Annotated in this window: 63 protein-coding genes (1 of these 63 only partly in view); 23 read left to right on the forward strand and 40 right to left on the reverse strand. The window is 51.1% G+C overall.

The window, feature by feature from the left end:
• Positions 1–94: 94 nt before the first annotated feature.
• From On2M_RS17210 to On2M_RS17265, 12 genes are all read right to left on the reverse strand, one after another.
• Positions 95–586 (reverse strand): DUF2514 domain-containing protein, encoded by a 492-nt coding sequence (locus On2M_RS17210; RefSeq protein WP_210905261.1) that lies wholly within the window; start codon positions 584–586, stop codon positions 95–97.
• A 153-nt stretch (positions 587–739) separates the two neighbouring features.
• On the reverse strand, positions 740–976 hold the full coding sequence (locus On2M_RS17215; RefSeq protein WP_210905197.1) for a DinI-like family protein: 237 nt from the start codon (positions 974–976) through the stop codon (positions 740–742).
• 141 nt (positions 977–1,117) lie between these two features.
• Positions 1,118–2,197 (reverse strand): BsuBI/PstI family type II restriction endonuclease, encoded by a 1,080-nt coding sequence (locus On2M_RS17220; protein ID WP_210905198.1) that lies wholly within the window; start codon positions 2,195–2,197, stop codon positions 1,118–1,120.
• Complete coding sequence (locus On2M_RS17225) at positions 2,194–3,990, reverse strand: N-6 DNA methylase (RefSeq protein ID WP_210905199.1); 1,797 nt, start codon at positions 3,988–3,990, stop codon at positions 2,194–2,196. Before On2M_RS17225 ends, On2M_RS17220 begins: the two co-directional genes overlap by 4 nt.
• A gap of 135 nt (positions 3,991–4,125) precedes the next feature.
• Positions 4,126–4,347 carry a hypothetical protein gene (locus On2M_RS17230; RefSeq protein WP_210905265.1) on the reverse strand — a complete coding sequence of 74 codons (222 nt, stop codon included), beginning with the start codon at positions 4,345–4,347 and terminating at the stop codon, positions 4,126–4,128.
• A complete protein-coding gene (locus On2M_RS17235) occupies positions 4,344–4,565 on the reverse strand; it encodes a hypothetical protein (protein WP_210905200.1) in 222 nt (73 codons plus the stop codon). Before On2M_RS17235 ends, On2M_RS17230 begins: the two co-directional genes overlap by 4 nt.
• Positions 4,562–5,224, reverse strand: a complete 663-nt coding sequence (locus tag On2M_RS17240; protein ID WP_210905201.1) for a DUF1627 domain-containing protein — start codon at positions 5,222–5,224, stop codon at positions 4,562–4,564. Before On2M_RS17240 ends, On2M_RS17235 begins: the two co-directional genes overlap by 4 nt.
• A gap of 13 nt (positions 5,225–5,237) precedes the next feature.
• Positions 5,238–5,693: a replication protein P gene (locus On2M_RS17245; RefSeq protein WP_080756048.1), complete on the reverse strand. Its 456-nt coding sequence runs from the start codon at positions 5,691–5,693 to the stop codon at positions 5,238–5,240.
• The gene (locus On2M_RS17250; RefSeq protein WP_210905202.1) at positions 5,677–6,702 is read right to left on the reverse strand and encodes a DnaT-like ssDNA-binding domain-containing protein; all 1,026 of its coding nucleotides are present in this window, start codon (positions 6,700–6,702) and stop codon (positions 5,677–5,679) included. The genes On2M_RS17245 and On2M_RS17250 overlap by 17 nt, the downstream gene beginning before the upstream one ends.
• Positions 6,699–6,941 (reverse strand): DUF4222 domain-containing protein, encoded by a 243-nt coding sequence (locus tag On2M_RS17255; RefSeq protein WP_210905203.1) that lies wholly within the window; start codon positions 6,939–6,941, stop codon positions 6,699–6,701. Before On2M_RS17255 ends, On2M_RS17250 begins: the two co-directional genes overlap by 4 nt.
• A 12-nt stretch (positions 6,942–6,953) precedes the next feature.
• Entirely contained in the window at positions 6,954–7,433 is a 480-nt protein-coding gene (locus On2M_RS17260; RefSeq protein WP_247605004.1) for a toxin YdaT family protein, read from the reverse strand.
• A complete protein-coding gene (locus On2M_RS17265; protein WP_181634590.1) occupies positions 7,417–7,641 on the reverse strand; it encodes a Cro/CI family transcriptional regulator in 225 nt (74 codons plus the stop codon). The genes On2M_RS17260 and On2M_RS17265 overlap by 17 nt, the downstream gene beginning before the upstream one ends.
• Before the next feature lie 78 nt (positions 7,642–7,719).
• On the opposite strand from On2M_RS17265, the gene On2M_RS17270 reads away from it, so the two are divergent.
• Positions 7,720–8,136 carry a helix-turn-helix domain-containing protein gene (locus On2M_RS17270; RefSeq protein ID WP_210905204.1) on the forward strand — a complete coding sequence of 139 codons (417 nt, stop codon included), beginning with the start codon at positions 7,720–7,722 and terminating at the stop codon, positions 8,134–8,136.
• Positions 8,137–8,379: 243 nt separating this feature from the next.
• Here the strand turns inward: On2M_RS17270 and On2M_RS17275 are convergent, their stop codons facing one another.
• On the reverse strand, positions 8,380–8,847 hold the full coding sequence (locus On2M_RS17275; protein WP_255588646.1) for a hypothetical protein: 468 nt from the start codon (positions 8,845–8,847) through the stop codon (positions 8,380–8,382).
• 332 nt (positions 8,848–9,179) lie between these two features.
• On the opposite strand from On2M_RS17275, the gene On2M_RS17280 reads away from it, so the two are divergent.
• From On2M_RS17280 to On2M_RS17310, 7 genes are all read left to right on the forward strand, one after another.
• A complete protein-coding gene (locus On2M_RS17280; protein ID WP_210905205.1) occupies positions 9,180–9,374 on the forward strand; it encodes a hypothetical protein in 195 nt (64 codons plus the stop codon).
• Positions 9,367–9,552: a hypothetical protein gene (locus tag On2M_RS17285; protein ID WP_210905206.1), complete on the forward strand. Its 186-nt coding sequence runs from the start codon at positions 9,367–9,369 to the stop codon at positions 9,550–9,552. Before On2M_RS17280 ends, On2M_RS17285 begins: the two co-directional genes overlap by 8 nt.
• A 297-nt stretch (positions 9,553–9,849) precedes the next feature.
• The gene (locus On2M_RS17290; RefSeq protein WP_210905207.1) at positions 9,850–11,718 is read left to right on the forward strand and encodes a hypothetical protein; all 1,869 of its coding nucleotides are present in this window, start codon (positions 9,850–9,852) and stop codon (positions 11,716–11,718) included.
• The gene (locus On2M_RS17295; protein ID WP_210905208.1) at positions 11,715–12,017 is read left to right on the forward strand and encodes a hypothetical protein; all 303 of its coding nucleotides are present in this window, start codon (positions 11,715–11,717) and stop codon (positions 12,015–12,017) included. Before On2M_RS17290 ends, On2M_RS17295 begins: the two co-directional genes overlap by 4 nt.
• On the forward strand, positions 11,995–12,237 hold the full coding sequence (locus On2M_RS17300) for a DUF4060 family protein (RefSeq protein WP_210905209.1): 243 nt from the start codon (positions 11,995–11,997) through the stop codon (positions 12,235–12,237). The genes On2M_RS17295 and On2M_RS17300 overlap by 23 nt, the downstream gene beginning before the upstream one ends.
• A 56-nt stretch (positions 12,238–12,293) precedes the next feature.
• Positions 12,294–12,554 (forward strand): excisionase, encoded by a 261-nt coding sequence (locus On2M_RS17305; protein WP_072211989.1) that lies wholly within the window; start codon positions 12,294–12,296, stop codon positions 12,552–12,554.
• Positions 12,532–13,611: a tyrosine-type recombinase/integrase gene (locus tag On2M_RS17310; RefSeq protein WP_148373922.1), complete on the forward strand. Its 1,080-nt coding sequence runs from the start codon at positions 12,532–12,534 to the stop codon at positions 13,609–13,611. Before On2M_RS17305 ends, On2M_RS17310 begins: the two co-directional genes overlap by 23 nt.
• Positions 13,612–14,002: 391 nt before the next feature.
• Here the strand turns inward: On2M_RS17310 and On2M_RS17315 are convergent, their stop codons facing one another.
• Genes On2M_RS17315 through yobA form a run of 3 tightly spaced genes read right to left on the reverse strand, consistent with a single transcriptional unit; the run spans position 14,003 to position 15,612 of the window.
• A complete protein-coding gene (locus tag On2M_RS17315; protein ID WP_200012723.1) occupies positions 14,003–14,341 on the reverse strand; it encodes a YebY family protein in 339 nt (112 codons plus the stop codon).
• Between the two features lie 20 nt (positions 14,342–14,361).
• Positions 14,362–15,234 carry a copper homeostasis membrane protein CopD gene (copD, locus tag On2M_RS17320; protein ID WP_210905210.1) on the reverse strand — a complete coding sequence of 291 codons (873 nt, stop codon included), beginning with the start codon at positions 15,232–15,234 and terminating at the stop codon, positions 14,362–14,364.
• A 3-nt stretch (positions 15,235–15,237) separates the two neighbouring features.
• Positions 15,238–15,612, reverse strand: a complete 375-nt coding sequence (gene yobA / locus On2M_RS17325) for a CopC domain-containing protein YobA (RefSeq protein WP_151219475.1) — start codon at positions 15,610–15,612, stop codon at positions 15,238–15,240.
• 143 nt (positions 15,613–15,755) lie between these two features.
• Here yobA and On2M_RS17330 point away from each other — a divergent pair, with 143 nt between their 5' ends.
• The 3 genes from On2M_RS17330 (at position 15,756) to exoX (ending at position 17,435) form a co-directional block, all read left to right on the forward strand.
• Complete coding sequence (locus tag On2M_RS17330) at positions 15,756–15,986, forward strand: DNA polymerase III subunit theta (protein ID WP_003034925.1); 231 nt, start codon at positions 15,756–15,758, stop codon at positions 15,984–15,986.
• A 106-nt stretch (positions 15,987–16,092) separates the two neighbouring features.
• Positions 16,093–16,749 carry a carbon-nitrogen hydrolase family protein gene (locus tag On2M_RS17335; protein ID WP_151225606.1) on the forward strand — a complete coding sequence of 219 codons (657 nt, stop codon included), beginning with the start codon at positions 16,093–16,095 and terminating at the stop codon, positions 16,747–16,749.
• A 23-nt stretch (positions 16,750–16,772) separates the two neighbouring features.
• Entirely contained in the window at positions 16,773–17,435 is a 663-nt protein-coding gene (exoX, locus tag On2M_RS17340; protein WP_151225607.1) for an exodeoxyribonuclease X, read from the forward strand.
• An 8-nt stretch (positions 17,436–17,443) separates the two neighbouring features.
• On the opposite strand, the gene ptrB is transcribed toward exoX, so the two are convergent.
• From ptrB to yebG, 4 genes are all read right to left on the reverse strand, one after another.
• A complete protein-coding gene (gene ptrB / locus On2M_RS17345) occupies positions 17,444–19,492 on the reverse strand; it encodes an oligopeptidase B (protein ID WP_210905211.1) in 2,049 nt (682 codons plus the stop codon).
• Positions 19,493–19,578: 86 nt separating this feature from the next.
• The gene (locus On2M_RS17350; RefSeq protein ID WP_061068073.1) at positions 19,579–20,238 is read right to left on the reverse strand and encodes a tellurite resistance TerB family protein; all 660 of its coding nucleotides are present in this window, start codon (positions 20,236–20,238) and stop codon (positions 19,579–19,581) included.
• Between the two features lie 94 nt (positions 20,239–20,332).
• Complete coding sequence (yebF, locus tag On2M_RS17355; protein WP_151219480.1) at positions 20,333–20,686, reverse strand: protein YebF; 354 nt, start codon at positions 20,684–20,686, stop codon at positions 20,333–20,335.
• A gap of 121 nt (positions 20,687–20,807) precedes the next feature.
• Positions 20,808–21,098 carry a DNA damage-inducible protein YebG gene (gene yebG / locus On2M_RS17360; RefSeq protein ID WP_151219481.1) on the reverse strand — a complete coding sequence of 97 codons (291 nt, stop codon included), beginning with the start codon at positions 21,096–21,098 and terminating at the stop codon, positions 20,808–20,810.
• 132 nt (positions 21,099–21,230) lie between these two features.
• Between yebG and purT the strand changes: the two genes are divergently transcribed.
• On the forward strand, positions 21,231–22,409 hold the full coding sequence (gene purT / locus On2M_RS17365; RefSeq protein ID WP_151219482.1) for a formate-dependent phosphoribosylglycinamide formyltransferase: 1,179 nt from the start codon (positions 21,231–21,233) through the stop codon (positions 22,407–22,409).
• A 67-nt stretch (positions 22,410–22,476) separates the two neighbouring features.
• Here purT and kdgA read toward each other — a convergent pair whose 3' ends face one another.
• From kdgA to zwf, 3 genes are all read right to left on the reverse strand, one after another.
• Positions 22,477–23,118, reverse strand: a complete 642-nt coding sequence (gene kdgA, locus On2M_RS17370) for a bifunctional 4-hydroxy-2-oxoglutarate aldolase/2-dehydro-3-deoxy-phosphogluconate aldolase (RefSeq protein WP_003034901.1) — start codon at positions 23,116–23,118, stop codon at positions 22,477–22,479.
• 34 nt (positions 23,119–23,152) lie between these two features.
• Complete coding sequence (gene edd / locus On2M_RS17375) at positions 23,153–24,964, reverse strand: phosphogluconate dehydratase (protein WP_151219483.1); 1,812 nt, start codon at positions 24,962–24,964, stop codon at positions 23,153–23,155.
• A 233-nt stretch (positions 24,965–25,197) separates the two neighbouring features.
• Positions 25,198–26,673, reverse strand: coding sequence for a glucose-6-phosphate dehydrogenase (gene zwf / locus On2M_RS17380; protein ID WP_187252270.1), 1,476 nt, complete (start codon positions 26,671–26,673; stop codon positions 25,198–25,200).
• 367 nt (positions 26,674–27,040) lie between these two features.
• Between zwf and On2M_RS17385 the strand changes: the two genes are divergently transcribed.
• Together On2M_RS17385 and pyk are read left to right on the forward strand one after the other, a co-directional pair.
• Positions 27,041–27,910, forward strand: a complete 870-nt coding sequence (locus On2M_RS17385) for a MurR/RpiR family transcriptional regulator (RefSeq protein WP_151219514.1) — start codon at positions 27,041–27,043, stop codon at positions 27,908–27,910.
• 119 nt (positions 27,911–28,029) lie between these two features.
• Positions 28,030–29,472 carry a pyruvate kinase gene (gene pyk, locus On2M_RS17390; RefSeq protein WP_003034890.1) on the forward strand — a complete coding sequence of 481 codons (1,443 nt, stop codon included), beginning with the start codon at positions 28,030–28,032 and terminating at the stop codon, positions 29,470–29,472.
• A gap of 43 nt (positions 29,473–29,515) precedes the next feature.
• On the opposite strand, the gene lpxM is transcribed toward pyk, so the two are convergent.
• The 3 genes from lpxM to znuA form a co-directional block, all read right to left on the reverse strand.
• Positions 29,516–30,487 carry a lauroyl-Kdo(2)-lipid IV(A) myristoyltransferase gene (gene lpxM, locus On2M_RS17395; RefSeq protein WP_187252269.1) on the reverse strand — a complete coding sequence of 324 codons (972 nt, stop codon included), beginning with the start codon at positions 30,485–30,487 and terminating at the stop codon, positions 29,516–29,518.
• Between the two features lie 119 nt (positions 30,488–30,606).
• A complete protein-coding gene (mepM, locus tag On2M_RS17400; protein WP_151219485.1) occupies positions 30,607–31,926 on the reverse strand; it encodes a murein DD-endopeptidase MepM in 1,320 nt (439 codons plus the stop codon).
• Between the two features lie 15 nt (positions 31,927–31,941).
• Positions 31,942–32,886: a zinc ABC transporter substrate-binding protein ZnuA gene (gene znuA / locus On2M_RS17405; protein WP_151219486.1), complete on the reverse strand. Its 945-nt coding sequence runs from the start codon at positions 32,884–32,886 to the stop codon at positions 31,942–31,944.
• Positions 32,887–32,964: 78 nt separating this feature from the next.
• Between znuA and znuC the strand changes: the two genes are divergently transcribed.
• A complete protein-coding gene (gene znuC, locus On2M_RS17410) occupies positions 32,965–33,720 on the forward strand; it encodes a zinc ABC transporter ATP-binding protein ZnuC (protein ID WP_210905212.1) in 756 nt (251 codons plus the stop codon).
• Positions 33,717–34,502, forward strand: a complete 786-nt coding sequence (gene znuB / locus On2M_RS17415; protein ID WP_003034874.1) for a zinc ABC transporter permease subunit ZnuB — start codon at positions 33,717–33,719, stop codon at positions 34,500–34,502. The genes znuC and znuB overlap by 4 nt, the downstream gene beginning before the upstream one ends.
• A 44-nt stretch (positions 34,503–34,546) precedes the next feature.
• Here the strand turns inward: znuB and ruvB are convergent, their stop codons facing one another.
• The 6 genes from ruvB to aspS form a co-directional block, all read right to left on the reverse strand.
• On the reverse strand, positions 34,547–35,557 hold the full coding sequence (ruvB, locus tag On2M_RS17420) for a Holliday junction branch migration DNA helicase RuvB (protein ID WP_151219487.1): 1,011 nt from the start codon (positions 35,555–35,557) through the stop codon (positions 34,547–34,549).
• Positions 35,558–35,565: 8 nt separating this feature from the next.
• Entirely contained in the window at positions 35,566–36,177 is a 612-nt protein-coding gene (gene ruvA / locus On2M_RS17425) for a Holliday junction branch migration protein RuvA (protein WP_005120694.1), read from the reverse strand.
• 80 nt (positions 36,178–36,257) lie between these two features.
• Positions 36,258–36,779 (reverse strand): crossover junction endodeoxyribonuclease RuvC, encoded by a 522-nt coding sequence (ruvC, locus tag On2M_RS17430; RefSeq protein WP_006176048.1) that lies wholly within the window; start codon positions 36,777–36,779, stop codon positions 36,258–36,260.
• Positions 36,780–36,813: 34 nt separating this feature from the next.
• Positions 36,814–37,557 (reverse strand): YebC/PmpR family DNA-binding transcriptional regulator, encoded by a 744-nt coding sequence (locus tag On2M_RS17435; protein ID WP_151219515.1) that lies wholly within the window; start codon positions 37,555–37,557, stop codon positions 36,814–36,816.
• A 28-nt stretch (positions 37,558–37,585) separates the two neighbouring features.
• Positions 37,586–38,029, reverse strand: a complete 444-nt coding sequence (nudB, locus tag On2M_RS17440) for a dihydroneopterin triphosphate diphosphatase (protein ID WP_151219488.1) — start codon at positions 38,027–38,029, stop codon at positions 37,586–37,588.
• A gap of 1 nt (position 38,030) precedes the next feature.
• Entirely contained in the window at positions 38,031–39,803 is a 1,773-nt protein-coding gene (aspS, locus tag On2M_RS17445) for an aspartate--tRNA ligase (RefSeq protein WP_151219489.1), read from the reverse strand.
• Between the two features lie 263 nt (positions 39,804–40,066).
• Here aspS and On2M_RS17450 point away from each other — a divergent pair, with 263 nt between their 5' ends.
• From On2M_RS17450 to cmoB, 5 genes are read left to right on the forward strand one after another with little or no spacing between them, the layout of a single operon-like run.
• Positions 40,067–40,633: a hydrolase gene (locus On2M_RS17450; RefSeq protein ID WP_187252267.1), complete on the forward strand. Its 567-nt coding sequence runs from the start codon at positions 40,067–40,069 to the stop codon at positions 40,631–40,633.
• Positions 40,630–41,448, forward strand: a complete 819-nt coding sequence (locus tag On2M_RS17455) for a DUF72 domain-containing protein (protein ID WP_210905213.1) — start codon at positions 40,630–40,632, stop codon at positions 41,446–41,448. Before On2M_RS17450 ends, On2M_RS17455 begins: the two co-directional genes overlap by 4 nt.
• A gap of 52 nt (positions 41,449–41,500) precedes the next feature.
• Complete coding sequence (locus On2M_RS17460; protein WP_151218853.1) at positions 41,501–41,896, forward strand: MAPEG family protein; 396 nt, start codon at positions 41,501–41,503, stop codon at positions 41,894–41,896.
• A 40-nt stretch (positions 41,897–41,936) separates the two neighbouring features.
• A complete protein-coding gene (cmoA, locus tag On2M_RS17465; RefSeq protein ID WP_151218854.1) occupies positions 41,937–42,680 on the forward strand; it encodes a carboxy-S-adenosyl-L-methionine synthase CmoA in 744 nt (247 codons plus the stop codon).
• Entirely contained in the window at positions 42,677–43,645 is a 969-nt protein-coding gene (cmoB, locus tag On2M_RS17470) for a tRNA 5-methoxyuridine(34)/uridine 5-oxyacetic acid(34) synthase CmoB (RefSeq protein WP_151225614.1), read from the forward strand. The genes cmoA and cmoB overlap by 4 nt, the downstream gene beginning before the upstream one ends.
• 181 nt (positions 43,646–43,826) lie before the next feature.
• Here cmoB and cutC read toward each other — a convergent pair whose 3' ends face one another.
• Together cutC and On2M_RS17480 are read right to left on the reverse strand one after the other, a co-directional pair.
• The gene (cutC, locus tag On2M_RS17475; RefSeq protein ID WP_210905214.1) at positions 43,827–44,573 is read right to left on the reverse strand and encodes a copper homeostasis protein CutC; all 747 of its coding nucleotides are present in this window, start codon (positions 44,571–44,573) and stop codon (positions 43,827–43,829) included.
• A gap of 2 nt (positions 44,574–44,575) precedes the next feature.
• Complete coding sequence (locus tag On2M_RS17480) at positions 44,576–45,142, reverse strand: VOC family protein (RefSeq protein WP_151225615.1); 567 nt, start codon at positions 45,140–45,142, stop codon at positions 44,576–44,578.
• Between the two features lie 238 nt (positions 45,143–45,380).
• Between On2M_RS17480 and argS the strand changes: the two genes are divergently transcribed.
• Both argS and mrdA read left to right on the forward strand, forming a co-directional pair.
• Entirely contained in the window at positions 45,381–47,114 is a 1,734-nt protein-coding gene (gene argS / locus On2M_RS17485; protein WP_101742217.1) for an arginine--tRNA ligase, read from the forward strand.
• Between the two features lie 184 nt (positions 47,115–47,298).
• Positions 47,299–49,236: a penicillin-binding protein 2 gene (gene mrdA, locus On2M_RS17490; protein ID WP_210905215.1), complete on the forward strand. Its 1,938-nt coding sequence runs from the start codon at positions 47,299–47,301 to the stop codon at positions 49,234–49,236.
• Here the strand turns inward: mrdA and On2M_RS17495 are convergent.
• From On2M_RS17495 to cheZ, 6 genes are all read right to left on the reverse strand, one after another.
• Positions 49,208–50,347 carry a glycoside hydrolase family 105 protein gene (locus On2M_RS17495; protein ID WP_210905216.1) on the reverse strand — a complete coding sequence of 380 codons (1,140 nt, stop codon included), beginning with the start codon at positions 50,345–50,347 and terminating at the stop codon, positions 49,208–49,210. The two genes, mrdA and On2M_RS17495, sit on opposite strands and share 29 nt — an antisense overlap.
• A complete protein-coding gene (locus On2M_RS17500; protein ID WP_210905217.1) occupies positions 50,348–51,934 on the reverse strand; it encodes an MFS transporter in 1,587 nt (528 codons plus the stop codon).
• A 262-nt stretch (positions 51,935–52,196) separates the two neighbouring features.
• Positions 52,197–52,589 carry a flagellar protein FlhE gene (gene flhe / locus On2M_RS17505; protein WP_151218859.1) on the reverse strand — a complete coding sequence of 131 codons (393 nt, stop codon included), beginning with the start codon at positions 52,587–52,589 and terminating at the stop codon, positions 52,197–52,199.
• Positions 52,589–54,667 carry a flagellar biosynthesis protein FlhA gene (flhA, locus tag On2M_RS17510; protein ID WP_151225617.1) on the reverse strand — a complete coding sequence of 693 codons (2,079 nt, stop codon included), beginning with the start codon at positions 54,665–54,667 and terminating at the stop codon, positions 52,589–52,591. Before flhA ends, flhe begins: the two co-directional genes overlap by 1 nt.
• Entirely contained in the window at positions 54,660–55,811 is a 1,152-nt protein-coding gene (gene flhB, locus On2M_RS17515; protein WP_210905218.1) for a flagellar biosynthesis protein FlhB, read from the reverse strand. Before flhB ends, flhA begins: the two co-directional genes overlap by 8 nt.
• Positions 55,812–55,969: 158 nt before the next feature.
• Positions 55,970–56,219, reverse strand: the final stretch of a protein-coding gene (gene cheZ, locus On2M_RS17520; RefSeq protein WP_029139578.1) for a protein phosphatase CheZ. Its footprint extends 395 nt past the window's final position; the window shows 250 of its 645 coding nt (coding positions 396–645); its start codon lies beyond the right edge, outside the window; it ends in the stop codon at positions 55,970–55,972.

Consider the following 56,219-nt stretch of genomic DNA (forward strand, 5'->3'; position numbering starts at 1 on the left):
ATCAGTTTCATATGGTGAAAAATCTGTTCTTATTCATCTGGTTCCATCTGATGATATGTAGTAACTTTTTTGCAGTAATATTACAGGGGGAGTTTCAATTCCCCCTGTAATTATTTGACTCTCTCACCGAATAATACACTCGTTCACACGTCATTCCTGCCCGGTAGCGCTCGTCAGCGATTCCAGCATAATATTTAGCTTCTTTTGCAATATCTCCGAGCATGTTGGCAAGCATTCTGGCGTCGGCGTCGGTTGTTTTGCTTCTGACGGTAGCGGCAAGATCTGCGGTGTGCTTTGCGGCGTCCAGGCGGACGGCAAGCTTTGTTGCTTCGGTGCGCAACTGGCTAACAGTGGCAGACAGGCCAGCAGCAGTGGCAGCAGATTTAGCGGCTTGTGCTTGTGCATCTTTTACAGCCTCATCACGGGCAATTATGCGCCCTTGTTCAATCATGCGGGCTACAGTCTGCGCATTCGCTGTTTGCGATGATTCCGCGCTGTCACGTTCCGCCCATCTCTTTTCCCAGCCGCGGTTACTCCAGGCATTTCCGCCGATAAATGCGACGGCCACCAGCAGCAAAATGGCGATAACCCTGGGATTAAATCATCCGGAATTTGCATGAGATGCCCCTTGCAAAGATTCCCACACCTGAATCGACCTGAATTACCTGGCAATAATTGCGCGAGGCGATGCGGAAACTCGATTTAAAAAATGGCAGCAGGAGCTACCAGCTAAGGGGTGTTAGTTAACAAACCACTCGTCTGCACTTTCCCAGGTTTCCTGGAGGATAGTCTCTATTTTCTTTTTATCTTCCTTGTCGCCCCCAAACACACTTAAACCATCGGAGCCTGCACGTCGTACGCTCAGGCTGCAGTTCTCATAGTGGTTGCCCAACCTTTTGAGCAATTCTTTCTCCAGTGCCGGAACAGCTCCCTTTGGAAGTTCTTTAGTACGATCAATGGTTAGTTCAACTTTCATAATAGCCTCCACTGCATATACTGTATATTTGTACAGTACACCTATACACTGGAATGATCAACGGTTTAAGAGCACGAAAAGTTAAAAAAAGGACCCTGCTGGGTCCCTTAATTCGGCTGTATGCTATTGTTCAAAAGAGATTTATCTTTGACTCAGCTTTACTGGCTCACCATCTTTGAGGTCAATCAAGTGCTCGGGTTCGGAAGCAAACCATGCGTAAGAACCCCAGGCCAGCTCAGGTATTGCTTTTCTGAATGATGCCGCGCTTCGATCTTTAAATGCAGTTAGAAAAGCCAGATGTTTCTCACTAAAACCAGCATCAATAGCCAGACTGGTGAGTGTAACTTTTCTTTCCCGATTGATAGGTCCGTCCGTTGCGACTACCTCGGTGAAAACAACAAGCATATCTGCCCCTGTTCGATCATCGCCAAGATCAACCAGAATGATATCTGGAAGGGCTTTTGAGGCGTCAATCTTTAGCCCCAATGCTTGCGCCAGGGTCTCATCACGCGCAACCACTTTATTTCCTGATTCAGACAACCAAAGCACTGCTGGCTTTTTAAGGAAATTAGGTGCAAAAACTTCTATTACAGCTTTAGCTATCACACTCGAAGGCCCGGGAGCCAGCATACGCTTTTCCCCGTTAGGAAAAGTAACTACTACAGCATCATCAGCAATGGTTGCCCCTGATTTCAGAAGACGAATTCTCGACAGGGCTGCTTTATTCAAATACTGTTCTTGCCACTCATTGATTGCACTCAAAAGCTCTTCACTGCCCAATGTTTCATCAAAAAGTGATGCAAATGATCGGTTTAAACAGTAGCGTGGTTTTGACGAGGTAGTTGGAACCCCTTTGCGTTCCACAACTGCATTACAAGGTATAAGACCACTACGTATAGTCTCATCCCGTATTGGTTCACGCGTATTCTCGGCATACCAGGCATCTGAGGGTTGCGTTTTCTTTTTCGAGTAAGTCATTGCAATCCAACTTTCCCGGCTATCAGGATCAACTAAAACCGACTGAGAGTCCCCCATATTGACAACCTGACTGGGCCTAATCCATCGTTCCAGGCCATCAATAGCTCCAGCGTAAAACATTACAAAAATTGTCTTAGCTGCCATATCCCGAATTACATATCCGCGATTCTCCGTCCCTTCGGGAAAAATCAATGGAAGCCTTTCCTGAATGGTTTTTAATGAGGGAATAGAAGGTAGATTCATGCAAATGTTACTCCATAGAAGCCTGCAATAGTCCTCTCGATGATTCGCTTATGTGCGCCAGACTCAAGCATAGATTGGATTTCTAACACCTGTTCTTGAGAAGGTAGGGGGATAGAATTCAATTCGTAAGCTGATACAGCGACACTTCCACTTATACATCTAAATGCCCGATCAACTGTTTGGGAATTAAGCAAAAGTGCAACCACTTCAGGCTTAATTTCAGAGAACAATCCGTTCGAATACACAATGTTAATATGGTTTTCGACTACAACACCACCAGTTTCATCAATAAACTCTTGAGGCAAGATAGCTGCAAGTATTCTTTTATCCTGTTCTTTCGAAGTTGTTCTCTGAATCAAGACACATTCCGTTGTAGTAACAAGAAAATCCTGCTTTGGCGCTATATCAATATAGGGGACATGGTTTTTCCTGTCTGCACTAAATCGAAATCCATTTGACGTTATAGATTCGGCCCAGATCAATGGATAGCTATTCTTACCTTTAGTGGTTCGCAGTTGTGACTTAAAGCGATTCCAGACCAGTTGGCCAGTTGAGACTGAGTAACCAAGTTCAGATAAACGTGTCGGCATTGTTTTCAGGTTTTGTAAGAAGCGAGCATCTTCTTTAAACCGTGGTAAAAGCCATATAGCCCCGCCCTTTTCAATCTCAACAGAACCAATTTTCTCAATTTTCGCTTTATTGAGTCCTTTTGGTATAAGTGATGATACTTGGGCTTTAACTTTGTGCTCTCCTGACCGGAAAGCAGTTAGCATTGTTTCCTGAAGTACGTCATCAAATACACCATCTCTATCAGAGACGAAATCAAAGGCAATCGGTGTAGTTTTGTTTGTTAAAAGAGTCCGAAGCGCGGTGAAATACTGACCGCCAAGAAAAGACGTTGGCGTCAAAAAAGCAACAACTCCCGATTCCTTTTTCGCCATTCGAACGGCCAAATCAGTAAACAAGCCATACAGATTAGCATGACCAAATAACGAGCGAGCGTACCTTTCTCTCATCTGAGTATCGAGAGTAACTCGTCCATAAGGAGGGTTACCAATGACGAGATCATAGCCAGTAATTTTGTCGTGATGGAGCGCATCGCCAACAATAATCGTGTCTTCTGGTAATCTTCTCTTAGCTTTTATGCACAATGGCATAAGAACCGACTCAAGCAAAACTGAACTCATCCATGCAGCAAATGGGTCTATTTCTATTCCTTTCAGCCGCCTACTGATTCTCCTAAAAATCCATTCTGGAGAAGAGCCTTTATCTTTTTTCAGCATTCTTATAGCTGCCGGAGCCAAAAACGCCCCCCCACCACATGCCGGATCAATTACTGTTGCATGAGAAAAATCAACACCGGATTTTTCAGCCAAATCTAACAACCGGGAAACTAAAGGTGGTGGTGTATAATACGCCCCCATTTCCGAACGATAGGCCGAAGGTAGCATAACTGTATAAATGGAACCGATAAGATAACCAGCGTCCTCCGAGGGAAATCTTGCAATCAAGGCACCAGTTCGCTCAGCGAGCTCCTGAGCATCGCAAGAGACGTCCTCTAACAGGACTGTATTTGGCACAGCTCTCATTTTTATGTTGCTTTTTTGCTTTTTTGCCAGAGCTTCCCAATAAGCTGCAACAACAAAGGAGCAATAAGAGCGAGCCTGCATTAACCTGGACTGTTCAGTTTTAAAATTGCCCGCGAAACCTTTAGCCATGGCCTTACACGTTTGATATCGTTGCAGAATAGATAACTCACTATCTGTAAAAAAATCAAAATGTTGCACGTTCATAATCAAATCCTAGTAAATCAACATGCGGGCTATAAAACCTCATGGTGGCGCATAGAAAAATTGTCTGGAAGAATATCACGCGCCAGGTCGATCTCATAACCCGATATGGCCACTGGCGGACCATAATTGATGTAATCAGTTATTCGGAATCCGACACATACGCCGAGAATAGTTTGTTTTGGCTTCGTAACAATTCCCCCTACTCAGCAACTCATCAATCACTTTCACTGCATCAGCCATTGCGTAGCCAAGATTACCACCGTCGCTTTGTGCTGCTGCTTTGCTAAGTGTTTCGCGTAGCTGGTGCAGGCGATCGAGTGAAACAGGACCGTTCGCCGGGTGGTTGTTAGTTGTCATTGAGCCTCCAGGGTAACTTTTTCGACCAGTTCAATCCACTGTGGCGTCAGCCTCTTTTCTGCCTGTGCGCGGCTACCGGCCGGACCGTTCAAATTTACACGGTAATGGTCATACGGGCATTTCAATCCGCCCCATACCCACCCCATATGGTTTGGCTTCAGCGCAAATTCAGGCATGTTCCCGCACTCCGGACAGCGTGGTAATTCGCTTTGTTTCATTGCGCCAACTCCTGCAACAGCGCATTGTGTTTGCGAATGCTGCGAACGGCTTCACGAAGTTTTTCCAGGTTGGCCAGCTTCGCTTTCGTGCGACGAATCTCACTTGAGATACCGCGTACCGTAGGGATCAGCAGATCATCAGGACGGCTGACGAAAGCGGGGATTTCCTCAACAATCTCAGTGACAGATTTTTCTGGTACTGGTGGAGTTGATGTCTCCGGTCCCTGTGGTGCAGAGCTTTTGTTTTTCATTGGCCCAGCGGCCGGCACCGAATAAACAAACTTACTGCCCACTTTTTCGCGGATGATCCGCCCTTTTGTCATGTGGTGAGTCAGCATTGGCGCCACACGCTTGGATTCAATACCTGCCAGTGTTGCCAGCTCAAGGGATGTCTGTGGTCCATGTTCCGCCAGTAATGCGATGACGTCGCTGACTGATACACCTGCCGGTGTTTTGCTGACAGAACTTTCCGCCGTGGGCTGTGATTTAACTTCCCCGGTGGAAACTTTCCAGTACCCGTTAACCTGAATAACCTCGTTACGTTCTTCATGCTCACGAAGCATCCCGATCACCGCCGCAGGCTCAATTTTCATGCGCGCCGCAATTTCACGGGCAGTCGCTTTTTCCATCGCTTTCAGTACGCCTAAAATGGTTTCCATAAAATTCTCCAGGTTAAATTAAGCCAGCCGCTTTACGGCGTTTGTATTCTTCAAGCAGCTGCTGCGCGGGTGTCGGTCCTGCCGGATGGCGTGGCGCCGCAATCTGTTTTCTTACCGGAGGGATCGGCTTGCCATCCTCCAGGTGTTTTTCCCACTTCACCAGTTGGTCCGCAGCCAGTCTCTCCAGCTCGGGTTGGGTCATTTGTCGCTCAACACCAGTTCGGCGAAGTTCGGTGCAAATCTGGTACAGAACCGGATTACATTTGCGGTCAATGAAATATTCCTCAGTGCTGGCGTAACGGTAAGATTCGTTGCGCCAGTTCCTGTATTCCGCCATAACGTCCGAAACCTTCAGTCCAAGCTTCCCGCCGTCACAGTCAGCCACCAGCGTCACGAACTCAGCCAGGTCAGGTGGCCATGAATTACCCGCCGCACAGCGGGCAACCATCGCGTTACAGACGCTCGTCATCCGGTCGCTGGTCAAATTCCCAATCTGAGCAATCCATAGGTCCGACGGAGCCGATCCGTTTTTGGTTTCCCATCGGCTGGAGTAAATTTCCAGCATGAGAACCCAGAACTTCCACGCCTTCTCCTCGAGCGCGGAGTTGTGCAGCGCGTGCTGCGCGTGCTCGCTGTACAGCTGCGTTTGCTGTGGAGTTTGGATCCAGTCCTGCATGTGAGTTACCTCGCGGTTTAGTTGGTTTGGCCTGTTGCAGGTGGCGGGCAAATTTCTGCTCCCACTGCGACTGGTAAAAAACTTTGCTCTCTGGCTGCCAGTAGGCAATGAAGCTGTTCAGCTCGGCTCTGAGGTTCAGTCCATCCGGGATCGTTATGCCCCAGAATCCAACACGCTGGCGAAAGTCAGCCGACGGTTTCCAGTCAATGGTCATTGGGACCTTCCCAAATGACTCTCCGGCGGGAAAATTCATACCAGGCTGTCCGGGGTATTCAGGAACCGGGTTGTTGTTAACTGGTTCGACCTCTGACTCTCGCGCGTTATGTGTGGGGTTTAAGTCTTTTGATTCCTCTGGGGGATTCCGTATCCCGTTTTTGGGATCGTTTGACGGAAAAAACGGGATCGTTTCACCGCTTTTAATACGCCCGTTTTTGGGGGTGTTTGGTTTAACAGTCCCGTTTTTGGGTTTCTTTAAAGTATCCCGTTTTTGGTAATGTTCCCGTTTTTGGGTTCGTTCTGCGTCTTCGATGCTTTCCTCAACGCCCACCAGCTTGTAAACGGGGATTTGCTTTGTGCGTCCGCGGCGCTCTCCGGTATCCTGGATAAAACCGTTTTCCACTAAATGCTGCAGGCTGGCCTGGACAGTTTTTTTATCCAGTTCTGTAGCCTCGGCCAGCGCCGCAATTGATGGGTATGTCGTAAAGTCTGCGCCGCACATGTCCGCCATCCAGGTCAGAACTGACTTGGCAGACGATCGCCCCGTTTTAGCTTTCTTAGCCCAGCGCATGGCATCAAGACTCATTGCTGCACCTTCTTAAATTTCAAATCAAACTCTCTGCGACTGGTCTCGCAGATATCCTGATAGCCTTCGTATCGGTACATAACCCGAAGATGAGAAACTCTCATTACCGTCACCATGCGTCCGCGTTCGTTGCGGTATTTCATCCCCGGAATCAGTTCAGCGCTGCGATCGACTGTCTCCGCCGGTACTCTGTGCTTCATCGCATTTTTCATACGGTCTACTAATTCCTGGGCAAGCATGGGATCCTCCTGTTACGCCGCGCGCGGACCAATATGGTTAAACTGGATGCTGACGCCGGGGATGAGATCGGCCAGCGCCTGAATTGCCTCTGCCGTTTCTTTGCGGATTACCTGCATGGGCTTACCAGTCAGTACCGCGCTGGTCGCTTCGATGCACTCGCGATTCGCAATAGCCACCAGGTTATGTAAGTCATGCTGACCAGCCAGTTCTGAATCCATCGCAGCCCTGATTGCTGGCGTCAGCGCAGTTGCCTGACCACGATAGTTCGGCGTGTCATTTCGAAATGCCCGCTGGATGATCTGCGTGTTGTTGTGCAGACGGCGCGCATACTCTGACGGGTCGGCGATATCCGCCAGACTTTCCAGCAAATCACCGTAGTGATGCGCTGTAATCAGCGGGACTATCTTTTTCCAGCCCCCTTTCCTGCCATCCTTCATCGCCCACTCTTCCAGCTCGATAGCCAGCAATTTGATTTCATTGATTTTCATCATTCAATTCTCCTGACCGTTTTGCTTTAGCATGCTTGTCATAGACCTGAGGGTCATATCGCAGGGCACCACCAGAAGCGATTTGCAGTCTCATCGCATTTTTCTCTGGTACGAGGTCGCCCCATACAGAAACAGATGAAGCAGCGACACCAGCAGCCTTTGCCAGTTTTGATTTGCTTCCAAAAAAATTAACTGCGTCTTTTTTAAACACGATCACATCTCCTTAGGTTTTCCTAAGGAAAGTAGATCGTAGGGAAATTTAAGTCAAGAGAATTTAGAATTACCTAATATGGACAAAGAAACCTTCGGTACTCGTCTTTTAAGGCGACGCAAAGAGTTAAACCTTTCCCAGGCCGCCTTGGGCAAACTGGTAAAGGTTGCGCACGTCACGATTTCTCAGTGGGAACGCGATGAAACTCAGCCGGCGGGAAAGAGGCTGTTTGCCCTTAGCAAAGGCCTGCAATGCGCCCCAGCATGGCTTCTGTTTGGTGATGAAGCCCAAATTCCCGGAGCACCAGTACCATTAGAAGAGCAAAGAGAGTTAACTGAGATTCAATTAGAGTTATTAGAACTCTTCGATTCACTTCCCGAGTCAGATCAGATTGGCTTCCTAGAAGAGTTACGCGCCCGTAACGAAAACAACAGCATCCGCCTTCAAGAACTGCTAGAAGCGGAGAAGAGAAAAAGAAAAGCCCGAGTAAAATAAACAAAAATATTCAACTCATAAAATCAATGGGTTATGTTTCGACGCCCAAAAACTTAGGTTTTTCTACAAAATAAATCTTGATTGAAAACTTAAGTTAATCTAAGTTTATCCCATCAAGTAACCACACGCAGTGATTACTCAGAATCAAAATGTTCCGCTTACCCTGGCGATACAGGGCCAGAAACAAAAAAAGCGCCCTACTGGACGCTTCGCTCTTTAACAATCTGGATATACCCAACACAATTAGACACTTACTTGTCTTGAGTTCATCCAAAACATATTTTCGCAGGAGGGGCAATGAGTTCGAAAATGACCGGCACTCCACATAACCTCCATGGGTTGAAGTATCGATACTTCATGTTTTGCAAAACAATGTGGGCAAAGGTACACAGACTCGGGTCGCTCGTTCACAAGTACCTTTTTCGAGTACACCAACGTACCAGAATCAAGACGCTCAAGCTCATAACCTTCAGTTTGGCTCTTAAAGTCTTCAAACTCTGCAATTTTTGCTTTGAGAAGCATTGTCTCTTCCTCGCGCTGGCGGATCACATCGCCGAGGGAGAAGCATTCCGCCTGAAGCGCAATTAATTTGTTTTGAAGTTCGATAGTTGCAGCTTTAACTTCGGCATCAGTCTTCGCGTCATTGATAACTTTGACGAGACCGGCAGTCTCCTTGATAGCGGTCATAGCCGCTGAAAGTTCAGCGATCACTTTGAGTACTCATATTATTGTTGGGGATATCCAGATTAACTGAATCCTTGTTGTTGGGGAATAGCAGGATCCACCGCGCCTTATGTGGTTAAAAGCAGGCTAAAGCAATAAGAAGTAGAACCCTGTTCTGGCGGCCCGGTGTTTTCCCGTGTATTTCCGGTAACCGCCAGCCTTTTTCAGGGAACAACATGCAAGCGCACTCTTTCACTTACCAGTTATGGGTGACAGGTGTGAAACAGGCGGAGTGCGCTTGCAGATGTGATTAATTGCTGTGTGTGCCGCGTGGTCTTTGCCCATCTCCCACGATGGGCACCTTTTTTACCGGAGGGTTTATGAAAAATTCACAGCCAGTTATACCGGACGGGGATCCTGATGTGGAAAGCTCAGTAAATAATTTTATTTATCAGTTAAGCGTTCCTGTTTTTCTCGACCGCCTTACAGCTGAACTTGAAGCGCTGTACGAACAACAGAAAGCTACTCTCGATCACACTGAATCTCTGCTCAGGATGGTGCGTGCCAATGGTTAAATTTACCAGCGACGATATTGCCCAGCGTACAGCTGAAGTTGAATATAAAAAAGCTGTGGCTGATATAACCGGCGTCCAAAAATATAAAGATGAGGCGGTGCTGGATATGTGCTTCATCAAAGTAATGACCAAAATAGTTAACGACCAGAGGGTTAATATTAGCGAATTTTTACGCTGAATTTTTATTTACCCCCTTCGATAACTTCAAACAATTAAGAGAGTTTTTATTTATGCCTTAACTGGCAGGGCTAACTATATCCATCAATGATGGCCCTGTCATAACCAGCCATGCAGGGAGGGTAAGTGACACTTGAGTGCTGTCCGTATTGCAAAAAATGGAGTTCTGATGACTCCATGTATAAATCAACAAAAAGAATTCATAGGAGAGTAGTGACTGCTTATTTCTGTAGCCTTGAGCATGCTATCTCCTACAAACAAATTCATGAACCGCGGCACTGCAATATAAGCAGAAGCAATGTACGCCATTCACATAAACATTATTGAGGTTGTTATGACTATTGAATTAAATATTTTTTCTGGAATGCTCGAACCTAAAAAAGGTTCGCTTGAGAAAAATAAAGACCTTCCAGTTTACGCTGGCGCTGTGAGAGCAAAAAATAAATCCGCGGCACAGGTAATGTTACACGGAATTTTTCTGCAATTTGCACCAGAACTTGCTGATGATTATTTCAAACCTAAAGTATGGGAGGACAGCGAAGACGTCCCACGACCTGAACTTATGGGCGTATTAACTCCTGATTTTTTCTCTGATGAAATAGTCTGGAATGCTGAAGCCGGCAAACCTGAACGCGTGCTGGTTGAGCCTGAACTTGCTGGTGATGGTACAGTCGCAGAAAAAATGATAGCAGTAAGACCGTTACCAGCTAACTATCGCGCCGCCAGCCTGGTGCTGTTTGGACCTGTCGAGGAAATCACAGCCAATCAATACGGTCAGGTAATGGATCTGGTAAACGATGAAGAAAGCAGTTTTGCTCGTGAAATGGCTGAAGCCATCGCCCGGGAATCTCGCGTGCTGGCGCTGCTGCCGGAACGTCAGGAAGAACTGCTGGCGCATCTGCGTGCAACTGTCAAAGAAACGGCACAATGGCCCGATTTCAAAAGGCCGATTGTTAAGTGGATCGAAACTCCGCCCGCGCAACGCGAACCCGTCAAATTAACCACGGACAGCGCAGAAACCGGCAACGAGACGCACACCGAATCAGGTTGCACCCTGGGCGGCGGAAACCAAACCGATCGCGTTCTTCCCCATACGCTGGCAACCCTGCGCCATGAGACGTGCCTTGGTATTCTGGGTATTGCTATGGATTTCGACATCTACGAACTGCCACATGCTGTTCATGAGCGTGCAAAAAAAATGGAAGAAACCGGCACCGATGAGCGCTTTACCGCCTGGTGGAAACAGTTCCGCCGCACGCCTGGTATTCTGGATTATTCAAAGGCAGCAATTATCGCCCTTATTAAATCCTCTCCGGAGGATATCTACCGTGACCCCGTAAAGCTGCGCGAGTACATCAATAAAAATCTTACTGAGTCAGATCACGCCAATCCAGATCCGCTGATTGTTGATATCGCCTGCGGCCGCACATCCGCCCCGCTGCCACAAAAAATTGATGAGACATCTCACAATGATCAAACCGAACAGACTTTACAGGACAAAACTGAATTACCAGCAGTCTGCCCGGCTCGCGCTGCGGAACTCGACAGAGAGCTGGAGGCGGCATTTACCAATAGCGCCTCAAATGAAGGTGAAAAAACGGAAGTGACCGAGCAGGAAGACGATCGGTTGCCGATGGATGCCCGCGAAATTGAGATTGCTCACGCGCTGAACGACCTGCTTTCCGGACGTACTGACATTATGGGTAAAGAAGAAGCGGAAGGCGTAGTTACCTGCACCGGCCACCTCATCGCTGAAGTAACCCCGCTGCTGATCATAGATATAGCCACCACTGAATTTTGTCTGTCGCCCAATTTTAGCGATGAAGAAATTCACGATGTTGCAACGACAATTCTTGATGGCTGGACTGATGATGCCGCTGTGCGCCAGAAAATCGCCCTCGATGCGATCGTGGAATATCGCCGCCCGGAACCACCAAAAGCGGTGGTGATCGATCCGCCCGTTGTTACCGTTAAGCCGAAAAAGGACCCCGAACCAACTCCAGTATCAAATCCCGAACCGATAACCCTCACCTACCGCCAGCAGCTGACGCTCGCTGCTCTGCAGGGAATGTGCGCGAACCCGGCATATAGCAGGGAACACCACGAGATAGCAGAAAGTGTCTGCCATCTGGTTAATAGCGTTATTGAAGAGGAGTCAAGATATTGAACATTGCCAAAGAAGCGATCGCCGTTAGCCGATTCAGTGAGTTTCCGGACACACTTGTTACTCTCGAGTTATGCCGTGTTTTTGCCCAGAGAGAAAAACGCCGCGTCGGCGAATCATTGCGGGCGTGTGCCCGCATATTACAGAAAAAGGTTCAACATGAACGCTTGCGCGAAACTCTGGAAACGATGGGCAAAAGCCAGTTCCCGGAAACACAAATAGCCCGCATCCGCGATTGTATCCGCAGGATGGAAACGGTCCTTGATCGGAGTATGCCGCGTGCGCCTGATAAATCGCAGTAAAAATGATCCTGTTTTCGGTAAGGCATGTGCAACAGCCTTAAAGGCGCATGCTGAAAAGTTCGGTGAACATGGCAAGCAACACACTCAGACCATGTACACCGTACTTATTAACGGCAAAAAAGTAACTGTCGAGGTTATCACCCGCCGACGCAGTTATGTAGCAACTGCAATGACCGGTGTTCGATACCTGCGAAGGCTTCCCGGCATTGCTGATTTTTGACAATCAACCTGTGCTGGCTGTTGCGTGTATCGTAATGGCTGGCTATCGAGGTGAAAGTGAAACTTGTATCACTCGAACGCTGGGCGGAACTCAGATATGAAGTACCGCCACCAATAGGAACGCTAAGGAAATGGGCGCGAAACGGGAATATCTACCCAGCACCAGAGAAGGAAGGCACCCAGTATCGCGTTAGGCCGGATGCGGTTTTTATCCGACCAAATAAATATTGTAAAACGATCAATACAAACCAAAGCAGACACCCGTTAAAAGGGCGATTGATAGAGAGGATTATCGATGGCGAGGCCGGACAAGTATGACGCTAATTTGCCTAAGAATCTGACCTATCGTAAAGCCAGGAAGTCATATTCCTGGCGCAATCCCGTCGACGGAAAAGAGATATCTCTGGGTAAAATTTCGCGCAGGGAAGCGATCGCCCAGGCCATTGAAGCAAATCACTACATCGATAAAAATTACACTCCAATCGCCCTGCTCGAACAACTGAAAGGTACTAATGAATACACCATGGCCAGCTGGCTCGATCGGTACGAAATTATCCTGCAACGACGCAAGTTGGCGACCAATACTTACAAAGTTCGCGCCGGGCAGCTGGCGACCATTAGAGAATACTTTGGCGTAATGATACTGGCCAGCATAACCACCCGAGATGTGGCTGAGTTTATTGATCGCTGGACGGAGTGCGGCAAAACAACGATGGCAGGAACCATGCGATCAGTACTGTCTGATGTTTTCCGTGAGGCCGTTGTGGAAGGGCGTGTTGATTCCAATCCTGTGGACCCAACTCGAGCACCGAAAATTAAAGTGCTGCGCGAACGCCTGGAATATGAAATGTTTGTGGCCGTTCGTGCTGGTGCAGAGCGCATGCCAGCATGGTTCGGCCTGGCGATGGATCTCGCCCTAGTCACCGGTCAGCGACGTGAAGACGTCGCCCGGATGCGCTTCAGTGACATTAAAGATGACCGACTGTACATCGAACAACAAAAAACCGGGTCTTGCCTTGCTATCCCACTTTCACTGACGTTGAAAGCATCCGGCCTGAGACTGTCGACCATCATCGATCGCTGCCGGCTTGTCAGTCGATGCGATTTTTTGATAAGCCCCGGGATCAGAAAAAACAGCGAAGACGGAAGCATAAACCTGGACAGTCTGACAAAAGGTTTTGTGAAAGCACGAAATTTTTCTGGTTTAAAGTTTTCAGAAAACCCACCTTCATTTCATGAAATTCGGAGTCTGGCAGGAAGGATGTATGAGAAGGAATTCGGGAAGGATTTTGCGCAAAAACTGCTGGGACACAAGTCAGAAAAAATGACTGAGAAGTATCTTGATACGAGAAAAAAAGAGTATGTGCTGATCTAATTTTTCTTCGTAAATGAATTGTGAATGTTAAAAATGGTGTGGTATAACGGATAAAGACCGAATATTTGAATTCGGACAAATTTCGGACATTTTCGGACATAGAGTCCTAAGTAACTGAAATTAAAGCCCGATAAAAAGAGACCGAATACGATTCCTGTATTCGGTCCAGGGAAATGGCTCTTGGGAGAGAGCCGTGCGCTAAAAGTTGGCATTAATGCAGGCTAAGTTACCCTGCTATTTAAGAATAGATGACAGCGCCAGGTTTTCCAGTCCGCGACTAAAGTGGCCGGAAAAAAAGGGCGATCGTCACGCATCCAAACGCTAAAACCGCAAGTTCTCCTGCGAGATCCTTGCGGTTTTTTATTGGAAATCAGAGCGCTACATCTGGCAATTAACAGAGCTTTTCTGCACGCTCCACAAACGGCGCCAGGCTCATTTTTTCACCCGGTTTCGCCGGGTCATCAATCTGGATAATCTCGATCGGCTTCGCCGTGGTTTTCCCGCTTTCTACTTGCTGTCTGGCGACATCATTCAACGGGTATTGCACCAGCGTACTGGGGTTGATGACATACAGTGCGTTTCCTGGACGGCAGGTCAGCATCACCTCTTCCCGATTAAACGCCCACTTATCTTTGCCAACCTCAAAACGGCTGACGGTAATGACCTGTGGCGCAGCCAGCGCGGCCCCAGAGCTTGTCAGTAGTAATAACGAGATAATGATTTTTTTCATGCGTTTCGCCAGTCCATCAATCAGAAAGGTTCGAGAGTGGCAAACAGGCTGACTATCGCCAGCACAACCGCCCCAATTCCCCATTCCAGCTTAGTCATCCAAATAAAATAGAGAGTCATACTGCGGTTATCCTGCCGCATGCGTGGTACCAAAACATACCGATTCGCCAGCGCAATCGCCACCATTAGCATCACCAGAGCACCTTTTAGCAAAAGCAGTTGCCCGTAAGCCATGTGCCAGGGAATGGAAAAACCGACAATAAACAGCGCATTCATGATACCAGTAAGTAAAACACCGATAACGAAAAGATGCCCAAAGCGGGAAAAGCGCATCATGGTACTGATGGCCTGTTCCCGCCAGCGGCTATGCGCCATTCGCATACAGTAAAGTACGGGCAGCAAACCGCCGAACCAGGCGGCAGCGCATACCAGATGCAGGGCGTGGTTAACCTGCTGGAATGCCCCAACGATACCGCTGTGCAGCGTTGCATGTCCGACGCCAGCTAGCAAAATAAACTGCGCAATCGTCAACATTAACAGCAGTCGCGGCATGTTGCGCGGGACCATAATTGTCACCACCAACGTAACCAGCGCGAGGATAATTTGCCATAGCCATACGCCACCAAACTGCGTTTGCAGCACGGCACCCCAAACGTCAGTAGAGGCAACATCCCGCCAGCCTGAGCCCATTAACCCCCCCTGGATCGCCAGCATCAGCGTCGCGCTGATGAAGCTCCACGCTGCGGCATGCTGTTGCAGACGCAAAAAACGACGCATCATTAAACGACGAACCGAAACGGGAGCCAGCCATGCGCCGTAAAGCGCACAGCCAAACACCAGCATCAGCGTGGTAAAATGGATAAAACGCAGTGCAACCCAGGTAAATGCCAGCATTGGTTATTTCACGCTAAAGGTATATTGCCCCTTTGTCTTATGACCATCCACGGAGACGACGTGCCAGTCGACCGTGTATTTCCCGGCCTCAAGCGTTTGAGCAAGCGGAACAATCAATTGCGTTTTATCCTGTTCACTGCGAGACGCCTTGCCCGTTTTGATCTGTTCTTTATTTGGGCCTGTCAGCGTTGCTCCGCTAAATCCGGGTTCCACGCCTTCAGAAAAATTCAGCGTCAACGCCTGAGGAGATGTCGTAACCTCAGCATTCGCAGCCGGATTTTGTTTTGTCAGATGAGCATGCGCCAGGGCTGCGGGCGTTGCCAGCACGCTGGCGAGTACGATGAGAGCGTTGCGAAGCAGAGATGCAGATGAAGCCATTTCAACTATTCCTTTTTGTTATGTCTAATCTATAGAGAATAACCTTCTACAATGATCGAGTCGAGAATCATCATTTCGGTCTTGCCATTAATGCACACTCTTAGTAACTTTGCGCGCCGAAAGACAGAGAAAAGGAGAAGCCCATGAACATCAATCTGGCCAAACTTGAGCAGGCGGAGATGGATAAGGTCAATGTTGACCTGGCCGCTGCGGGTGTTGCGTTTAAGGAGCGATACAACATGCCCGTTGTTGCTGAAGTTGTTGAACGTGAACAGCCCGAACATTTACGCGACTGGTTTCGCGAAAGGCTTATCGCGCACCGACTGGCATCCGTTTCCCTTTCCCGTTTACCTTACGAGCCTAAAGTTAAATAAAACTTATATTACGTTACGATTCCTTACATGATGGCTGCTACAGTATAAGTATATTCTTAATCTATACTTTAAGGATGATTGTAGACACTATGAAAAGGAAATCATTATGTCACACTGGAAAATCGCAGCAGCACAGTACGAACCTCTTCATACCTCAGTTACCGAGCATGTCGCACATCACCTGCAATTCATTCAGGCAGCCGCTCAATGCCAATGTGAATTGCTGGTATTCCCTTCCCTCTCCTTGTTAGGTTGTGTCGATGAACATGACGCGCTGCCTGCCCCACCCGATAAAGCGCTGTTAGAACCTCTCGCCCATGCCGCTGTGACTTATCGTATGACGATCATTGCAGGACTACCGGTGGAACATAACAACCGGTTCGTAAAAGGCATCGCGCTTTTCTCTCCCAGGATGACCTCGCCCTTAATGTTTCATCATAGTCACGGAGCCTGTATCGCCCGACAGCAAAATGCCATCAGCGTTGTGGATAGCCAGCCAGAAGGAAGCGATATCGACCCTGCTTACTCACTGTTCACCAGTTCTCAGTCCGTCAGTGAACCTGAGCTGCTCTCTTCCACATCTCGTCTACAGTGTTTCTCGCACAAGTTTGCCATTGCGGTATTAATGGCCAATGCGCGTGGCAGCAGCGCGTTATGGGATGAGCGCGGTCGATTGATTGTTCGCGCAGATAGCGGTTCTTTGCTCTTAACCGGTCAACGCACGCCACGGGGTTGGCAAGGTGATATCATTCCATTACGCTAGTCGTTTTGGGTCAGGAGCATGGTATGTTGCGCATAATAGATACAGAAACCTGTGGTCTGCAGGGAGGCATTGTTGAGATTGCTTCTGTCGACGTGGTTGACGGAAAAATAGTTAATCCAATGAGCCATCTGGTGCGTCCTGACCGCCCAATCAGCCCCCAGGCGATGGCAATCCATCGCATTACAGAAGCGATGGTGGCCGATAAACCGTGGATTGAAGATATCATCCCGCAGTATTACGGCAGCGAGTGGTACGTGGCGCACAATGCCAGCTTTGACCGCCGCGTATTACCCGACATGCCGGGAGAGTGGATTTGCACCATGAAACTCTCCCGGCGTTTGTGGCCGGGAATAAAATACAGCAATATGGCGCTGTATAAATCGCGCAAGCTGAGCGTCCAGACGCCAGCAGGCCTGCATCATCACCGCGCCCTGTACGATTGTTATATCACCGCCGCACTCCTGATCGACATTATGCAGACGTCAGGCTGGACAACAGAACAGATGGTGGATATTACCGGCCGCCCCGCATTACTGACCACTTTCACTTTTGGTAAGTACCGTGGAAAACCGGTGTCAGAAGTGGCGGAACGCGACCCGGGCTATCTGCGTTGGTTATTTAATAACCTCGACAGCATGAGCCCGGAGCTGCGCTTAACGCTGAAACACTATCTGGATAACGCCTGAGTTTAGGCTTACCCAGGCAGTGTTCCCTGCGCCAGCCCAATCAAAAAAGCGTATTCCAGGGCCACGCCTTCGTAAGATTTATAACGTCCGGATTTACCGCCGTGCCCGGAATCCATATCTGTGCAGAGTAACAGCAGATGGTCGTCCGTTTTCAGCTCACGCAGTTTTGCCACCCACTTTGCCGGTTCCCAGTATTGCACCTGAGAGTCGTGCAAGCCCGTCGTTACCAGCAGATGCGGATAAGCCTGCGCGGTAACATTGTCATACGGACTGTAGCTTTTCATGTAGGTGTAATACTCTTCCTCCTGCGGATTACCCCACTCTTCAAACTCACCGGTCGTCAATGGAATTGACTCATCCAGCATTGTGGTCAGCACATCGACAAATGGCACCTGTGCAATGACGCCATGAAACAGTTCGGGGCGCTCATTGATGGCGACACCCATTAACATTCCTCCGGCGCTTCCCCCCATGCCATAACATAGCGAAGGTGCGCCATAGCCCATTTTTAGCAGTGCATCGCAGACGTCGAGGTAATCATTGAAGGTATTCTTCTTCTGCAGAAACTTACCGTCTTCGTACCATTGTTGCCCTAACTCACCGCCGCCACGCACATGGGCAATGGCATACACAAAGCCGCGATCCAGTAGGCTCAAGCGACTGCTGCTGAAATCGGCGTCCATGCTGGCGCCATACGAGCCATAGCCATAAACCAGTAACGGATTTTTCCCTTTCAGGAAGTACTTTTGATGGTAAACCAGCGAAACCGCAACCTCTGTACCATCACGCACAGTGATCCATAGGTGTTCGCTGCGATAGTTCGCCGCATCAAATCCGGGGACCTCCGTCTGCTTGAGCACGCGACGTTCCCCGGTGTCCATATCCAGTTCAAACAGCGTGTCCGGGGTGGTCATGGAGGAATAGCCATAACGCAGGCGCGATGTCTCCGGCTCAGGGTTATAGGCAAGCCAGGTCACATAAGCCGGATCGTCAAAGGCGATACCGACCACTTCACGCGTTTTACGATTGATCTGGCGTAGGCTGGTTAAGCCCCGCTGGCGCTCTTCCACCACCAACCAGTCTGTGAACAGCGTAAAGCCCTCCAGCATAATATTGTCGCGCGGCGGGATCAGCGCCTCCCAGGCTTGTTCATCACGTACCCGGGTGCGATACAGGCCGAAATTTTTACCCTTGCGGTTGGAACGCAAATAAAACGTATGCTGATAGTGATCGAGGCTGTACTCGTGATCTTTACGCCGAGCTAAAAATACCAACGGTTCGGCATCCGCCAGCTCCGCGTCAAGCAGCAAAACCTCACTTGTGGTCGCGCTGGCGACATGAATAACGACATAGTGTAACGATGTGGTTTTATGCAGGCTGACATAAAACATGTCATCAGCCTCTTCATATACCAGCTCATCCAGGGATGATGGCGAGCCGACAGTATGCCGCCAAACCTGATACGGGAGCAGAGTGGTTGCATGTTTGCGCACATAATAGAAGGTCTGCGAGTCATTCGCCCAGATCAGGTCCGGTTCAACGTTTTCCAGAACTTCCGGATACCAGTTCCCGCTTTGCAGATTGCGAAACCGCACACCATATTGCCGACGAGAAAGATAATCTTCGGCCAGCGCCATGATGGTGTTATCCGGAGATATCGCCAGCCCGCCCAGCGTATAAAACTCACTGTGGGCCGCACGCTGATTACCATCCAACAGCGTGTCCCATTCATCCCACTCTTCACTCAAGGCAGACTGACGCTGATAAATGGCATATTCGCACCCCGGTTCATAAATATGCCGGTAGCGATAACCATTCTTCACATAGGGGGCGGAAGCGTCCTGAGGCGGGATTCGGTCGATAATCTCTTTCAGGACGCGATCCTGCAAGGCCTGCTGCGAGGCCATAATCTGGCGGCCATACGCATTTTCTTGTTGCAGATAATTCAGCACTTCTGGCTGCGAGCGGGTGTCATCTCGCAGCCAGTAATAATTATCAACGCGGGTGTCGCCATGCTGAGTCATGGCGTGGGGAATACGAGAAGCTGTTGGTAGCATGTCATTGTTCTTTTGCTTAATCATCCTATAAGGGTGGCAAAAGACAGCAATGATGCAAGCGAAACATGCACCTTAGCGGTAAGTATTTAACCCGGTAAAGCCTGTTTTTGTTCCTTGAGATCCTGTTCAATGCCCTCACGAACATCCTGCGGGATCTTCAACGCATCGCCCAGCGCATTCAGATAACTACGCTCCATAAAGTGGTCGATATCGATCGCCGCACAGCTCAGGAAGTAAATTTCCAGCGCTTCTTCTTCATTGCGGATACCTTGCGCCAGGCGCTGAGGATCTAACGGTTGTTCGATGGCGCGCTCAATCAAAACGCGGCCCTGCTCTTCCACGCCCGCTTCACGGAGCTGCTGCTCAATAGCGCTACGTTCTTTGGCATCAATATGGCCATCGCTTTTTGCCGCAAAAACCAGCGCCAGAATCAGACGTTCGGTTCGCTCATCCAGCGGAGAGCTTTGTGCACCAAACTGCGGCTCATCCTGATGCGCTGCGCGGACTTTATCCTTGTATTTGTTCCATAACACAGTCCCGGCAACCGCACCGCCCCCCACCAGAAGTGCGCTGGTGCCGTATTTACTCAGTAATTTACGTGAAGATTTGTTGGCAACCAGTAATCCAGCCAGACCGCCTAACGCGCCCGGAACCAGAAGTTTACTCAGCCCTTGCTCGCCAGAAGATGACGCGGAGGATCCTTTTTGCCCAAGAAGAGATTGTAGTTGATTCAGCCAGTTAGCCATTTTGCCCCTCAAGTACAGACGAATAATCATCAAAGCGTACCCGAGGGGATGTCAGGAAGTGTCCTGGTCATCAAAAGATGTGCAAATACCTCCGTTACTGCGGCTGATATTCCGCCGTTCCGGCTTTGCAATCGACTTTTACCTGATAGTGAATATCCGCGCTTTTACCGCGAACCGTCAGAGGAACAGACCATTTACCGTCTTTGCCCGTAATATCGGGTGTGTTGACCCAGGCGACAGGATCGGCTTGCCCGACGCGTTTTTGATCGTCAGCCCAGCGCGCGATGCGATTTTGTTGATAATCACGTTTCACGCTCGCCGCAATACCCTTAGCGTCCAGTCCCTCACACTTAGGGAACTGGACATTTTTACTTTCCATATTTGCCGCAAATACAGATGCGCTGGCAGACAGCAGCAGCAGGCTCAACAACGCTCTTTTTTTATACATTCTTTTCTCCTTAAACTCCCCTTCGTCCTTCAGATTGCTTGTAGCAATGAGAAATGACGTCAGGGATTGCACAATGATTCAGGGAAAAGCATGGTACAAAACGTCAGGAGCGCAAGTCGTTTCAGGCAGCCTGAGTATCATCTTCACCGTGCGCGTCGTTTTCGACCGCCTGTGGCGATGGCAATTTGCCATTTTTCAGAATGGTGCTTAGTACATCTTTTTGCTCAGCCAGCCACAGGGAAAGCGCTTCGCGCTGCTCGTCTTCAAGCGCTACCGGCGATTGCTCCAGCCATGTGTCGAGCAAATCCGCTGTATCAAGCATTTTGTCATACGCATCGGCTTCCTTTTTGCTGGTAAACGACATTTTTTCCTCACCTTCCCGAATGACTACGTATTTAACTTCAACCGCCATTTTTGCAGCCTCTTAAATCACCTGTATTTATGTACAGTATATTCTTTTTGTGCCTCGAAATCAACCTGGTAATAAAGACAGACGCAAACGTTTTCGTTTATACTGCGCTCAGATAAAACAGGGGATTAATTTATGACGTTATTAGGCACAGCGCTGCGTCCCGCAGCAACGCGAGTGATGTTATTAGGTTCGGGTGAACTAGGTAAAGAGGTGGCAATTGAATGTCAACGCCTGGGTGTGGAAGTCATTGCCGTGGATCGTTACCCCGACGCACCAGCCATGCACGTTGCCCACCGCTCGTACGTAATCAACATGCTGGACGGCGAAGCATTACGCCAACTCGTAGAGCGTGAAAAACCACATTATATCGTGCCGGAAATCGAGGCGATTGCTACGGATATGCTGGTAAAACTGGAACAGGAAGGCCAGCGTGTCGTGCCGTGCGCCAGGGCTACGCAACTGACCATGAACCGCGAAGGGATCCGTCGACTCGCCGCCGAAGAATTGTCTCTACCAACCTCTTCTTACCGCTTTGCTGACAGCGAGGCCCGCTTTCGCGAAGCCGTCACTGAAATCGGCTATCCCTGCATCGTGAAACCAGTAATGAGTTCATCTGGTAAAGGACAGAGTTTTATCCGTTCAGCCGATCAGCTCACTACAGCCTGGGATTATGCTCAACAGGGTGGCCGGGCTGGTGCCGGGCGCGTTATCGTCGAAGGCGTAGTGAATTTTGATTTTGAAATCACCCTGCTTACCGTCAGTGCCGTTGATGGCGTGCATTTCTGCGCGCCGGTTGGACATCGTCAGGAGGATGGCGATTATCGTGAATCCTGGCAGCCACAGCAAATGAGTGAACTGGCACTGGCACGCGCGCAGGAGATTGCCCGTAAGGTGGTGCTGGCGCTGGGCGGCTACGGACTGTTTGGGGTCGAACTGTTCGTCTGCGGTGATGAGGTAATTTTCAGCGAAGTTTCCCCTCGCCCTCACGATACGGGTATGGTGACCTTAATTTCGCAGGATCTGTCCGAGTTTGCCCTGCACGTTCGCGCATTCCTCGGTCTGCCCGTTGGCGCAATCCGCCAGTATGGACCTTCAGCTTCCGCCGTTATTCTGCCGCAGCTTACCAGTCAGAATGTGACATTTGATAACGTTCAGGCCGCCGTGGGCGCAGGTATGCAAGTTAGATTCTTCGGCAAACCGGAAATCGACGGTAGCCGTCGTCTGGGCGTGGTGCTGACTACCGCGCAGAATATTGAGGACGCGGTGATTCGGGCAAAAAATGCGGCCGCACAGGTGAAGGTAAAAGGATAAAAAAACGGGCCGAATGGCCCGTTACAGACTCGCAGGCCCGGTAATGATTACCGGGCATTTTGCGCAATTACTGCTTCGCGCCTTCAACAGCCTCACGAGCTAGTTTGGTTATGCGATCGTAATCACCCGCTTCCAGCGCATCTGCCGGAACCAGCCAGGAACCGCCGATGCACAGTACGCTTTTCAGTGCCAGATAATCACGGTAATTCGCCGGAGAGATACCACCGGTTGGGCAGAAACGGACCTGTGAGAACGGACCCGCAATCGCCTGCAGCGCTTTAGTACCGCCGTTCGCTTCCGCCGGGAAGAATTTGAACTCTTTCAAACCGTAATCCATACCCAGCATCAGTTCAGAAACGGTGCTGATACCCGGGATTAACGGAATAGTGCCTTCGGTTGCGGCTTTCAGCAGCGGTTCGGTCAGGCCAGGGCTAATAGCAAATTGCGCCCCCGCTTCGGTAACTTCAGCCAGCTGTTGTGGATTCAGTACGGTACCCGCACCAACGATAGCGTCCGGAACTTCTTTGGCGATCGCGCGAATGGCATCCATCGCACATGCGGTACGTAAGGTCACTTCCAGAACGCGCACGCCCCCTGCAACCAGCGCTTTTGCCATTGGCACCGCGTGCTCCAGTTTATTAACCACGATAACCGGTACAACCGGGCCAGTGGTCAGGATTGCTTCTGCACTTGTCTTCCAGTTTTTCATCAGAGTTTTCTCTCGCCTGATTACAAAATAAGTCTTAAAAAGTGATACAGGTTGCGCCCTGCTCCGCACCGGACAGCTTTTCACGCAACGCGCTGAACATTTCACGGCCAGTACCCACGCGCGATGCGCTGAGGTCAGGAATGTGAGGCTGACGAGAAGCAAGTTCCTCTTCATCAACCAGCAGCGTTAATTCACCTGTCTGTCCATTCACACGAATGATGTCGCCATCGCGTACTTTTGCCAGCAGCCCGCCATCATAGGCTTCCGGAGTTACATGGATTGCTGAAGGCACTTTACCTGAAGCACCTGAAAGTCGTCCATCAGTAACTAACGCTATTTTGAAACAACGGTCCAATAATACACCAAGTGGCGGCATGAGTTTATGTAATTCTGGCATTCCGTTCGCTTTTGGTCCCTGATGACGCACAACCACCACGCAATCCCGGTCAAGCAGACCCGCATCAAACGCCGGTAACACATCGTGCTGACTTTCAAAGACAACCGCCGGTGCTTCGATGATCTGGTTTTCTACCGGAACCGCCGATGTTTTCATCACCGCTCGGCCAAGGTTTCCGCTCAGCACTTTGGTGCCGCCATGATGAGAGAAAGGTTGGTCAAAGGTGGCAATCACGTTGCTGTCCAGCGACTTCGCCGCCCCTTCACGCCAGTCCAGTTCACCATTGTTAAGCCACGGCTCCATGGTGTAGCGTGATAAACCGAATCCAGCGACGGTGTTCACATCTTCATGCAGCAGACCCGCGTTAAGCAGCTCACGCATTAATACCGGTACCCCACCCGCCGCCTGGAAGTGGTTAATGTCTGCCGGTCCATTCGGGTACAGACGCGCCATCAGCGGCACGATATCGGACAGATCGGAGAAGTCGTCCCAGTTAATGAGAATACCGGCTGCGCGCGCCATGGCCACCAGGTGCATCGTATGGTTGGTTGAGCCCCCGGTCGCAAGCAGCGCGACAATCCCGTTCACCACCACTTTTTCATCGATCATTTTACCGATCGGCATCCATTCATTGCCGTTGCCGGTCAGGCGCGTCACCTGACGGGCTGCTGCTGCGGTCAGCGCTTCACGCAGCGGCGCATCTGGGTGCACAAATGAGGAGCCTGGCAATTGCATCCCCATAAACTCCACCACCATCTGGTTGGTATTTGCTGTGCCGTAGAACGTACAGGTTCCCGGTGCGTGATAAGACGCCGCCTCGGATTCAAGAAGCGCCATACGATCGACTTTACCTTCAGCATACAGCTGACGGATACGCACTTTTTCTTTGTTCGCCAGACCACTCGCCATCGGACCGGAAGGGATAAATATTGAAGGCAGATGCCCAAATGACAGTGCCGCCATCACCAGACCTGGAACAATTTTGTCGCACACGCCGAGGAACAACGCGCCGTCGAACATATTGTGGGAAAGGCCCACCGCAGCCGACATCGCAATCACTTCACGACTCAGCAGGGACAGTTCCATCCCATCCTGTCCCTGGGTCACACCATCACACATAGCCGGCACACCGCCTGCGACCTGGCCTACCGCATTGGCTTCATGCAGCGCTTTACGAATGATGGCCGGATAGTGTTCATACGGTTGATGCGCGGAAAGCATGTCGTTATAGGAGGTAATAATCGCGATATTGTTACGCAGCATGCTTTTCAGCGAAGCTTTGTCGTCCGGCTGACACGCGGCAAAACCATGGGCCAGGTTACCGCATGCCAGCTGTGAGCGATGAACGGTAGTTGATTTCGCTTGTTCAATACGGGCGAGGTAGGCGGAACGTGTGTCACGAGAACGTTCGACGATACGTTGTGTTACGCGTAACAAATTCGGATTCATAGAGGCTCCTGAAATTTATCTGTCAGAGCGTTGGATTAACAATGTGCTTCAGATGGGTTAAAAACAGCTGAATCGCTTGTTAGCCGTAGCTCAAGGGCAAAATCGTTTCAGGCAGTGTAATAAAAAAAGCCCCGCGGGTGAATCCACGCGGAGCTTAAAAGTGCAAAAATTATTCTACAATCTGTGTTAGATCATGTTACCGGTAAAATAACACCAATGGGCTAGATGACATTTTACTCGAATTCGTTCCAGGAACGACCATCACGGGTGATCATGGCCACAGAAGCAACCGGTCCCCAGGTACCTGCCTGATACGGCTTCGGCGCGTCGTTGTCCATCGCCCAGGCTTCAGTAATCGAGTCGACCCACTTCCATGCTTCTTCAACTTCATCACGACGCACAAACAGCGCCTGGATACCACGCATCGTCTCGAGCAGCAGGCGCTCATAGGCATCAGCAAGGTGCGTCTGATTGAAGGTTTCGGAATAGCTCAGATCAAGCTTGGTAATTTGCAGATTATGTTTATGATCCAGACCAGGCACTTTGTTAAGTACCTGGATATCAACACCTTCATCAGGCTGCAAACGAATGGTCAGCTTGTTCTGCGGCAGATCCTGCCAGGACTCTCTGAACAGATTCAGCCCAGGCGTTTTGAAGTAAACCACGACTTCTGAGCACTTCGTCGGTAAACGTTTACCGGTACGCAGATAGAACGGAACGCCCGCCCAGCGCCAGTTATCGATATCCACACGGATCGCCACAAACGTTTCCGTATTGCTGCTCTTGTTCGCGCCTTCTTCCTCCAGGTATCCCGGCACTTTTTTGCCCTGGGCAAAGCCTGCGGTGTACTGACCGCGAACCGTTTTTTCACGTACGTTCGAACGATCGATGCGACGCAGCGATTTCAGCACCTTCACTTTTTCGTCACGGATGCTGTCGGCGCTCAGATCGGACGGTGGAGACATCGCGATCATGCACAGAATTTGTAGCAGGTGGTTCTGAATCATGTCGCGCATTTGACCTGCCTGGTCAAAATAGCCCCAGCGACCTTCAATACCGACTTCTTCAGCCACGGTAATTTCTACGTGATCAATAGTGCGGTTATCCCAGTTGTTCACAAACAGGGAGTTAGCAAAACGCAGTGCCAGCAGGTTCAGAACCGTCTCTTTGCCGAGATAGTGGTCAATACGATAAACCTGACACTCTTCGAAGTACTCGCCAACCTGATCGTTGATCTCCCTGGATGTCGCCAGCGACGTGCCCAGCGGTTTTTCCATCACCACGCGGGCGGGTTTAGCATTCAGCTTTGCTTCACCCAGGCCTTTGCAGATCGCGCCAAAGGTGCTCGGCGGCATCGCAAAATAGTTAATGGTGGTACGCGATTTTTGATCCAGCATTTTGCCCAGACGTTTGAACGCGGCAGTGTCATTGACGTCCAGATTACAAAACTCCAGACGACCACTGAGGGTTTCCCATAAACCTTCATCGATCTTTTCTTTCATGAAGGTTTCGAGCGCTTCGCGCACAACCTTGGTATAGGCTGCTTTGTCCCAGTCGGCACGCCCTACCCCGATGATACGGGTTTCCGGGTTAATCTGACCGGCCTTTTCCAGTTGATACAGGGAAGGCAGCAATTTCCGCCGCGCCAGGTCGCCCTTCGCGCCGAAAATGACCAGGTCACATGCCTGGGCTGTTTGCGTTACCGCCATGTCATTCTCCTCAATTAAGTACCTGGTGCTTCTGCCAGACACTGGTTGTAATTTTATTACAGTGCACTGTACTGCTTTTACGTGAATCCGGAAACCGTAAACGCTTATCCAGCCGTGCTGTTACCGCGAACAGACGCTTAATTGTCGTTTACCGCAGCAAAATGGACAAAAAAGTCGCCTTTTTTCGTACCCATGACGAAGTAAGAAAACCAGACTCCGATCATGTAATGAAAAAAAACAACAACTATCCTGTCTATTTTGCCCCGTTGCCGCATCAGCAGGGGTAATATCTATACACTGAATTATGCCCCGATTTCCCCTTATTGCTGAAATCGTTTTGTCCATGACCCATGAGTCTACCTACATCATGAATATGCTGGAAAAAATCCAGTTAAAACTGGAACATTTGAGCAAGTCAGAGCGTAAAGTCGCCGATATCATTATTGCCTTTCCCGAGCGGGCAATCCATTCAAGCATCGCGGCGCTTGCCGCTGAGGCCGATGTCAGCGAGCCGACGGTTAACCGTTTCTGTCGCAGTATGGACACACGCGGCTTCCCTGATTTTAAACTGCATCTGGCGCAAAGTCTGGCCAATGGCACTCCTTATGTTAATCGCAATGTGGATGAGGATGACAGCGTAGAATGTTACACGGGGAAAATCTTCGAGTCAGCGATGGCAAGTCTCGACCACGTCCGCCAGTCGCTGGATAACGCGGCGGTAAACCGGGCGGTAGATTTGTTAACCCAGGCGAAAAAAATTGCCTTCTTTGGCCTGGGTTCTTCCGCTGCAGTCGCGCATGACGCGATGAATAAATTTTTCCGATTTAACGTACCGGTAATCTATTCCGACGATATTGTTCTGCAACGTATGAGCTGTATGAATTGTAGCGACGACGACGTCATTGTGCTTATTTCTCACACCGGAAGAACCAAAAGTCTGGTTGAGCTGGCGCAGTTGGCCAGGGAAAACGACGCGATGGTTATCGCCCTCACATCTCCCGGCACGCCGCTGGCGCGTGAAGCAACGCTGGCAATTACCCTCGATGTACCGGAAGATACTGACATTTATATGCCCATGGTCTCTCGACTTGCTCAACTGACCGTGATAGATGTGCTGGCTACAGGATTTACTTTGCGCCGTGGGGCAAAATTTAGAGATAACTTGAAGCGTGTCAAGGAAGCGCTCAAGGAATCGCGTTTTGATAAAGAATTACTCATCAAGAGTGATGACCGCTAAAAGCAATAACAATGTTCTACCCTTTTATCATCCGGGTTGTTCATTTTACCGTTAATGTTTGAGAACGGCCGGATTAATGTTCACGCAACACCAAGTTGTTTCAGTCAACGGAGTATTACATGTCCAGAAGGCTTCGCAGAACCAAAATCGTTACCACGTTAGGCCCGGCAACTGACCGCGATAACAACCTTGAAAAGATTATCGCCGCGGGTGCGAACGTTGTACGTATGAACTTTTCTCACGGCTCTCCAGAAGATCACAAATTGCGGGCGGATAAGGTCCGTGAAATTGCCGCAAAACTGGGACGTCATGTAGCTATATTGGGTGACCTGCAGGGACCTAAAATCCGCGTTTCTACCTTTAAAGAAGGTAAAGTATTCCTTAATGTTGGCGACAAGTTTCTGTTAGACGCCAACCTTGGCAAAGGCGAAGGCGACAAAGAAAAAGTCGGCATTGATTATAAAGGGCTGCCTGCTGACGTCGTGCCTGGTGATATCCTGCTGCTTGATGACGGTCGCGTTCAGCTCAAGGTGCTCGAAGTTCAGGGCATGAAAGTCTTCACCGAAGTGACCGTTGGTGGCCCGCTGTCTAATAACAAGGGCATCAACAAACTGGGCGGCGGCCTCTCTGCTGAAGCTCTGACCGAAAAAGACAAAGCCGACATTATCACCGCCGCGCAAATCAGCGTTGACTATCTGGCCGTCTCCTTCCCACGCTGCGGCGAGGATCTGAACTATGCCCGCCGTCTGGCGCGCGACGCTGGCTGCGATGCGAAAATCGTCGCCAAAGTAGAACGTGCAGAAGCCGTCTGCGACCAGAATGCGATGGATGACATCATTCTGGCTTCCGACGTAGTAATGGTGGCGCGTGGCGACCTGGGCGTTGAAATTGGCGATCCTGAGCTGGTAGGCATTCAGAAAGCATTAATTCGTCGCGCGCGTCAGCTGAATCGGGCAGTTATCACCGCTACCCAGATGATGGAGTCGATGATCACCAACCCAATGCCGACCCGTGCAGAAGTAATGGACGTGGCGAACGCCGTCCTTGATGGTACCGATGCCGTTATGCTCTCTGCAGAAACAGCAGCAGGTCAGTATCCGGCGGAAACCGTCGCGGCAATGGCCCGCGTTTGTCTGGGCGCGGAGAAAATCCCAAGCATCAATGTCTCTAAACACCGCCTTGACGTGCAGTTTGATAACGTTGAAGAAGCCATTGCTATGTCAGCGATGTACGCCGCTAACCACCTTAAAGGGGTTACCGCTATCATCGCGATGACGGAATCTGGTCGTACCGCGCTGATGACTTCTCGTATCAGCTCTGGTCTGCCGATTTTCGCGATGTCTCGTCATGAGCGTACGCTGAATCTGACCTCCCTGTACCGCGGCGTCACCCCGGTTCACTTCGACAGCGAAACAGACGGTGTCGTTGCTGCTAATGAAGCGGTGAACTTGCTGCGCGATAAAGGCTATCTGGTTTCGGGTGATCTGGTGATCGTGACCCAGGGCGATGTGATGAGCACTATAGGCTCAACTAATACCACACGTATTCTGACCGTAGAATAAGTGGCTCAAATATAAAAAAGCCTCTCGTTTGAGAGGCTTTTTTTTATTTCTTCGGATAAAGATCTTTGCGCTTATAGGGCTCAATTTCGCCAGGCTTACGTGTCTTAAGCAGTTTCAAAATCCAGGTGTATTGTTCGACATGTGGCGTGACAAAAATCTCCACCTCTTCGTTCATTCGTCTGGCAATGGTGTGGTCATCCGCGGTCAGGATGTCATCCATTGGTGGACGAACATGAATCGTCAGCCGATGCGTTTTACCATCGTACACCGGAAACAGTGGCACGACGCGGGCGTGACAGACCTTCATCAGGCGACCAATCGCCGGCAACGTGGCTTTATAGGTAGCAAAAAAATCGACAAACTCGCTATGCTCAGGACCATGATCCTGATCCGGCAGATAGTAACCCCAATATCCCTGACGCACGGACTGGATAAATGGTTTGATGCCATCATTTCGCGCATGCAAACGACCACCAAAGCGTCGGCGCACCGTGTTCCAGACATAATCGAATACCGGATTTCCCTGGTTGTGAAACATCGCAGCCATTTTCTGCCCCTGGGACGCCATCAACATCGCCGGGATATCTACGCCCCAACCATGAGGAACCAGAAAGATCACCTTTTCATCGTTGCGACGCATCTCTTCAATGATTTCCAGCCCCTGCCAGTCAACCCGATTCTGAATTTTCTCCGGACCACGTATCGCCAGTTCTGCCATCATGACCATCGCCTGAGGCGCAGTTGCATACATCTCATCAACAATGGCTTGACGCTCAGCTTCGCTACGTTCAGGAAAGCAGAGAGATAAATTGATCAATGCTCTGCGACGCGAGCTTTTTCCCAGTCTTCCGGCAAGCCGTCCGAGCTTTGCCAGAATAGGATCACGAAATGATGCTGGCGTTAACGCAATGCCAGCTATCGCCGCCACACCCAGCCAGGCGCCCCAGTAGCGCGGATGGCGAAATGATTTGTGAAACTCAGGGATATACTCAATATTCTTTTTTTTCGTTTCCATGCTCTTCCAGTGTCTGGTGCCGCGAAAAGTAAATCTGCTGATAGTGTAGCGGCGCACCGTGCGCCGTACAAAATAAAAAAGCCGGCACGCTATGCGTACCGGCTTTTTCAGTGTAGTAATTAATCGAAACGCAACTGAGGCACAACCTCTTTCACCTGTGCCAGGTAATCGGTACGATCTGAACCGGTCAGCCCTTCTGTACGCGGCAGTTTCGCCGTCAGCGGGTTAACAGCCTGTTGGTTAACCCAAACTTCGTAGTGCAGATGCGGACCCGTTGAACGCCCCGTATTGCCTGACAGCGCGATACGATCGCCACGTTTCACTTTTTGTCCTGGTTTGACCAACAGCTTACGTAAGTGCATATAGCGCGTGGTATAGGTGCGACCATGACGCACGGCAACATAATATCCGGCTGCACCACTGCGTTTGGCCACCACCACTTCGCCATCACCTACCGACAGCACCGGCGTCCCTTGCGGCATCGCAAAGTCGACGCCTTTGTGCGGCGCAACGCGCCCTGTCACCGGGTTCAGGCGACGCGGGTTAAAGTTTGAGGAGATGCGGAACTGCTTCGCCGTAGGGAAACGCATGAAACCTTTCGCCAGACCGGTACCGTTGCGATCATAAAATTTACCGTCTTCCGCACGGATGGCGTAATAATCTTTGCCTTCAGAACGTAAACGCACGCCCAGCAGCTGGCTTTGCTCACGTTTACCGTCAAGCATTTCGCGCGACATCAGTACCGAGAACTCATCGCCTTTTTTCAGCTTGCGGAAATCCATCTGCCACTGCATGGCCTTAATGACTGCGCTGATTTCAGAGCTGGTCAGCCCGGCTTCTTTGGCGCTGGCGACGAAACTTCCGCCCACCGTGCCTTTGATTCGGCTGTTAACCCAATCGCCCTGCTGCATTTCACTGCTCATTTTGAAACCCGTCGCGGTGCGATCGTAAGTACGGGTTTCGCGGCGGGAAACTTCCCAGGTCAGACGCTGCAACTCACCTTCTGCGCTTAACGTCCAGGAAAGCTGCTGACCAATTTTCAGGTTTCGCAGTTCTTTGTCGGACGCTGCGAGCTGGCTGATGTCTCCCATATCGATGCCGTACTGATTCAGAATGCTGCTCAGCGTATCACCCGTGGAGACGACATACTCATGCACGCCAGCTTCACCAGACGTTTTGTCATCCAGTTCATCCTGTGGGATGGCTTCGTCTTCCTGAGCGGCCTGGTCGATAGGTTCACTGGCCTCAGGCAACAACGAGCGAATCTCGCTTTTTTCCAGCTCGATTGTTTTGACGATGGGGGCAGAATCGGGATGGTAAACATAGGGTCGCCAGACGGCGACAGCCAATGTCAGTACGGTAAGCGACCCCAGCATAACGCGATGGGGTCGCGGCAGATTATTAAATGCCAGAGCGACAGAGCGGGCTATCTGTTGCACGTATTCACTTCCTCATTAATCTCCTTTCAGGCAGCTCGCATACTGGTTGGCTAATTGGTTCAAAAACGCTGAATAGCTTGTTTTACCCAGTTTGATATTCGTTCCGAGCGGATCCAACGTTCCCATTCGAACGGATGTCCCTCTCGCAACAGCTTCAACGACCGCTGGCCTGAACTGTGGCTCAGCAAAAACGCAGGTTGCTTTTTGCTCAACCAACTGTGTTCTTATTTCATGTAAACGCTGCGCACCAGGTTGAATCTCAGGGTTCACGGTAAAGTGACCAAGCGGTGTTAATCCGTAGTGTTTTTCGTAATAGCCATAGGCGTCATGAAAAACGAAGTAACCTTTCCCCTTGAGCGGCGCGAGCTCGTTACCTACCTGCTTATCGGTTGCGGCTAATTGTGCCTCAAAATCCTTCAGGTTGGCGTCAAGTTTGGCTCGACTTTGCGGCATAAGTTCCACTAATTTTTCATGGATTGCAACCGCTGAGGCCCGCGCTATCTCTGGGGAAAGCCAAAGATGCATGTTGTAATCGCCATGATGGTGATGCTCGTCACTTTTTTCGCCGCCAGCATCATTGTGTCCATGATCGTCATCGTCGTCATCGGCACCTTTCATGAGTAACGGTTTCACGTCATTGAGCTGCGCAATCGTTACCTGTTTTGCGTTAGGAATATTCTTGACTGATTTTTCCATAAACGCTTCCATCTCAGGCCCAATCCAAACGACTAAGTCCGCGCCCTGTAAGCGTTTTACGTCTGAAGGACGCAATGAATAATCGTGTTCGGACGCCCCGTCAGGTAGCAAAACCTGGGTGTCAGTAACCCCGTCTGCAATGGCTGAAGCGATAAACCCCAGCGGCTTAAGAGAAGCCACGACAGTGGCATTTGCTGCCTGTGTTGCACTACCCCAAAGAGCAGCAGATAATGCTGCGAAAAGAAGCGTATTTTTATGTAACATAATGCGACCAATCATCGTAATGAATGTAAGAAATGTGATATTATAACATTCTATAACTTCTGCAAGACTAAAATTGATATGACGACTTTGGTTTCACTGGAAAATGTCTCGGTCTCTTATGGTCAACGCCGCGTCCTTTCTGACGTTTCGCTTGAACTTCGACCCGGTAAAATTTTGACGCTTCTCGGCCCTAATGGAGCAGGGAAGTCTACGCTGGTGCGCGTTGTATTAGGGCTGGTAGCGGCTGATGAGGGAGTTATCAAGCGTAATGGACAACTGCGGATTGGCTATGTGCCGCAAAAACTGTACCTCGATACTACGCTTCCGCTGACGGTAAGTCGCTTTTTGCGCTTACGTCCCGGCACCAAAAAAGAGGATATTCTTCCGGCGCTGAAGCGCGTTCAGGCCGGGCATCTGATGAATGCGTCGATGCAAAAACTCTCTGGTGGAGAAACGCAACGCGTCCTGCTGGCTCGTGCTTTATTGAATAAGCCTCAGTTATTGGTGCTTGACGAGCCAACCCAGGGTGTGGATGTCAATGGGCAAGTCGCACTTTACGATCTTATCGACCAATTGCGACGTGAACTGGATTGCGCCGTACTGATGGTTTCCCATGATCTGCATTTGGTGATGGCAAAAACCGATGAGGTACTGTGCCTGAACCATCATATTTGTTGTTCCGGCGCGCCGGAAGTGGTTTCCATGCATCCGGAATTCATCTCAATGTTCGGACAACGCGGCGCCGAACAACTCGGAATATACCGTCATAATCATAATCACCGCCACGATTTACAGGGTCGTATTGTCTTACGCCGGGGAAATGGTCACTCATGATTGAATTGTTATTACCCGGTTGGTTAGCCGGGATCATGCTGGCCTGTGCCGCTGGCCCGCTTGGCTCGTTTGTGGTCTGGCGTCGAATGTCTTATTTCGGTGATACACTGGCCCACGCGTCGCTGCTGGGGGTCGCCTTTGGCCTGCTTTTGGATGTAAACCCTTTCTATGCGGTAATTGCCGTCACTTTGTTGTTGGCTGGCGGTCTGGTATGGCTGGAGAAACGCCCTCACCTCGCGATTGATACCTTACTGGGCATTATGGCCCACAGTGCGCTGTCATTAGGGCTGGTTGTCGTTAGCCTGATGTCCAACATCCGAGTGGATCTGATGGCCTACCTGTTTGGTGATTTGCTCGCCGTGACGCCAGAAGATCTCATCTCCATCGCCATTGGCGTGGTTATCGTTCTGGCGATTTTGTTCTGGCAGTGGCGTAACCTGTTGTCGATGACCATCAGCCCGGATCTGGCATTTGTCGATGGCGTGAAGCTGCAACGCGTAAAGCTACTGCTGATGCTGGTTACGGCGTTAACGATTGGCGTGGCGATGAAATTTGTTGGGGCGTTGATTATCACATCATTGCTGATTATCCCTGCGGCCACCGCACGCCGTTTTGCACGTACGCCAGAGCAGATGGCCGGCGTTGCCGTGGGCGTTGGAATGATAGCGGTTACAGGCGGTCTGACGTTCTCAGCGTTCTATGATACGCCAGCAGGGCCATCTGTGGTGCTGTGTGCTGCACTGCTGTTTATTTTCAGCATGATGAAAAAGCAGGCGAGCTGAATGTGTGCTGCCCGGTGGCGTTTCGCTTACCGGGCGTTGCATTGTTAAGGCATTGCCGGCGGCGTGATCCCGAAATGGTTCCAGGCACGCACAGTTGCCATACGTCCACGCGGCGTACGTTGCAGAAAACCTTGCTGAATCAGATACGGTTCCAGCACGTCCTCAATGGTTTCCCGCTCTTCCCCAATCGCCGCCGCCAGGTTATCCAGTCCTACCGGTCCACCGAAGAATTTATCGATAACCGCCAGCAGCAGCTTACGGTCCATATAATCGAATCCTTCCGCATCCACATTAAGCATATCCAGTGCCTGAGCGGCGATATCTGCCGAAATTGTGCCGTCATGCTTCACTTCGGCGAAATCGCGTACCCGGCGCAATAACCGGTTGGCGATACGCGGCGTACCGCGGGCGCGGCGAGCCACTTCCAGCGCGCCTTCTTCGCTCATTTCCAGCCCCATAAAGCGGGCGCTGCGCCCAACAATGTGCTGCAGGTCAGCCACCTGATAGAACTCCAGGCGCTGGACAATACCGAAGCGGTCACGTAACGGTGACGTTAACGACCCGGCGCGCGTTGTCGCCCCGATTAGCGTAAACGGCGGCAGATCAATCTTAATCGAACGTGCAGCCGGCCCTTCACCAATCATGATATCCAGCTGATAATCTTCCATCGCCGGATACAATACCTCTTCCACCACCGGTGACAGACGATGGATTTCATCGATAAACAACACATCGTGTGGTTCAAGGTTGGTGAGCATTGCCGCCAGGTCACCCGCTTTTTCCAGTACCGGACCGGAAGTGGTACGCAGATTAACACCCATTTCATTGGCAACAATATTGGCAAGCGTGGTTTTACCGAGGCCAGGAGGACCGAAAATCAGCAGATGGTCAAGTGCGTCACCGCGCAGCTTCGCCGCCTGGATAAAAATCTCCATTTGCGAACGCACCTGCGGCTGACCAATGTACTCTTCCAGCAATTTAGGGCGGATCGCACGATCCACCAGATCTTCAGGGGTCGTGCTGACAGCCGAAATCAGACGGTCTGCTTCAATCATCCTCTACCTCACAGCGCAGCGCGAAGCGCTTCACGAATCAGGGTTTCACTGCTGGCATCAGGGCGGGCAATCTTGCTCACCATTCGGCTGGCTTCCTGTGGTTTATAGCCCAACGCCACCAGCGCAGCAACCGCTTCCTGCTCGGCGTCGTCCGTTACCGGACTTGCCGGCGAGGTCAGTACCAAATCCGCCGCCGGGGTGAAGAGGTCGCCATGCAGACCTTTAAAGCGGTCTTTCATTTCAACAATCAAACGCTCTGCGGTTTTCTTACCAATGCCTGGTAATTTCACCAGTGCGCCAAGCTCTTCGCGTTCAACGGCATTAACAAACTGTTGCGCAGACATACCGGAGAGGATAGCCAGCGCCAGCTTCGGTCCCACACCGTTAGTTTTGATTAACTCTTTAAACAGCGTGCGCTCCTGCTTGTTGTTAAAGCCATATAGCAACTGAGCATCTTCACGCACGACAAAATGGGTGAAGATGATGGCCTCTTGCCCGGCTTCCGGCAACTCGTAGAAACAGGTCATCGGCATATGAACTTCATAGCCTACCCCACCTGTCTCCAGAAGGACCAGCGGGGGTTGTTTTTCAAGAATGATGCCTCTGAGTCTGCCTATCACGTGACGCTCCTGCGTTAAGGGCTAAAAGGTAATGCGCTATCATAAAAAAAGGCTGGATAGATATCCAGCCTCATTTATCACTAACGTAACCGACCTCGCGCCAGATTCAGCCTCGATTCGCTCATTTGCATGGCGTTCTGACTGACGTGGCAGTGGGTTATGGCAATCGCCAGCGCATCCGCAGCATCCGCCTGCGGGTTCGCCGGGAGTTTTAGCAGCGTGCGCACCATATGCTGAACCTGACTTTTTTCCGCGCTACCGATCCCCACCACTGTCTGTTTTACCTGACGGGCCGCATATTCAAACACCGGAAGATCCTGGTTAACGGCAGCAACGATTGCCACGCCGCGCGCCTGCCCCAGCTTGAGCGCCGAATCGGCGTTTTTCGCCATAAAGACCTGTTCAATGGCAAAGTAGTCCGGCTGAAACTGGGTGATGATTTCTGATACGCCCGCATAAATCAGCTTCAGGCGCGATGGTAAATCATCCACTTTAGTTCGAATGCATCCACTTCCCAGATAGGTCAACTGTCGACCGACCTGACGGATTACGCCATAACCGGTGATGCGCGACCCCGGGTCAATGCCGAGAATGATAGACATCACGCATCTCCTGTTAATTTATGGCTTAACCACATCATTCCAGCGTTGCAGCAACCTCATCTGAGATTTCGCCGTTGTGGTAAACTTCCTGCACGTCGTCACAGTCTTCCAGCATATCGATCAGACGCATCAGCTTCGGTGCTGTTTCTGCATCCATATCCGCTTTGGTGGAGGGGATCATCGACACTTCAGCCGCGTCCGCTTTCAGACCAGCCGCTTCCAGCGCATCACGCACTTTGCCCATCTCTTCCCACGCGGTATAAACGTCAATCGCGCCGTCGTCGAAGGTCACAACGTCTTCAGCACCCGCTTCCAGCGCTGCTTCCATAATGGCGTCTTCATCACCTTGTTCAAAAGAGATCACGCCTTTTTTGCTGAACAGGTAAGATACGGAACCGTCAGTACCGAGATTGCCGCCCGTTTTCGTGAATGCGTGACGCACTTCCGCAACGGTGCGGTTACGGTTGTCAGACAGACATTCGATCATCACGGCTGTGCCGCCAGGACCGTAACCTTCATAGATGATGGTTTCCATGTTCGCATCATCGTCGCCACCCACACCACGCGCGATTGCACGGTTCAGGGTGTCGCGGGTCATGTTGTTAGCCAGTGCTTTATCAATCGCGGCGCGCAGACGTGGGTTAGCGTCCGGATCGCCGCCACCCAGTTTGGCTGCCGTCACCAGCTCACGAATGATTTTGGTGAAAATTTTACCACGCTTAGCATCTTGCGCTGCTTTACGATGTCTGGTGTTGGCCCATTTACTATGACCTGCCATAAATAATCTCTCCAAAAAGCGCGCCTTCTCAGGCGACGTTAATTACAAACTCTTCAATCGCCTGCCGGTTACTCCACGACTTGGTTAACTGCGCGGCTTCGAACGCATTAACCCAACGGTAGGTCAGATGTTCGGTGAACACGATCTCTCGTTCAGAGGGAAGTGCCAGGCAAAACCAGGATTCAGTATTACGCTCAATTCCCGGCGCGTAGCGATGACGTAAATGGCTAAAAATCTCAAACTCCACCGTGCGCTGGCAGTCAATTAAGGTCAGTTGCTCAGTCGCAACATCAATGGCGACCTCTTCCTTTACTTCGCGCATGGCGGCTTGCGACGCGGTTTCCCCCTCTTCGAGGCTGCCGGTGACCGACTGCCAGAAATCAGGATCGTCGCGTCGCTGTAACATCAGCACTCTCCCGGTGTCCTTTGCATAAATCACGACTAACACCGAGACAGGCTGTTTATATGTCATATCAGTTATTCTCGGCCTTCTTAACAACCTGAATGCTCAGTTCCGCCAGTGCAGCTTCGTTGGCAAAGCTTGGCGCTTCAGTCATCAGACACGCTGCAGCCGTGGTTTTCGGGAACGCAATAACATCACGAATATTGTCGGTACCGGTCAGCAGCATCGTCAGGCGATCCAGACCAAACGCCAGGCCTGCATGCGGCGGTGTACCGTATTTTAGCGCATCCAGCAGGAAGCCGAACTTCTCGCGCTGCTCTTGCTCGTTAATGCCCAGAATACCGAATACGGTCTGCTGCATATCACCATTGTGGATACGCACGGAACCACCACCCACTTCATAGCCGTTGATGACCATATCATAGGCGTTGGCGACTGCATCTTCCGGCGCAGCTTTCAGCTCGGCGGCAGTCATATCTTTTGGTGCGGTGAACGGGTGGTGCATTGCGGTCAGACCACCTTCACCATCGTCTTCAAACATTGGGAAGTCGATAACCCACAGCGGCGCCCATTTGGATTCGTCGGTCAGGTTCAGGTCTTTACCCAGTTTCAGACGAAGTGCGCCCATCGCGTCGGCAACCACTTTCTTGTTGTCAGCACCGAAGAAGATCATGTCGCCGTCTTGCGCAGCGGTACGTTCCAGAATCGCTTCCACGATTTCTGCGTTCAGGAACTTGGCAACCGGGCTGGTGATACCTTCCAGGCCTTTCGCACGCTCGGTGACTTTGATGTAAGCCAGACCTTTCGCGCCGTAAATCTTAATAAAGTTACCGTAATCGTCGATCTGCTTACGGCTTAAGCTCGCGCCGCCCGGTACGCGCAGGGCAGCCACACGGCCTTTCGGATCGTTCGCCGGACCAGAGAATACGGCGAACTCAACGCCTTTCACCAGATCGGCAACGTCAACCAGCTCCATCGGGTTACGCAAGTCTGGTTTATCAGAGCCGTAACGACGCTCAGCTTCGGCGAAGGTCATGATCGGGAAATCACCCAGATCCACACCTTTCACTTCCAGCCACAGGTTACGTACCAGCGCTTCCATCACTTCACGCACTTGCGGTGCGGTCATGAAGGACGTCTCAACGTCGATCTGGGTAAATTCAGGTTGACGGTCAGCACGTAAGTCTTCATCACGGAAGCATTTTACGATCTGATAATAGCGGTCAAAACCAGACATCATCAGCAGCTGTTTAAACAGTTGAGGAGACTGCGGCAGCGCGTAGAACTTACCTTTGTGTACGCGAGAAGGAACCAGGTAATCGCGCGCACCTTCCGGCGTCGCTTTGGTCAGCATTGGCGTTTCGATGTCGAGGAAGCCGTGGTCGTCCATAAAACGACGTACCAGACTGGTGATTTTGGCGCGCGTTTTCAGGCGCTGCGCCATTTCAGGACGACGCAGATCCAGGTAGCGATACTTCAGTCGCGCTTCTTCGGTATTTACGTGGTTAGAGTCCAGCGGCAGCGAATCTGAACGGTTAATGATGGTCAGATCGGAAGCCAGCACTTCAATTTCGCCCGTCGCCATATCAGCGTTGACGTTTTTCGCATCACGCGCACGCACGGTGCCCGTAACCTGGATGCAGAACTCATTACGCAGTTCGGAGGCCAGCTTTAACGCGTCCGCACGGTCCGGATCGAAAAATACCTGCACGATACCTTCGCGGTCGCGCATATCGATAAAGATCAGGCTACCAAGATCACGACGACGGTTGACCCAACCACACAGAGTCACCTGCTGCCCCTCGTGGGACAGACGTAGCTGTCCGCAATATTCTGTACGCATGAGATATCCCTTAACTTTGCCGCAGGCAGATTGTCACCTGTCTCGCAGATGACGAAGTCGCAGCTTTAGCTGAATGTCACAACTGAATGAAAAAAGGCGGCTATTATACTGGAAATTCTGCCGCACGATAAGTCCGGTACTGACTGTACGCCTGTTTCCTGGACGGGCATTGCGTAATCTCACAAAAAATAACAAAAATTGTCGCCCCTTTCACACTGATTCGCGATTAAGGTGTAACGGAATTCTTTTTTACTGGAGTAAGCATGCTGGAACTGAACGCAAAAACAACCGCCCTTGTCGTTATCGATCTACAGGAAGGGATCCTACCTTTCGCTGGCGGCCCACACTCGGCAAATGATGTGGTTGCCCGCGCTGCGCAGTTGGCGGAAAAATTCCGTGCCCATGGTTCCCCGGTTGTGATGGTGCGCGTCGGCTGGTCTGACAATTATGCCGAAGCGCTGAAACAACCGGTTGATGCTCAGACTCCGGCCAAAGCATTACCTGAAAACTGGTGGGATTACCCGACTGCTCTGGGGAAATGTGCCAGCGACCTTGAAGTAACCAAACGCCAATGGGGTGCGTTCTATGGCACCGATCTGGAATTACAACTGCGTCGCCGGGGTATCGATACCATCGTCCTGTGCGGTATATCCACTAATATTGGCGTGGAGTCCACGGCGCGAAATGCATGGGAGCTGGGTTTTAATCTGATCGTTGCAGAAAACGCCTGTAGCGCCGCCAGCGCTGAGCAACATCAGGGCAGCATGACGCACATATTCCCGCGCATTGCCCGCGTACGCAGCGTGGACGAGATCCTGCACGCGCTATGATTTATATCGGTTTACCCCAATGGTCGCACCCAAAGTGGGTGCGTCTGGGGATCACCAGTCTGGAAGAATATGCCCGCCATTTTAACTGTGTGGAGGGCAACACCACGCTGTACGCACTGCCAAAAGCCGAGATTGTTGCGCGCTGGCATGCACAGACCACCGATGCGTTTCGATTTTGTTTTAAGTTTCCGGCCACCATTTCGCATCAGGCTGCGCTGCGTAATTGCGATAACCTGGTGCAGGAATTTTTCGCGCGCATGTCGCCGCTGGAATCACGCATTGGACAATACTGGCTGCAATTACCCGCGACTTTTGGCCCACGCGACTTGCCTGCCTTATGGCAGTTTCTCGATGTGCTCCCTAAATCATTTACCTACGGTGTAGAAGTTCGCCATCCTGAATTCTTTGCCAAAGGCGAAGCAGAGCAGCTATTCAATCGTGGTTTACACGAGCGCGGGGTAAACCGGGTGATTCTGGACAGCCGTCCGGTGCATGCCGCAATCCCGCATACTGAAGCGATACGTGACGCTCAGCGTAAGAAACCAAAGGTTCCGGTGCATGCGGTGGTGACGGCAAACCATCCGATGGTACGTTTTATCGGCAGCGATGATATGGCACAAAACAGCGCACTTTTCGCCGTCTGGCTGACCAAGCTGTCGCTATGGCAGCAAACCTCAACGCCGTATCTGTTTCTACATACGCCGGATATCGCGCAGGCCCCGCAGCTTGTCGATACGCTATGGGCAGATTTACACAGCGCCCTGCCAGAGATCGGATCAGCACCTTCTATTCCACAGCAATCTTCTCTTTTCTGACAATGCCACCTATCATAGTCAAGGCCATCAGCCATTTTAAAAGGGAGTTTGTATGGTAAGCGCGCTTTATGCCGTATTGGGTGCGTTATTGTTAATAAAGTTCTCTTTTGACGTCGTTCGCCTGCGTATGCAATACCGTGTTGCTTACGGCGACGGAGGTTTTAGCGAACTACAAAGCGCTATCCGCATTCACGGTAATGCGGTGGAATATATTCCCATTGCACTGGTGCTGCTGTTATTTATGGAAATGAACGGCGCAGAGACGTGGATGGTGCATATTTGCGGGCTGATGTTGATTGCCGGACGACTGATGCATTATTACGGATTCCACCACCGGCTTTTCCGCTGGCGACGTTCAGGCATGAGCGCAACCTGGTGTTCGCTGTTGCTAATGGTGCTGGCGAATCTTTGGTATATGCCCTGGGAGTTGGTTTTCTCCCTGCATTAGCGCACAATACGCCACTTTATTTTTCCCGGATTTTTACGTTATGTCTCACCGCGACACGCTTTTTTCTGCGCCTATCGCCAGTCTGGGTGACTGGACCTTTGATGAACGGGTAGCTGAAGTCTTCCCGGATATGATCCAGCGTTCCGTTCCCGGCTACTCCAACATCATTTCTATGATTGGCATGCTGGCCGAACGTTTCGTACAACCCAACACGCAGGTCTACGATCTTGGCTGCTCTCTGGGCGCGGCGACGCTCTCGGTGCGTCGCAATATTCATCACGAGAATTGCAAAATTATTGCTGTCGACAACTCTCCGGCTATGGTTGAACGCTGTCGTCGTCACATTGATGCTTATAAAGCACCGACTCCGGTTGAGGTTGTCGAAGGCGATATTCGCAACATTACTATCGAAAACGCCTCGATGGTGGTGCTGAATTTTACCCTGCAATTCCTTGAGCCACCCGAGCGCCAGGCATTGTTGGATAAGATTTATCAGGGGCTGAATCCCGGCGGCGCGCTGGTGCTATCTGAAAAATTCAGCTTCGAAGACGCGAACGTAGGCGAGTTGCTGTTCAACATGCACCACGACTTCAAACGAGCAAATGGCTATAGCGAACTGGAAATCAGCCAGAAGCGCAGCATGCTGGAGAACGTGATGCTGACCGACTCTGTCGAAACGCACAAAGCGCGTCTGCATCAGGCTGGTTTTGAACACAGTGAATTGTGGTTCCAGTGCTTTAACTTTGGTTCTCTGGTGGCATTGAAAGATGAGGCTAGCGCATGATCGACTTTGGTAACTTTTATCAGCTGATTGCCAAAAATCATCTTTCTCATTGGCTGGAAACGCTGCCAGCGCAAATCGCGACCTGGCAGCGCGATCAACACGGCTTGTTTAAGCAGTGGTCGAACGCGGTAGAGTTTCTGCCCGAACTGAAGCCGTATCGTCTGGATTTACTGCATAGCGTCACCGCAGAAAGCGAAGAGCCGCTCAGCGACGGTCAGCTCAAACGTATCGACACCCTGATGCGTAACCTGATGCCATGGCGTAAAGGGCCGTACTCATTGTACGGCGTCAATATTGATACCGAGTGGCGCTCAGACTGGAAGTGGGATCGCGTTCTGCCGCACTTGTCTGACCTCACCGGACGCACCATTCTTGATGTCGGTTGCGGCAGTGGCTATCACATGTGGCGCATGATTGGCGCGGGCGCACATCTGGCGGTCGGTATCGATCCGACCCAGTTGTTCCTGTGCCAGTTTGAGGCAGTGCGTAAACTGCTGGGCAATGATCAGCGCGCGCATCTGCTGCCGCTGGGTATTGAACAGCTTCCGGCACTCAACGCCTTTGATACCGTATTCTCCATGGGAGTGCTTTACCACCGCCGCTCACCGTTGGAACATCTCTGGCAGTTGAAGGATCAATTGGTTAAAGATGGCGAACTGGTACTGGAAACGCTGGTGGTTGAAGGCGACGAAAATACCGTACTGGTGCCAGGCGATCGCTACGCCCAGATGCGTAACGTTTACTTTATTCCGTCTGCGCTGGCGCTAAAAAACTGGCTGGAGAAATGCGGGTTTGTTGATGTGCGTATTGCCGACGTATGTGTGACCACTACCGAAGAACAGCGCCGCACCGAATGGATGATAACCGAATCGCTGGCCGATTTCCTCGACCCGAACGACCACAGCAAAACGGTGGAAGGCTACCCTGCTCCACTACGTGCGGTATTGATTGCACGTAAGCCGTAGTCACTTTTTGCCAGATGACCGTTACGTATAGCACCATTTATCCAAAATAGTTCAAGTTGCAGCAAGGCGACCAACGTCGCTGCGGCTTGAAATATGAAGGAGAAAAAAAGGCCCCTGTTGAAATTGCAGGGGCCTGGTACGAGCAAGCATCATATTGGGCGACATGATGCAACGGTAAAAATCAGCTGGCCTGATGGTGTGCAATGATCGCTTTCATTTCCGCAACCGCCACCCCGTCTACCGCATAGCGAGAATACTCATCCGCCTGCGAATCCGAAGACATCGACAACCCCGTATTGCGATAACGCATGGGTGAAGCCTGCCATACTCCGGCAGAACTGTGAACTTCCTGCACTCCGGCATTAAGGAACAGGGACAAATTCGAGGCGCGAACCCCCGCTCCGGCCATAATGATTGGAGCACCTGCCTGCGCAATAAGTTCCATTATTTTTGTTAAACCTTGCGCCGCATCTGATTTTTGCCCTGAAGTCAGCACTCTGGCGACGCCCAAATCAGCTAATTTTTTTAGCGCATTGAGTGGGTTAGCACACATATCAAAGGCCCGATGAAAAGTGACGTGCAACGGACCGGCAGCGATCATTATTTTCTCCATGCGCGGCATATCAACATCGCCATCCGCATCTAAAATGCCGGTTACCACCCCTGAGAACCCGAGTTCCCTCACCATCGCAATATCATCCAGCATTGCAGCAAATTCACCGTCGGTGTAACAAAAGTCGCCTCCACGCGGGCGAATAATGAGATTGACGGGAATCGAAATATGCTGGCGAACAGAACGCAAGACGCCCAGCGACGGCGTTAAGCCCCCCTCTTTCGGCGCTGAACAAAGCTCAATACGATCCGCGCCATTTTGTTGCGCCGTACGCGCGCACTCCATGCTGTAACAGCAGATTTCCAGTAAAGCCATACTCACTCCTGACGTTCGCTGGCCACAATCGCTTCAATCGACCACGGATGAAATTTTATCGTCACGCTGCCGTCGCTGACCGCCAGCGTAGGGTTTGGTAAACGCTCGCGCTCGCCTTTTGGCGAACTTGTTTTTACAAATATGCCCGGCTGGCTTAGTCCAGAATCTGAAAGCAGCGCCAGCGCTCGCGCATTCAACGTCTCCACGTCGCCCGGCAGAACTATTTCAACATGCTCCCAGCCTTCATGCGGATAGCGTTTTTCGCCCGGCCATGGCAGTTCTACGATGCTAAATTGCCAGTGTTGCACACAGACGGGCTCATTGAGTTTGAACAAACAAATAGGTCGGCCATTAATGATATTTTCTGACAATAGTTCGCCGCACTGCTCAAAACCACGACGCCAGCGCTCTGCGGTGGTATTTTGATGACAGCGCAGAGAAATGTGATCGGCTTCAAGCGATGAGACATCCAGCCCAAGGCGAGTGGAAAGATCCGTTAACGCCTGAATGAAATGCGGTAAATCTGCGGAAATATCATGCAGTTCTGCAACTGTTTGCCAGTTCGCCATAATTAAAGCTCATATCCATGTTCAAAGCGGCTAATTTACCCTGTTGCGCAGCCCCAACCAACTGCTGATTTTCTTAAGCGCGATATGAATAATTATACGTAGTTACAATGTTTATATTTCAGGCTGCTGGCGGTGCTCGCAATGCTGACGGCAACGGGCATTTGCAGTATACTCCCGCCCTTAATTCTTAAACTGGTGCGGTCAATTTTAAGCCGCTTCATAAATGTAAGGTATTCCGGTGAATATTCAGGCTCTTCTCTCAGAAAAAGTCAGTCAGGCCATGATTGCTGCAGGCGCGCCTGCAGATTGCGAACCACAGGTTCGTCAGTCAGCAAAAGTACAGTTCGGCGACTATCAGGCTAACGGCATGATGGCTGTCGCAAAAAAACTGGGTATGGCGCCGCGACAACTGGCTGAGCAGGTGCTGACTCATCTGGATCTCAACGGGATCGCCAGCAAAGTAGAAATTGCGGGCCCGGGCTTTATTAACATTTTTCTCGATCCGGCATTTCTGGCGCAGCACGTTCAGCAGGCGCTGACCTCCGATCGCCTGGGCGTCACCCAACCGGCTAAACAAACCGTTGTGGTTGACTACTCCGCACCTAACGTCGCGAAAGAAATGCACGTTGGTCACCTGCGTTCCACCATCATCGGTGACGCTGCCGTGCGTACGCTAGAGTTCCTTGGTCACAATGTTATCCGCGCTAACCACGTCGGCGACTGGGGCACTCAATTCGGTATGCTTATCGCGTGGCTGGAAAAACAGCAGCAGGAAAATGCCGGAGAGATGGCGCTGGCTGATCTGGAAGGTTTCTACCGTGATGCGAAAAAACATTACGACGAAGATGAAGCCTTCGCAGAACGCGCCCGTAGCTATGTTGTGAAGCTGCAAGGCGGCGACGAGTACTTCCGTGAAATGTGGCGCAAACTGGTCGACATTACCATGTCACAAAACCAGTTAACCTACGATCGCCTTAACGTTACCCTGACCCGTGACGACGTCATGGGTGAAAGTCTGTACAACCCGATGTTGCCTGGCATTGTGGCCGATCTCAAAGCGAAAGGTCTGGCTGTTGAAAGCGAAGGCGCTACCGTCGTATTCCTTGATGAGTATAAGAACAAGGAAGGCGAACCGATGGGCGTTATCATTCAAAAGAAAGATGGCGGCTATCTCTACACCACGACCGACATCGCCTGCGCCAAGTATCGTTATGAAACGCTGCATGCCGATCGCGTACTGTATTACATCGACTCCCGTCAGCATCAACACTTAATGCAGGCCTGGACCATCGTGCGTAAAGCAGGTTATGTGCCGGACTCCGTACCGCTGGAACACCACATGTTCGGTATGATGCTGGGTAAAGATGGTAAACCGTTCAAAACACGTGCGGGCGGCACGGTAAAACTGGCCGATCTGCTGGATGAAGCGCTGGAGCGCGCACGTCGTCTGGTGGCAGAGAAGAACCCGGACATGCCTGCCGACGAGCTGGAAAAACTGGCGAATGCGGTCGGTATCGGCGCGGTGAAATATGCGGATCTGTCGAAAAACCGTACCACCGACTACATCTTCGACTGGGACAACATGCTGGCATTCGAAGGCAATACCGCACCGTACATGCAGTATGCTTACACCCGCGTACTGTCCGTATTCCGTAAAGCGGATATCGACGAAAGCGCGCTGGCAAATGCGCAGGTGATTATCAACGAAGATCGCGAGGCTCAGTTGGCTGCGCGTCTGCTGCAGTTTGAAGAAACGCTGACCGTTGTTGCACGTGAAGGTACACCGCACGTGATGTGTGCTTACCTGTACGACGTTGCCGGTCTGTTCTCCGGTTTCTATGAGCACTGCCCTATCCTTAGCGCTGAAAACGAAGAAATTCGTAACAGCCGCCTGAAACTGGCACAGCTGACGGCGAAAACGCTGAAGCTGGGTCTGGATACACTGGGTATCGAAACCGTAGAACGTATGTAAGTGTGCTAAAAAAATCAGGCCTGAGTTCGGATGTCGGACTCAGGCCTTTTTTATTTCCGTAAAGGGCTATCTGTAACAACTCACAAGGAATGACACATTTCCGTAGAGAGATGGAACATTTTTTGCCTGTCATCCCGGTTATGCCTCCGTATTATTAGGCGGCGAATTAATCGGGTACGGTTCAATGACATTCAGAGATTTTGAGGCGGAAGAAAAACTCTTCCAGCGGCGTGTATTGGTAGCCTTTGGCCTGGTGGTCATCTGCTTTGGCATCCTGATTTACAATCTCTACAACTTACAAATCTGTCAGCATCAGTATTACACCACCCGGTCGAACGCAAACGACATCAAAATGCTCCCCGTGGCCCCAACGCGTGGCATGATTTACGATCGCAACGGCATCCCGCTGGTGCGTAACGTCACCTGGTATGACATTTCCGTTACACCTTACAAAATCAGCGATATGAATGCCTTGATTGAGCAACTCACGCCCATCGTTGATCTCACCCCTGACGATATTGACCAGTTTCGCCATGAATTGAAAACCAGCAGCCGCTATCGCCCGGTCGTGCTAAAAAATGCGCTGACCGATGTGGAAATCGCCCGTTTTTCGGTTAACCAGTTTCGTTTCAGCGGCGTCAATATCAACAGCTATGAAGACCGCCAGTACCCTTATGGCGCGGCGCTGGCACATGTCCTTGGCTATGTTTCAAAAATCAATGATAGCGATCTGAAAACGCTGGATAAAAAAGGTCTGGCAGAGAATTACGCCGCCGATCACAACATCGGGAAACAGGGTATCGAGCATTATTACGAAAATGAACTGCATGGGAAAACCGGTTATCAGGAGGTGGAAGTTGATAACCACGGACGCATCGTGCGTCAGATCAAAGATGTGCCACCCGTTGCCGGAAAAGATATCCATCTGACGCTGGACCTGCACTTGCAGCAATACATTGAGAGCCTGTTAGCGGGCCAGCGGGCCGCGGTTTTGGTTGAAGATCCGCACGACGGCTCCGTGCTGGCAATGGTCTCAAATCCCAGCTATGACCCCAACCCGTTTGTCAAAGGCATCAGTTATCAGGACTACAACAAGCTGCTTCAGGATAAAGACCTGCCATTGATCAACCGCGTCACCCAGGGATTGTATCCTCCCGCCTCTACGGTTAAACCGTATATGGCGATGTCAGCGTTACTGGACGGCGTGATTACGCCGCAGACCAGCTTCTTCGGTGCGCCCACCTGGACCCTCCCTGGCACCGATCGACATTACCGGGACTGGAAAAAAACCGGCCACGGTATGTTGGATGTCACCAAAGCGATTGAAGAGTCTGCCGACACGTTCTTTTACCAGGTGGCGTATATGATGGGAATTGACCGGATTAACAGCATGCTCAGCCAGTTTGGCTATGGCAAACCGACCGGCATCGATCTTGATGAGGAGTATAACGGCCTGCTCCCGAGTCGCGAATGGAAACAGAAAGTGCATAAAAAAGCCTGGTATCAGGGAGATACCATTTCGGTTGGTATCGGTCAGGGCTACTGGATTGCCACGCCTATCCAGATGGTAAAAGCCATGGTCGCACTGATTAACAACGGCAAGGTTATCGCCCCTCACCTGCTCCTTGATGAAGAAAGTGGAAAAGCCATCACGCCGTATCAGGCTCCCGAAGCACCCACACAAATTGCTTCTGCTTCATCACCCTATTGGGGATTGGTGCGTCAGGCGATGTTCGGCATGGCGAATGAACCAAACGGCACGGGGTATAAGTTCTTTCACACCGCGCCTTATGGCATTGCCGCAAAAAGCGGCACATCACAGGTCTTTAGCCTGAAAGAAAATCAGACCTACAATGCGAAAATGATCCCGATACGCCTGCGCGACCACGTGTTCTATACCGCGTTTGCGCCGTATAAGAACCCGAAAGTCGCTGTGGCGTTAATTCTCGAAAACGGCGGCAGCGATGGCGTCACCGCCGCGCCGGTCATGCGTCAAATAATGGATCATCTGTTTGATCAGCAGGACAACATTGCACCAACAGAGACAACTGAACAAGCAGGTCCGATAGCAGCGGCACTATCGGACGCCGATATCAAAAATACTTACGCAAGTATTCGGTAAGGCACAGCATCGCCATCGCCTGTCCGTAAGGCATGGAGGTCCGCGGGATGTTGCGGTAGAAATCGAGATTGTGACCCATTCCGGTCCCAAACGAGGTATGCAGCAATTCACCTTCCGGTGAAATATGTTGCACAATGCCTCTGATGGCTTTTTCGGCTACTGCTGCATAGTCTTGTCCGACATAGCGTTTACGTACCGCCTTGAGGATCCCATAAGCAAATCCGGCGGTAGCCGATGCTTCCAGATACGACTGCGGGTCGTCCAGCAAGGTGTGCCACAGTCCGCTTTCATCCTGGCACTTCGCCAGCGCCGCGATTTGCGCATTCAGAACCTGCACCAGATAGCGATGCACGGCATTGTTTTCCGGCAAATCAAGTAACTCAAGGAAGTCCGGAATAACTATAGTTAACCAGCTGTTGCCACGCGCCCAACGCGCGTTGGCGAAGTTATGCTGCCCTTCATAGTTCCAGCCGTGGAACCACAACCCCGTTTCTTTATCCATCAGGTTTTGTACGTGCAGCAGGAACTGATAGGTTGCCTCTTCAATATACTCGGGACGGTTAAGCAACTTGCCAATCTTCGCCAGCGGTAAAACCGTCATCATCAACGTGTCATCCCACATCTGCTGATGATTTTCTTCCGCCAGCGTAATGTGTTGCATACCGCCGAAATCAGTGCGCGGCATATCATGCATTGCCCACTCAGCCCAACTGTCGAGCCACGGCAGATACACGGGATTACGCGTCTCTTCATAGCGATACGCCAGCGTTAAAAACGGCGCCATGGTGTTAACGTTTTTGGTTGTTGCGCCTTCAGCAAAGCGATCGGCAAACCAGCTGTCGATGATATCGCGCATCGTTGCATCGCCGGTTTGTTGATAATACTGATACATTCCGTACAAGCCGACGCCGTGCGTCCACTCCCATCCCGCCCAGCCCTTGGTATCGATAACACGCCCGTCATCCAGGCGTAACAAGAACTCGCCGGTCTCATCATGAATATTGACCAGGTTATGCGTCACCTTTTTGATCAACGCTTTTAATTCATCCCTGGCAATAAAATGTTCTGGCTGACGCAACAATGGGCTGTGTTTAACCGGGTAAACAATCATTTACTTAACCTCTGTCAATGTCGAATTCAATGCGGCACCCTTTTCCAGCTTCGGAGCCGCGGGTTTATTACGATTCAGGTAACCAATATTGTTGTTACCCCAAAGTGATTCATATGGCATGCCCGACAGCATCTCTACGGTGGCGCGTCCTTTCGTGGAAAGTCCTTCCAGCACAGGTCGCCCAGACTCACGCATTTTTGCCGTCTCTTCACGCAGGGTACTGTGTGTTTGCAGGTTCAGTTTAAAGCACAGGGAAACCAGGAAGCCCAGTGCCAGAACAATCAGCGTGCCGCAGCTCAGAATTAACAGGATGGTATGGCTGACTGCCGCAGGCTGCATGCCCTGACCGGAGACAAAACCGGACAACTGCATAACAATCCCCACCAGCATCACAGCCCCCGCCTGCGACGCTTTACGTGTTAACGTCATAATGCCGGCGAAGATCCCTTCGCGACGCTGGCCGGTAATCACTTCGTCAACGTCGGCGATATAGGTGTAGATATTCCAGGGAACGTAATTGATGCCGCCACGTCCCAGACCCGCCACGGCGGATACCAGCAGTAACAGAGAATAAACATCGCTGAGCCCGGCGTAATACAGCCCCGCGTAGGAGAGTGAACTGAGGCCAAACAGGACCACCACCATGCGATAAGACGGCGCGGGTCCGAAACGGATGCACAATGGGATCATGGCGATAACGGCAATAAACTGGAAAATAGCCATCGTACCCAGCAGATTTGACGCCATCGATGCTTCCTGCATCAGCACAAACACCACATAATAAGTAAAGACGGCGTTGAAAACGTCCTGCGCAATATAGCCGCCAAGATACATACCTAAATGTTGGCGAAAGATACGGATACGTAGCGTTGAACTCAGTTCAACAAGCAAGCGGTTCATACTCTGGCTAAAGGTCAGGCTTTTCTTCTCTTCTTCAGCTTGCAGGGCCGCCTGGGTCCACTCTTCCCGCGGGCGTTCCCAGGTAAAGAACCAGACGAAAGTCAGCATCAGTGCGCACAGCACTGAGAACACCAGACTGGCGTAGAAAAAAGACATCGGATTGTCTTTGCCAAACAGCGTCAGCAGAACACCGGGTAAGAATGAGGCCAGAATGGCTGACATTTGCGCCATCGAAATACGCGCGCCGGAGAATTTGGTTTTCTGTTTAAAGTCATCGGTCATTTCAGGCACCAGCGTTTCGTATGGCACCAGAATCATGGTGTAAACCACGTCAAAAATCAGATAGGTGAGTAGGTAGTACCAGAATCCCATATCCCCCACCCACATTAGCGAGTAACTAAAGACACAAGGGATCCCCAACAGAATAAAAAACTTACGACGCCCAAAGCGTTTACCGAGCCAGGTTGAGCCAAAGTTATCGGTTAAAAAACCCATTAACGGACTCACGATGGCATCCAGCACCCTGGCGGTAGCGAAAATAAAGGTCGCTTCGATAGGCGTCAGACCACAGAACGTGGTGTAGAAATAGAGCAGCCAGGCCGCGGTTAATGCCGTGGTGCCTGCGCCTAAAAAATCGCCAGAACCGTAGGCAAAATAGTTAACCAGGCCAATTTTTCGTGTCTTCATTGCCGTTACCCCTGCACATTATTGGGAGGCCCCACAATCCTCGCTTTGACATAGGGCATCCTTACAGGGCCACAGTAAAAGCTAACAGCAAGTGAAACCTTTCTATTTCTGCCAGGGGGATTCGCAAAATGGCAACAGCACAAAGAGTCCGGCAACGTATGTCACCTATTTTATAAAACAGCGTTTCTATTTAATCAAAGAGGCGGGCTAAAATTGCGAAGCAGCCAGCAGTTTCTGCTGCTGGCATGAATAAAGGAAAGCGTTAACGATAGTTCACAATTACCTGATTGCGCTGAACTTGTAAGGCAGGGATCAGGCGACCACCACCTGGCACTTCCCAGACAAAGTGCATCGGTTCAATGGCGGGAACATTATTGAATCCGTTCGTGGTCCCGCTTTGCCCGTCCAGCTCAACACAGCGGGATTGAGAACATAAACGCACCCGTAAACCCGCGGGCGTTGGACCATTAAGCTCATAACGCCAGGCCACCAGCGTCATCAACCCCGAGACTGGCTGACTGGGAACCAGTGGCGCAGACGAGGCTGACTGACCACGGTAGTTTAACGTAATTCCCATTCCGCTGGCCTGCCAGGCCCCTTCTCCGGCAGCCTGCACCACCAGAGGAAAAAACAACAACCACAGTAAATTACGCATTATTTGCCTCCAATTGTCGCCGTCATGCGGATATGGCGGTTGTCGGAAAGCTCCATGTTAGATAACACCACCAGTTGCGGTATGCTGCGGCGTAAAAAGCGTGCCAGTAATGGACGCAAGGCATGATTAACCAACAAGACCGGCGGCGCACCCAACATTTCCTGACGGGCAAGCGCTTCCTGAGTCTGGGCCAGTAGTCGGTCTGCCAGTCCTGGCTCCAGCCCACCACCGCCCTGCAGCGCCTGTAGTAACAAACGTTCGAGCGGGGTATCAAGACCGATAACCTGAACTTCTTCATTACCCGGGAACCACTGCTGAGTGATAGCGCGTCCTAACGCCACACGCACCACCGCAGTAAGCTCATGTGGATCGTTTTGCAGCGGCGCATGTTCAGCCAGCGTTTCGAGAATGGTACGCATGTCGCGAATCGGGACTTTCTCGTCCAGTAAGTTCTGCAGCACTTTATGCAGCGTAGTGAGCGTCACGACACCAGGGACCAAATCTTCCGTCAGTTTTGGCATTTCCTGCGAGACGCGATCGAGAAGCTGTTGCGCCTCCTGACGGCCAAATAGCTCAGCGGCGAACTGTCCAATCAGGTGATTCAAATGCGTGGCGACAACGGTACTGGCTTCAACTACCGTAAATCCCTGAATTTGCGCCTGTTCCTTCAATGCGCTTTCAATCCAGATAGCGTCCAGACCGAAAGCCGGATCAACCGTTTTCTCACCCGGCAGCGACCCGGCGGCGGTACCCGGGTTAATGGCCAGCCAACGCCCCGGATAGGCGTCACCGCTGCCAATTTCCACCCCTTTCATCAAAATACGATAGCGGGCCGGCTGCAGATCCATATTGTCACGGATGTGTACCACCGGCGGCAGGAAGCCCATATCCTGAGCAAATTTCTTACGAATACTGCGAATTCGCCCCAGTAACTCGCCATCCTGCTGAAAGTCCACCATTGGGATCAGGCGATAACCCACCTCCATACCCAGGGAATCCTCCAGCTGTACGTCGTTCCATGTGGCTTCAACCACGGAGTTATTTTCCGGCATTTTCACCGGCTGCGGTTCATCCGGGGCCTTTTGTTCACGACCTCGCATCCACCAGGCCAGAGCCAGTAACGCGGCGGTAAACATCAGAAACACCAGGTTCGGCATGCCCGGAACCAGACCCAAAAGTCCAAGCACCGCCGCGCTGAGCAGCATGACGCTGGGATTACTGAACAACTGGGTCACCATCTGTTCGCCGACGTCCTGGTCGGTACTCACGCGGGTCACGATAACCCCCGCCGCAGTGGAGATAACCAGTGCAGGAATTTGAGCCACCAGCCCGTCACCGATAGTCAGCAGGGTATAACTTTCCGCTGCGCTACCCATGCTCATGCCATGCTGCAATACCCCGACCAACAGTCCGCCGACCACGTTGATCACCATGATCAAAATACCGGCGATGGCATCACCACGTACGAATTTACTCGCACCGTCCATAGAGCCGTAGAAATCCGCTTCCTGGGTCACTTCTGCGCGTCGCTTTTTGGCTTCATCTTCGCCAATCAGACCGGCATTCAAATCCGCATCAATCGCCATCTGCTTGCCGGGCATACCATCCAGCACGAAGCGTGCGCCAACCTCGGCGATACGCCCGGCACCTTTGGTGATTACCATAAAGTTAATGATGACGAGAATGACGAAGACCACGATACCGATCGCAAAGTTACCGCCCACCAGGAAGTGACCAAAAGCTTCAACCACCTTCCCCGCCGCCGCCGCACCGGTGTGTCCTTCCATCAAAATGATACGCGTAGACGCGACGTTCAGCGCGAGGCGTAATAAGGTGGTAAACAACAAAATCGTCGGGAATGCGGCAAACTCCAGCGTACGCTGGGTGAACATGGCCACCAGCAGCACCATAATCGACAGCGCGATGTTAAACGTGAACAGCAAATCGAGGACGAAAGCCGGCAGCGGCAGCACCATCATCGACAGGATCAGCAGGATGAGGATCGGTCCGGCAAGGATTTGCCATTGCGTGGATTTCAGGTTGCTGGGCAGACGCAGCATCGCGACCAGATTAGCCATCAGTAGTCTTCTCGTTCATAAAATCCAGTGCTTCAGGCACCGGAAGGTTTTCAGGTTGTGGTGGACGCTTGCCGCCGGCGAGACGCCAACGTTTGAGCTGCCATACCCATGCCAGAACTTCGGCAACGGCGGCATATAATTGACCCGGTATTTGCTGACCAATCTCAGCATGACGATACAGCGCACGCGCCAGTGGCGGCGCTTCTAACGTAGGGACCCGATGCTCGGCGCCAATCTCACGAATGCGCAGCGCCACCAGACCCGCGCCTTTGGCAACAACTTTTGGTGCGCTCATTTTGTTCTCGTCATACTTCAAGGCCACCGAATAGTGCGTAGGGTTGGTAACAATAACGTCCGCTTTCGGCACATCCGCCATCATGCGACGTTGTGCCGCCGCACGCTGCATTTGGCGTATTTTGCCCTTAACGTGCGGGTCACCTTCGCTTTGCTTAAATTCGTCCCGGATATCCTGGCGCGACATGCGCAGCTTTTTCAGGTGGCTGTAAATCTGAAAAAAAACGTCAAATCCCACCATCGGAATGACGCCAAGCACCACTAACAGCGCGCACATGCCGACTAAATCGAGGGCATTGCCCATCGCCGTAATTGGTGATTCTGCCATTAACCGCATCATCTCCGGCCACTTGTGCCAGAGGTAAAATCCAGCCACGCTGCCTACCAGCGTAGACTTCAGTATCGCTTTGAGCAGTTCCGCCCCGGTTTGCGCTGAAAACATGCGTTTTATGCCCGGCAACGGATTCAGCTTTGAGAACTTAGGCTGCAGAGATTTACCGCTGAAAATTAAGCCGCCAAGCATCACCGGGGAGATTAATGCCACCAGAACAACGCCGGTAATCAAAGGTAACAGCGCAATCATCGCGTCTTTGATCAGCAGGATGATTTGGCTGAGGATCAGATTTGGGTCGTTGACCATACTGTGGTCAAAACGTAATCCGGCCGACAGCATGCCGGCCAGTCTGAGGGCAAGCGACTCCCCACCAATCCAGATAATGCACACGCCCACCAGCAAAATAAGCAGTGAGGTCAGCTCTTTGGATCGGGGGATCTGCCCTTCTTCCCGTGCTTTTTCAAGTCGGTGGGGTGTGGGGGCTTCTGTTTTGTCGTCGTCGCTTTCTTCTGCCACGCATCAGACCCTGGATAGAGATATAGGCGAGAATGATGCCAGAACAGCCATCCAGCAATGGGAAGAGTAAGCGGTAAAAAAGACGGGATTTATAGCTTTAAGCAGAATTGCGTAAGAACCGGATGAGAGGCCAGCGCCCCACATCCGGCAAATAGCCATCAGAATCCGAGGCTATCCAGCAGGTCATCAACCTGATCCTGGCTCGCCACCACGCCGGCTTTTGAGGTGTCAACCTGCGGGCCGTTCAGCAAGCTTTCGTTTTCACGTTTTGGACGAGCGCCCTGCTCCGGAATATTTTCCAGCAGAACCATCAGCAGCTGACGTTCAATCTCCTGAATAACATCCATCATACGCTTGATGACCTGACCGGTGAGGTCCTGGAAATCCTGCGCCATCATGATGTCCAGC

The sequence above is a fragment of the Citrobacter sp. On2M genome (genome assembly GCF_018035235.1).
Lineage (GTDB): Bacteria > Pseudomonadota > Gammaproteobacteria > Enterobacterales > Enterobacteriaceae > Citrobacter > Citrobacter meridianamericanus.

Excerpts from the sequence above, each read along its gene's own strand:
- On2M_RS17255 (WP_210905203.1), bottom strand. The coding sequence starts at position 6,941 with ATGCTTGCCCAGGAATTAGTAGACCGTATGAAAAATGCGATGAAGCAC.
- znuB (WP_003034874.1), top strand. The coding sequence starts at position 33,717 with ATGATTGAATTGTTATTACCCGGTTGGTTAGCCGGGATCATGCTGGCC.
- lpxM (WP_187252269.1), bottom strand. The coding sequence starts at position 30,487 with ATGGAAACGAAAAAAAAGAATATTGAGTATATCCCTGAGTTTCACAAA.
- On2M_RS17215 (WP_210905197.1), bottom strand. The coding sequence starts at position 976 with ATGAAAGTTGAACTAACCATTGATCGTACTAAAGAACTTCCAAAGGGA.
- yebG (WP_151219481.1), bottom strand. The coding sequence starts at position 21,098 with ATGGCGGTTGAAGTTAAATACGTAGTCATTCGGGAAGGTGAGGAAAAA.
- edd (WP_151219483.1), bottom strand. The coding sequence starts at position 24,964 with ATGAATCCGAATTTGTTACGCGTAACACAACGTATCGTCGAACGTTCT.
- copD (WP_210905210.1), bottom strand. The coding sequence starts at position 15,234 with ATGCTGGCATTTACCTGGGTTGCACTGCGTTTTATCCATTTTACCACG.
- znuC (WP_210905212.1), top strand. The coding sequence starts at position 32,965 with ATGACGACTTTGGTTTCACTGGAAAATGTCTCGGTCTCTTATGGTCAA.
- On2M_RS17480 (WP_151225615.1), bottom strand. The coding sequence starts at position 45,142 with ATGGCGAACTGGCAAACAGTTGCAGAACTGCATGATATTTCCGCAGAT.
- On2M_RS17310 (WP_148373922.1), top strand. The coding sequence starts at position 12,532 with ATGGCGAGGCCGGACAAGTATGACGCTAATTTGCCTAAGAATCTGACC.
- On2M_RS17250 (WP_210905202.1), bottom strand. The coding sequence starts at position 6,702 with ATGAGTCTTGATGCCATGCGCTGGGCTAAGAAAGCTAAAACGGGGCGA.
- ruvC (WP_006176048.1), bottom strand. The coding sequence starts at position 36,779 with ATGTCTATCATTCTCGGCATTGACCCGGGGTCGCGCATCACCGGTTAT.
- On2M_RS17435 (WP_151219515.1), bottom strand. The coding sequence starts at position 37,557 with ATGGCAGGTCATAGTAAATGGGCCAACACCAGACATCGTAAAGCAGCG.
- On2M_RS17500 (WP_210905217.1), bottom strand. The coding sequence starts at position 51,934 with ATGAAGACACGAAAAATTGGCCTGGTTAACTATTTTGCCTACGGTTCT.
- yobA (WP_151219475.1), bottom strand. The coding sequence starts at position 15,612 with ATGGCTTCATCTGCATCTCTGCTTCGCAACGCTCTCATCGTACTCGCC.
- On2M_RS17285 (WP_210905206.1), top strand. The coding sequence starts at position 9,367 with ATGGTTAAATTTACCAGCGACGATATTGCCCAGCGTACAGCTGAAGTT.
- znuA (WP_151219486.1), bottom strand. The coding sequence starts at position 32,886 with ATGTTACATAAAAATACGCTTCTTTTCGCAGCATTATCTGCTGCTCTT.
- On2M_RS17330 (WP_003034925.1), top strand. The coding sequence starts at position 15,756 with ATGAACATCAATCTGGCCAAACTTGAGCAGGCGGAGATGGATAAGGTC.
- exoX (WP_151225607.1), top strand. The coding sequence starts at position 16,773 with ATGTTGCGCATAATAGATACAGAAACCTGTGGTCTGCAGGGAGGCATT.
- aspS (WP_151219489.1), bottom strand. The coding sequence starts at position 39,803 with ATGCGTACAGAATATTGCGGACAGCTACGTCTGTCCCACGAGGGGCAG.
- On2M_RS17385 (WP_151219514.1), top strand. The coding sequence starts at position 27,041 with ATGAATATGCTGGAAAAAATCCAGTTAAAACTGGAACATTTGAGCAAG.
- pyk (WP_003034890.1), top strand. The coding sequence starts at position 28,030 with ATGTCCAGAAGGCTTCGCAGAACCAAAATCGTTACCACGTTAGGCCCG.
- ruvB (WP_151219487.1), bottom strand. The coding sequence starts at position 35,557 with ATGATTGAAGCAGACCGTCTGATTTCGGCTGTCAGCACGACCCCTGAA.
- yebF (WP_151219480.1), bottom strand. The coding sequence starts at position 20,686 with ATGTATAAAAAAAGAGCGTTGTTGAGCCTGCTGCTGCTGTCTGCCAGC.
- On2M_RS17235 (WP_210905200.1), bottom strand. The coding sequence starts at position 4,565 with ATGAAACAAAGCGAATTACCACGCTGTCCGGAGTGCGGGAACATGCCT.
- On2M_RS17270 (WP_210905204.1), top strand. The coding sequence starts at position 7,720 with ATGGACAAAGAAACCTTCGGTACTCGTCTTTTAAGGCGACGCAAAGAG.
- kdgA (WP_003034901.1), bottom strand. The coding sequence starts at position 23,118 with ATGAAAAACTGGAAGACAAGTGCAGAAGCAATCCTGACCACTGGCCCG.
- zwf (WP_187252270.1), bottom strand. The coding sequence starts at position 26,673 with ATGGCGGTAACGCAAACAGCCCAGGCATGTGACCTGGTCATTTTCGGC.
- On2M_RS17495 (WP_210905216.1), bottom strand. The coding sequence starts at position 50,347 with ATGATTGTTTACCCGGTTAAACACAGCCCATTGTTGCGTCAGCCAGAA.
- On2M_RS17245 (WP_080756048.1), bottom strand. The coding sequence starts at position 5,693 with ATGACGAGCGTCTGTAACGCGATGGTTGCCCGCTGTGCGGCGGGTAAT.
- On2M_RS17240 (WP_210905201.1), bottom strand. The coding sequence starts at position 5,224 with ATGGAAACCATTTTAGGCGTACTGAAAGCGATGGAAAAAGCGACTGCC.
- On2M_RS17315 (WP_200012723.1), bottom strand. The coding sequence starts at position 14,341 with ATGAAAAAAATCATTATCTCGTTATTACTACTGACAAGCTCTGGGGCC.
- On2M_RS17260 (WP_247605004.1), bottom strand. The coding sequence starts at position 7,433 with ATGATGAAAATCAATGAAATCAAATTGCTGGCTATCGAGCTGGAAGAG.
- purT (WP_151219482.1), top strand. The coding sequence starts at position 21,231 with ATGACGTTATTAGGCACAGCGCTGCGTCCCGCAGCAACGCGAGTGATG.
- cutC (WP_210905214.1), bottom strand. The coding sequence starts at position 44,573 with ATGGCTTTACTGGAAATCTGCTGTTACAGCATGGAGTGCGCGCGTACG.
- cmoA (WP_151218854.1), top strand. The coding sequence starts at position 41,937 with ATGTCTCACCGCGACACGCTTTTTTCTGCGCCTATCGCCAGTCTGGGT.
- flhe (WP_151218859.1), bottom strand. The coding sequence starts at position 52,589 with ATGCGTAATTTACTGTGGTTGTTGTTTTTTCCTCTGGTGGTGCAGGCT.
- On2M_RS17350 (WP_061068073.1), bottom strand. The coding sequence starts at position 20,238 with ATGGCTAACTGGCTGAATCAACTACAATCTCTTCTTGGGCAAAAAGGA.
- On2M_RS17335 (WP_151225606.1), top strand. The coding sequence starts at position 16,093 with ATGTCACACTGGAAAATCGCAGCAGCACAGTACGAACCTCTTCATACC.
- flhA (WP_151225617.1), bottom strand. The coding sequence starts at position 54,667 with ATGGCTAATCTGGTCGCGATGCTGCGTCTGCCCAGCAACCTGAAATCC.
- On2M_RS17460 (WP_151218853.1), top strand. The coding sequence starts at position 41,501 with ATGGTAAGCGCGCTTTATGCCGTATTGGGTGCGTTATTGTTAATAAAG.
- ptrB (WP_210905211.1), bottom strand. The coding sequence starts at position 19,492 with ATGCTACCAACAGCTTCTCGTATTCCCCACGCCATGACTCAGCATGGC.
- mrdA (WP_210905215.1), top strand. The coding sequence starts at position 47,299 with ATGACATTCAGAGATTTTGAGGCGGAAGAAAAACTCTTCCAGCGGCGT.
- On2M_RS17290 (WP_210905207.1), top strand. The coding sequence starts at position 9,850 with ATGTACGCCATTCACATAAACATTATTGAGGTTGTTATGACTATTGAA.
- On2M_RS17455 (WP_210905213.1), top strand. The coding sequence starts at position 40,630 with ATGATTTATATCGGTTTACCCCAATGGTCGCACCCAAAGTGGGTGCGT.
- On2M_RS17280 (WP_210905205.1), top strand. The coding sequence starts at position 9,180 with ATGAAAAATTCACAGCCAGTTATACCGGACGGGGATCCTGATGTGGAA.
- On2M_RS17450 (WP_187252267.1), top strand. The coding sequence starts at position 40,067 with ATGCTGGAACTGAACGCAAAAACAACCGCCCTTGTCGTTATCGATCTA.
- cmoB (WP_151225614.1), top strand. The coding sequence starts at position 42,677 with ATGATCGACTTTGGTAACTTTTATCAGCTGATTGCCAAAAATCATCTT.
- On2M_RS17220 (WP_210905198.1), bottom strand. The coding sequence starts at position 2,197 with ATGAATCTACCTTCTATTCCCTCATTAAAAACCATTCAGGAAAGGCTT.
- On2M_RS17225 (WP_210905199.1), bottom strand. The coding sequence starts at position 3,990 with ATGAACGTGCAACATTTTGATTTTTTTACAGATAGTGAGTTATCTATT.
- nudB (WP_151219488.1), bottom strand. The coding sequence starts at position 38,029 with ATGACATATAAACAGCCTGTCTCGGTGTTAGTCGTGATTTATGCAAAG.
- On2M_RS17230 (WP_210905265.1), bottom strand. The coding sequence starts at position 4,347 with ATGACAACTAACAACCACCCGGCGAACGGTCCTGTTTCACTCGATCGC.